Here is a 56,095-nt window from a genome sequence, read left to right on the forward strand (position 1 = left end):
CGGCGACTTCGAGGCCGTCCACCGGTGCGGGGTGCTCACGGCGGAGTCGCGGGCCGGACAGTACAAGTACCAGGACATCGAGCTCGCGGCGGCCCACCTGCACGGGATGCTGGACGCGCTCGGCTGAAGGAGGTCCGCCATGGCAGTCGATGCCGTCCGCACGATCGCGCTCCCGTCCGGCAAGGAGATCCCGGCGCTGGGGCAGGGCACCTGGCACATGGGCGAGGACGCGCGGCGTCACGCCGAGGAGGTCGCGGCGCTCCGGCTCGGCCTCGATCTCGGCATGACGCTGATCGACACCGCCGAGATGTACGGGGACGGCGCCGCCGAGCAGCTCGTCGGCGAGGCCATCATCGGGCGCCGCGACGAGGTCTTCCTGGTCAGCAGGGTCCGCCGTCCCGGCGCGCCCGTGGCGATCGCGCCGCCGCGGAGGCGCCGCCGCGGCGCGGCCCTCGGGCGTCCGTTCTACGCCGCCTTCCCCAGGCTGCCGTGGGGGTCGATGATGTACTTCTTCGGCTCCCCCCGGTCGAACAACTGATAGGCCTCGACCGCCTGATCGAGCTTGATGACCTCGGGGTTGATGACCTCGCTCAGGTACTCCATCCGGCCCCACAGAATGGCCATCATCAGGTCCCGGTTGTACCGCATGATGGGCGCCTGGCCCGCGGTCATCGAGGGCGACTTGATCCACGCCTTGCCGAAATCGAGGCTCAGCTTCCCCCTCTTGTGCTCCTCGTCCTTGGCGTAGGGATCGCCCTCCGCGTAGATGCCGGGGACGCCCATCGCGCCGCCGGCGCGGACGACCCCGAAGAGCGCGTTGATCACCGCCTCGGGCTCCTCCTCGCCGGCCATCTTGCCGTAGCCGTGCGCCTCGAAGCCCACGCAGTCCACGCCGCAGTCGACCTCTCGCTCGCCGAGGATCGCCTCGACCTGATCGGGCAGCGGCGTGTGCGCGGTCGTGTCCACGACCTCGTACCCTGCCCTCTTCACGAGCGCCCGCCGGGCGGGGTTCGGGTCGCCGACGATGATGCAGGACGCGCCCAGGAGGCGCGCGGCGGCGGCGGCGGCGCGGCCGACCGGGCCGGCTCCGCCGATGTACACCGTGGATCCCGTCTTCACCCCCGCCTCCATGCACCCGTGGTATCCGGTCGGGAGGATGTCCGAGAGGAGGGCAAGCTCCTTGATCTTCGCCATCGCCCGGTCCTTGTTGGGGAACTTCAGGAGCTGGAAGTCGGCGTAGGGCACCATGTGGTACTCGGCCTGCCCGCCCTGCCAGCCGCCGAGGTTGAAGCCGTACGCCCCGCACGCGACCGCAGGGTTCGTGTTCATGCACACGTCGGTGTGCCGCTCCCGGCAGTTGCGGCAGCGTCCGCACGCGACGTTGAAGGGCACCGAGACGAGATCGCCCTTCTTGATGTACTCCACGTCGCTCCCCAGCTCGATCACCTCGCCGGTGATCTCGTGGCCGAGCTGGTCCCCCTTCGGGAACGGGAACCGGCCCCGGTAGATGTGCATGTCGCTGCCGCAGATGTTGGTCGCCAGGACCTTGAGGATGACCGCGTGCTCCAGCTTCCGGCCGCGCGGATCGGCCATCTTGGGATAGTCCCTGCTTTGAACCTCGACCATCCGAGGCCCCTGATACACAACCGCACGATTGGCTGCCATGAGCCCATTCCCCTTTCCCGTCGAGCGCCCGGGCGGCGCCCTCGACCCGCGGCTCCCAGCGAAACGTGGGATGTCGGGCGAAGACGGCCTTCCGCCTTCCATCCTTCCTCCGTGCCCGGTCGCCGCATCCGGCGTTCGGGACAGCGATCCTCGTGGGATCGCGAGGCGAGCCATCGACGCAACGCCGGTGCCACCAGGATGATGCTCTGAGCGCACCAAGGCCCTGCATGAGCCCGGTGAGGCGCGATCACGCGCGCCCGTCACCGTCATGCGCGCGCCGCGACGGTGGTCACGGGCCCGGGGCCGTGTGCGCGAACCACTCATGCATCACGGGCACCACGGGCCGACCGAGCAGGCGAGCGTCGCGCTCGAACGCCTCCGGGAGGGGGTCGGGCGCGCCGCGTAGCAAGGAGGCGGCCAGGTTCGCCGGAGGCGACAGCGGGCATTGGGGTTGCTGCCGCGTGGCCCCAGCATGAAACGCCGATCACTCGCTGCTCGCAGGGCCGCGGCTATCCCCCGGCCGGTGCGGCTCCACCTCCCCCGCGAGCTCGAGCTCGCCACGTCGAAGACCCTCGCCGAGTGGCAGGCGGCGGATGGCCTCCGGCGGATCCACGAGCGCGACGCCGCGCTCTGGACGCGGAGCGATGAGCCGAGCTGGCTCGGCTGGCTCGAAGCGCCCTTCCACGAAAAGGCGAACCTGCCGCGTCTGCGCGCGCTGGAAGACGAGGTGCGCGATCGCGGCCTCACCCGAGCCGTCCTGCTCGGTATGGGCGGAGCGAGCTTGTGGCCGGACGTGCTGTCGCGGAGCTTCCCGGTGGCCACCGGGCACGCCGCCCTGACCGTGCTCGACTCCACGGATCCCGCCGAGATCGCCGCGGTGGTCGATCGGCTCGTGCCCGAAAAGACGCTCTTCATCGTCTCCAGCAAGTCCGGCACGACGCTGGAGACCGATCTCCTGGAGGCGTTCTTCCACGAGCTCATGGAAGAACGCCTGGGATCCCTCCCGGCGGCCTCGCGCTTCGTCGCGGTCACGGACGCGGGCTCTCCGCTCGCGAGGCGCGCGCGCCTGCGCGGCTACGCGCACACGTTCCATACGGTCCCCGGCATCGACGGGCGCTATGCGGCGCTCACGAGCCCCGGGACGGTGCCCGCCGCGGTAATGGGGGTCGATGTCGAGCTGCTGCTCGAGCGCGCCGCCGTGATGGTCGGGGCCTCGACCAAGAGCACGCCGCCCGGCGACTGCCCGGGCGTGGTGCTCGGCACGGCGCTCGGCGCGGCCGCGAAGGCGGGGCGCGATAAGGTGACGATCGTCGCGTCGCCGCCGATGGCGGCGTTGGGCGCCTGGATCGAGCAGCTCCTCGCCGAGTCCACGGGCAAGCGTGCGACCGGCCTCTTGCCCGTGGATCGCGAGCCGCTCGGGCGCGCAGAGGTCTACGGGAGCGATCGGATCTTCGTCTACCTGCGCCTCGACCGCGGCTTCGATCGCGGGCAGGACGCCGCCGTGGCGGAGCTCGAGGCGGCCGGGCAGCCCACCGTGCGTATCGCGCTCACCGACGCGTACGATCTCGGCCAGGAGGTCTATCGCTGGGAGCTCGCCACCGCCGTCGCCGCCTCGATCCTGGGCGTCAATCCCTTCGATCAGCCCGACGTCGAGGCGAGCAAGACCGCAGCGCGGCAGCGGATGGAAGCCTACGACCAGGCCGGCGAGCTGCCCGACGACGCGCCGTTCTTCGCCGACGCGGGGCTCGCGCTCCACGCGGACCCGGCGAACCGCGAGGCGCTGGAGCGCGGCGCCGCCGGCGATCGGACGCTGCGCGGCTATCTGCGCGCCCACTTCGCGCGCCTGTCGCCCGGGGACTATGCGGCCCTGCTGGCGTGGGTCGATCGGAGCGAGGCGCACGAGCGCCTGCTCGAGGAGATGCGGCGCGCCGTGCGCGATCACCGGCACGTGGCGACCTGCGTGGAGTTCGGGCCGCGCTACCTGCACTCGACCGGGCAGATGTACAAGGGAGGGCCGGGCACCGGCGAGTATCTGCAGATCACCGCCGACGAGCCCGAGGATCTGCCCATCCCCGGCTACACGTTCACCTTCGGCGTCGTCGAGCAGGCGCAGGCGCTCGGCGATTTCGCGACCCTCACGTCGCGCGGCCGGCGCGCGCTCCGCGTCCACCTTGGCAGAGAGGTGGATCGAGGGCTGAACACCCTCGCCCGCGCGGTCCACGAAGCGCTCGCCGCCTGACGGCCACCGATCACGGCAGGACGCCGAGCTCGTCGAGCGAGGTGTCGAGCTCGGCAGCGTCGCGGTACACGCGGAACGCGTGGGAGGCGGCGGAGCGCGGGACGCCCGCGGTCTCAAGCCCACGCCCCCCGCGCGCAGCGCGCTCCCCAGGCCGGCGGCGTCACGCCATCCGTCGATGAGCGGACGCGGCCGCCCGCGCGGACGACGCCACCACCTCGATGGGGATGGGCTTGACGAGGTGGTCGTCAAAACCCGCCATCTCCGCGCGCCGGCGGTCGGATGGCTGACCATAGCCGGTCACCGCCACCAGCCAGATATGCCGGCCCTCCGGCAACACGCGCAGCCTCTGCGCCACCTCGTAACCGTCCACGACCGGCAGACCGATGTCGACGAGCGCGAGGTCGGGGGCAAGCCGACTTGCCACCTCGATGGCCGTCGCCCCATCGTACACGACCCGAACCTCGTGGCCGAGCGCGCGCAGCGCCTCCGCCGTGCTATCGGCAGCGTCATGGTTGTCGTCGACGACCAGAGCGCGAAGCGAGGCCACCGGCCGCGGAACCTCACCGGCAGCCACGTCCGCGACTGGCGCCCGTCCGGACTCCGGCCCTGCTCCCGACTCCGGCCCTGCCTCGGACTCCGGCCCTGCCTCACCCACCGCCGCCGCGTCGGCCAACGGGAGCCGGACCGTGAACTCCGCGCCGCGGCCCACGCCCTCGCTGTGCACGCTCACCGTCCCGCCGTGCCTCTCGACGAGGGAGCGAACGATGGTCAGGCCCAGGCCGAGGCCGCCCTGGGTGCGGTCGAGGCGGCGGTCGCCCTGGACAAAGACATCGAAGACCTCGGGCAGCAGCTCGCGATCGACGCCGATGCCGGTATCGCGCACCTTGAGCCAGAACCTGCCCGCCCTGGCGCCCTGCCGTGACGTCGATCGCGCCGCCCGGTTCGGTGTACTTGGCGGCGTTCACGACGAGGTTCGAAACGACCTGCGAAAGCCGCACCGCGTCGCCGCGCACCCACAGCCCACGCGGCACCTCCACGCTCAGCCGGTGACCGCGCTCCTGTACGATCCCGGCCGCCACCTCGCAGCCATTCGTCACGACGTCGGCGAGCTCCAGCCGCATTCGCTGGAGCTGGACCCGCCCGCGGGTGATGCGCGCGACGTCCAGCAGATCATCCACCAAGCGCACGAGGTGGCGCACCTGGCGCTCGATCACCGCGCGCTCGTTCGCGTGGTCGCGCCCGGGCCGCACCCGCATCAACCCGACCGCCATGAGGATGGGCGAGAGCGGGTTGCGCAGCTCGTGCCCCAGCATCGCCAGGAACTCGTCCTTCCGCTGGTCGGCCCGGGCGAGCTCGTCGACGCGCCTGCGCAGCTCCTGCTCGAGCTGACGGAGATCCGAGTACAGCCGCGCGTTCTCCAGGGAGATCGCCGCCTGGCCGGCGAGCAGATCGAGCACCCGGCTGCGCATCGGACCGAACGCGCCGGGGATCAGCTCGTTCTCGAGGTACAGCGCGCCCACCACCGCGTCCTGGTGGCGGATCGGGGTGCACAGCACCGACCGCGCCCGCGAGCGGCTCACATGGGGATCGGCCCTGAACGCGCCCTCGCGCAGCGCATCGTGGAGCACCACGCTGCCGCCGCTGGCCAACGCGGCCTTCACGATCGCCGCCGAGACGTCGTCCGAGGACTCCAGCGGCTCGCTCGCCCGGCGCTCCACCCGGCTGTCCTCCACCCGCACCACGGCGACGACCTCCGGCCGGCCGGCCGCGAGCAGGATGAGCGCCCCCCGCCGCGCGCCCGCGTTCTCCAGGCATAGCTGGAGCAGCCGCGCGATCAGGCGGTCCACGTCCATCTCCCGGGAGATCGCCTGCGAGGCCTTGGCCACCGAGAGGAGGTCGAGGGCCGCCTCCGACGCGGGGAGCTGCTGCGGCGGGACATCGGCCGCCCTGCCCTCGGTCCGATCGCGGCACAGCAGACCGAGCTCCTCGACCTTCGCGTCCGCGCCCCAGCGGCGGTAGCCCTCCCGGGCGTCGTCCAGGTAGGCGCGCGCGGGCCGCCGCAGCCCGCGCTCCATCAAGAAGCGACCGGCCCGCTCCGCGGCGAGCGCCGCGTCCTGCACGAAGCCGGCCGCCTCCGCCGAGGCCGCCGCCTCCTCGTAGAGCGCGAGCGCGCGCTCGAGGTGCCCGTCCACGCGCGCGAGCTCCGCCTCGACCAGCAGGTGCTTGTGGCGGAAGCTCGCCGGCTCGTTCCGCGCGAGCTCCTCCAGCCGCCGCGAGAGATCAGCGGCCCGCGCCCGCCGCGGCCCGCGGCCCGGCGCCGAGGCCTCGCCGGCCAGCGCGATCAGGGCGGCGTAAAACCAGGTCTCCGGCACCTTGAAGGTGCCGGGGATGTCGCGCGGAACGAGCTCGAGCGCCCGATCTGCGTACGCCTCCGCCGCCGGGTCGTCGAACAGGTAAGCCGCCTGCAGCTTGCCGAAATAGTACGAGGCGACGAGCAGCGGAAAGCGCCGGAACCGCTCCATGAAAGCGACCTCATCGAGCGGGGGCAGCCCGGCCAGGGCCCGCATCGATTGCATCGCGCTCTCCGTGTAGGCCTCTATCACGGGGCTTATGCGCCGCTGGAAGGCGAGGTGGCGCTCGTAGAGCGCCATGACCTCGCAGAGCGGCCGGCCCTGCAGATACGTATCGCTCACGATGTAATGGCTGGCGTAGCTCGCGTAGGCCAGGTTGCCCGAGCTCAGCCCGAGTTCGTACGCCAGGGCGACGTACCGGTCGCTGGTGTGCAGCGGCCGCCGCCAGAGGTTGGTGCCGACGCCGAACAGGAAGTAGCAGCGCGACCGCACCGCGCGGTCCGGGTACCGCTCGCTCAGCGCGATGCCGGCGCGCCCGAACTCGTAGGCTGATGCGTAGTCGCCGGTCAGGAACCCGGCCACGAACGAGTAGCAAGCGTAGGCGGCGGAGGTGAGCTCGCTGTTGCCGTGCTGCAGCGAGAAATTCGACATCTTCACGGAGACCAGCGCGAGCAGCGTTTGCAGCCCGGCCACGTAGCACGGGCTCCACATGTTCATCAGGAGCTGGAGGGTGACCCGCCGGACCGGGTCGGTCATCGCCGGCGCGTCGGGCAGATCGGCGATGCGGCGGCCGGCCAGGTGGACAGGCACGAGCGACATCTCCCGCCCGAGCTCGCGCCGCTGCTCCTCCTCGTCGTCCGGGACATGCACTCCCACGAGCGCGAGGCCACGGCGGAGCAAGGCCAGCGCGTCCAGGTAGCGGCCCTGCAGCTCCGCCTGGTTCATCTCGAGCGCGTACACGCGGATCCGGTCCAGGTCCGAGCGGGCCGCGGCCTCCATCTCGGGGTACAGCCGCTCGGCGGTGGCGAAGTCGCCGGAGAGCGCGGCGCACTCGGCCCAGAGCGCGCACAGCTCGAAGCTCAGCGCGTACCCGCTCGACCAGCGGTCGCGCGGGAGCAACTCCACGCCGACGGCCCCGTGGGCGGCCGCCGCGGCATAGGCGGCGGAGGCGTACAGCCTGCGCGCCGCCTCCAGGTTCAGCGACGCGACCCGCTGCCGCTCGGGCCCGGGCTGGAGCAGCCGGCGCCCGGCGTTGAGGTGGCGCACGATCTCCACCGCCCGCCGGGGCAGCTGCTCGAGCGGGCAGTGGGCCAGCAGGCGGCGGCCGATGATCAGGTGCGTCGACGCCTGCTCCTCCGGGCGCATCAGCGCGTAGGCGGCCTCCTGCACCCGATCGTGAAGGAAGCGGAGGGTGGAGCCGGTGCGCACCACCAGCCCGACCATCAGGGCCGGCTCCAGCAGGCAGAGGACGCTGTCGACGGGCTCGTCGACCGCGGCGACCAGGGTCGCGAGCTCGAACACGGTGCCGAGGCACGCGGCCACGCAGAGGACGGCGCGGGTAGCGTCCGCGAGCCGCACGAGGCGCGCGGCCACCAGATCGAGCACGCTCGCGGACTGCGCTGCCTGCTCGGCCCGTATGACCTCGAGGTCCCACGCCCAGCGGCGGTCCGGATGTAACCAGAGCAGCCGCAGGTCGCAGAGGCGCTGAAGGAAGGCCCTGACGAAGAGCGGGTTGCCCTTCGTGCGCTCGTGCACGAGCGCGGCCAGCGGGGCGCACCTCGCCTCAGGCTCGCCGAGCGCATCGGCCAGGAGCGCCGCGATCTCCGGCTCGCGGAGCGGCGAGAGCTCGATCTGCTCGACGTGCGTGCCCGCGGCCCGGACGCGCTCCGCCGCAAGCCGCGCGGGGTGGGAGGCGTCGACCTCGTTGCTCCGGTAGGCGCCAATCACGAGCAGGCCGCGGAGGTCGGGCGAGGTCGTGATGGCCTCGACGAGCTGGAGGCTGGCGGCGTCGGCCCACTGCAGGTCGTCGAGGAACAGGACGAGCGGGCGGCCTTCCCCCGCGAATACGCCCACGAAGGCCTGGAACACGCGGACCAGACGGTTCTGGGTCTGCACCGGATCCAGCGGCTCGACCGGGGGCGAGGGCCCGAGCAGGCCCTCGAGCTCCGGGATCACGGCGGCCAGCACGGCCGCGTCGCCGCCGACCGCGTCGAGCAGTCGCTGCCGCGAGCGCGAAACGGTGAGCTCGCCCTGCTCGTGGATCTGGGAGAGCAGGGCGCCGCAGGCCTGGCAGACCGCGCTGTACGCCGCGTTCCGGCCGAGCGGGTCGAACTTGCCTTGCGCGAAGAGGCCGCCCCTCTCCGCCGCCGGCCGGTGCACCTCGGCGACGAGCGAGCTCTTGCCGATGCCCGCGTGGCCGCTCACGAGGAGCAGCTCGGTGGCTCCCCGAGCCGCCCGCGCGACCGCCGCGTCGAGCACGCGGAGGTCGCCCTCGCGGTCGTAGAGGCGGTCCGGGAACCGGAGCGGCTGCGGCAGATCCAGGCTGCCCAGGGTCAGCCTGAACTGGCGGTCTCCGCGCGCCACGGCCTGCCGGCAGGCCTCCAGGTCCGCGGCGAGCCCGGCGCTGGTCTGGTAACGCGACCAGGGATCCTTCGCCAGCAGCTTGGCCACGGCGCCGGACAGCGCGGGCGACACCTCCGGCCGGAGCTCGCTGACCGGAGGCGCCAGCCTGGCGAGGTGGGCGTGAATGAGCTCCAGCGGGTCGTCCGCCCCGAAGGGCCGCCGACCCGAGAGCAGCTCGAAGAGCACCACGCCGAGCGCGTACAGGTCGGACCGGTGGTCGACCGCGTGGTCGGTGCGGCCGGTCTGCTCCGGCGAGATGTACTCGAGCTCGGCGGCCACCGGGGGCCGCGGCGGGCGCTCGCCCGACGGCTCGCCGATGCGCGCGCAGGTGGACAGGTCCACGTAGCGCGTGCGCCGCGCGTCGCGGTTCACGAACACCCGGCGCGGCTCGAGGCCGCCGTGAACGAGCCCCGCCTCGTGCAGCGCGCAGAGGCCGCAGGCGAGCGCGAGCGCGATGTCCAGCGCCTCGTCCAGGGGGAGGCCGCCCGGCGGGATCTGCTCGTCCAGCGGGCGGCCGCCGAAGTCCTCCTGGAGGAGCGCGACGCGGCCTTCCGCGCTCTCAACCGCGAGGGTCGGGTTGATGTAGGGGCTGGACACGAGCCGCGCGATCTCGAGCTCCCTCTGGTATCGCTCCTCGACGGCAGGATTCATCGAGAGGGCGAGCGGCGTGCGCACGAGCACGGCGAGCCCGTCGCGTTCGCGCCGGCCTCGATAAAGCGCTTCGCCTCCATGTTCAGCGAGCCGCTCGTCCAGGATATAGCCCAGGAGGTGGCCGGCGGCCGGTCCAGGAGTGGCGCCGCCCCCGGCCGACCGGGGCGGAGCGTTCGTTGACTCGGGCGATCTCATCTTTGGCCCCCCGCGACCCGAGCGGCCGCAACGCGGCACCGTAGCACCGAATACCGGTGCAACGGCCCGCGCGGCGCGGTTTGCTGTTCGCGTCGAGCAGCCTGATGAGGCGAAAGCCAAGAGGTCGGCCGTGCCGTCGTTGCGCGGTCTCAGCGACGCTCTCGGGCGCTTCGTGCGCTTTCCTTTCTCACCAGATCTTCCGGCCGGCGTCGCGATGGCCGCCTGGGATCGTCCACGAGTCCACAGCGTTTCAATCCCATGTCACGGCGGCTGCGGAGCCGCGTGGATTGAAGTCGAGCGCGCGAGGCCGGAGCGCTCCGCTCGGGTGTTCCGAGGTGGCGACCGAGCCCGAAGGGCCGAGAGGACGGGGATGGCTTCGGGTATTCCGATGCCCTGGAGCGGATAGGAAACGATAGAGCTCTCGCCCGTGTCAAGCCCCGCGGGAACGGCGCCGGGCGAGCCGTCTATCGCGTATCAAACACCCGCACGCCCCGTCGCAGGGCCCGCGCGCCGTGCATTGGGTGCAGCTCTGGCTCGACGACCGCGACGTGCGTTCGCCATGACGGGCTCTGGCCGGGTGCCCACCTACGCCGCGTCGAACCCGAACGCCATCGGTTCCCACGTTGGATCGCGCGCGGGTGCTGCCGTTCGGGGCTGCGCTGGCAAGTTCAGATAATCGAGGATGCGGCGCACCACCGCTGAGTCGCCGAGGTGTCTTCAGCAAGTACGCTATACGCCCATGGGGCAGGAGCTCGATTCGATCGAGTGCGAAGGCCGGGCGGGAGCAGTACCGCACGAGCCTCTCGCGCCTCTGATCGTCATCCGCTGCGATGCGCACCGCGCAATGCACGTCGAACCCGTCGCACGCCGCGGAGAAGCGTCGCTCTCGGCGCTCGAAAGCCGCGTCGGGACTGTCCTTGTGCTCGAAAGGCCGCGCAAGATACGCTCCACCTGCGAGTGCGAGCTGGGTACACGCATCTTCTCGCCCGCGACGTGCACCTGGCGCATCACCAGGCCGCGCCGCGCGAGCCACGCCCGGTACCGGTTGCAGAAGGCGGTGTACCGCAGACCGTTGGGATGCTACCGCAGGGTGCCGTTGCTCGTCGCCGTCTGCCGGTGCGTGCGGCTCAGGAGCCACTTCTGCCGAAGAATCTCTCGCGTTTTGTGCATGGACAGTCGCTCCGTCGCCACCTGGGACCCTCCTCCGAGGCCCGGGTGGGTGGACCCGACGTCCAGCGCCGCTACGCCTCAGCCTCGTGAGCCGCGCAGGATGCACCAGCGCGATCACGAGCAGCGATCCGCGCGATCACGACCGTGATCCCGCTGATCACGATGGTGATCCGGGTGATCACGATGCGCTGATCCGAGCGATCACGATGCGGTGATCTCGGCGATCACGACGGCGTGAAATCCGCACCAACGATGCAATGGGCTCATCAAGGAAGTCTGATCCCGCAGAGTCGGGGCCCTGCGGCCATTGGTGCGAACTGTGAACGCAACGTCGGACTTGCCGTTGTTATGGCTGATCTGCTCGGACGCTGGAGCCGCAAGTTACAGTTCCGACACGTGCCTGAATTGACAGATTCATATACCACTTTCGGAAGTCAGGTGGTGGTATTGGATCCAATATTGTGTCCATCGGTGAGCAATTCACTTCAACGGCGCAGTTGCCGATTTAGAGCAGGCGCGAGCTACCTCCATCTTTTTTTGGCGGGATTTCTGACACGCGGAACTAGCCGAGTTGACCGACGTCCGCTTCGACATCTGCAAACTCTCCCCGAGCATGCCTAGGTGGACGATGGCGGCCCCGAGTTCGTGCCCGGGGAGCTCGACGTCGGCTAGGCGTGGAGCGGCCCCCCGGCCCGACGCCCGCGCTGCGGCGAGGGGCCGCGCCGATCGGCTCCGGCGCCATGTGCTCGACGGCGGCCGCGCCGAGTTCCTCCATGTCGAGCTGCTGGATGGTGAACGACCACAGCCCCGAACGCGTGCCCCAAGCGCAGCGATCCGAAGCCGCGCCCTTGACGACCCGCGACAGTCAGCACCGGCACGGGCGCGCGCGCCCATGGTCCCGTACAGCTCCGCCCGGCCTCCCCGCGCTTGCCGCCCAGCTACCGGGCACAGCAGACAACATTTCGAAACTATTCATGATTATTTCTGCGTGTATAAATTGTTTCCCCCTTGCAGAAGACGTCGCCAAACACGCTCGCCGCGCGCAGCACCTTGCGCGCCTCGCCGTCCACCGTGGGAGACGACATGCACGTTCGAGACGTGCTCACCGCCACGCGAGACCAGCGCGGGCGGCACGCCGAGGCAGGAGGCACAGCGCTGCGCGCGCTCAGCGCGACGCGCGGAGCGTCACACCGCTCCTCCGCGACGCCCCGTGTCCGAGGTCGCGTTGCGCGACGAACGCGGCGGCGCTTCCGCCGCGTCATTCCGCCTCGTGCGGAGCGAGGGGACGCCTGTCGACACGAGGTCCTCGAGCGCCGACGCCAGCGACTGGTGGCTGGACAGATCGCCGAGGTGGATATCGAGGGCGACGAGGCGCATCGCGAGCTCGGGGCGCACGCCGACGAGGCGGACGCGGGCGCCGAGCAGGGAGGCCGCGCGCTGCGTCTGCCCGAGCGCGTGGGCCACCTGGGCGTCGATGCTCGGAACACCCGTGATATCGAGCAGCACGCAGCGCGCCCCGTGTCGGCCCACCCCCTCGACCACCCGCTCGAGCATCTGCCGGGCGCGATCTCCATCGAGCTCGCCGACGAGCGGGACGAGCAGCACGCCAGGCATGAGCGGGAGGAGCGGGCAGCCGAGCTCGTGCACCGCGGCCGAGAGGGTGCGCTCGCGCTGATAGGCCTCCTGGAGGCTCGCGTGCTGCTCGGAGAGCGACTGCACGAGCGCGTCCCGCTCGAGGGCGGCGCCGAGGAGCGCCCCCCAGATGGAGATCGTGCCCTCGTCGCCGGCGACCTCGATCGAGCTCGGGCCGACGATCGCGAGGACCCCCCAGTCGTGGCGGAGCGTGCGGATCGGCAGGAGCGTCACCATGAACGGGCCGCCGGCGGTCGACGCTGGCAAGCGCTCGGCGGGCGGGAAATCCTCCCGCGCGCAGGCGGCGCCGAGCGAGGGAGTCGGGCTGCCATCGCGGCTGTAGGCGCCGGCGATGACGAGGCGCGCGCGGGTCGCCGGGTCTTCCCAGAGCGCGAGGCAGCCCCAGACGGCGGCGGTCGAGTCGAGCCAGGAGAGCGAGCGCGAGTCCTCCTGGCTGCCGCCGAGCAGCGCGAGGCTCACCTCGTGATCGGACCGCGTGAGCGCCCCGAGCTCGTCGACGAACTGCCGCTCCATCTCGACGCGAGCCAGCATGAGCGAGAGGCGCAGCCGCTCCTGGAACGCCTCGGCTCGCTCCTCCGCGGACTCCGCTGCTTCCCTGTCCAGGCGCGCGCGGCGTCGCTGTCCGGACCGGCCGAGGAGGCGGGCGATCCCCATGAGGCTCTCCACGTCAGGCGTGAGGCGGACGGCCTGCTGACAGGCCTCGTCGATCTCGGCCGCGGGCGGGGGCGCGGCGCCCTCGAGCGCCGCGGCATATCCAGCGATCACGGCGGCGACACCGGGCCAAACGGCCGTCGGGGGCGTCTCGGGCGGGAGCGGCAGGCGGAGGAGCAGCTCGACCATCTGCCGTTCGATGGCGCCGAGGTCGTCGTCGGGCGCCGCGCCCTTCCGGTGGAGCAAGCCGCGGAGCGGGTCGCACCCGCACGTCCGCCGCCTGACGAACGTGGTCGGCGCGAGCACGGGCCCGGACGGCACGACCCGGCCTGCGAGCCGCGCCAGCACGAGCTCGTACGCGAGCGCTCCGAGGGCGTCGAAGCGCTGGCGCACGGTCGTCAGCGGAGGGGTCGACCACTGCGCATCGGTGATGTCGTCGAAGCCGATGATCGCCAGATCGTCGGGGATGCGGTATCCGGCGGCCTGGAGGGCCGACATCATCCCGAGCGCGTTCTTGTCCGTGGCGACGACCGCGGCCGTGAGCTCTCCCCTGCGCGCGATGAGCGCCTCTGCGGCGCGCTGGCCGCCAGAGTGCCAGTTGTTGTCGGCGTCGAAGACGAGGCCGGGATCGAAGGGGATCCCGCTCTCGATGAGCGTCTCCATGTAACCGTCGAAGCGCGCGCGGATGTCGTCCTGATCCATGCAACCGACGAACGCGATGCGCCGGTGTCCGTGCTCGATCAGGTGGCGCACCGCGCTCCGGACGCCCTCGCGGTTGTCCGGCATGACGGTCGGACAGCCCGCCTCGGGGGCGCAGGAGCTGACCGTGACGAGCGGGACACGCGCCTGCGCGAGGAGCTCGATGCCATCCGTGGCGAGCACGACGATCCACCCGTCCACCTGGTCCCGGGCGAGCGAGGGCGCCTGGACGTACGCTGGCGTGCCGCGTACCACCAGGACACGATGGCCGCGCTCCTGCGCCGCCTGATGGATCCCCCTGAGGACGGAGGTGAAATAAAAACCGTCGAGGAAGGGCGTGAGGACGCCGATGGTGGTCGGACGGGAGTGCATGGGCTGCGGGCTCGCGGGCGTTGAAGAGGATGGGCCGGATGCTACTCGAACCGGGCGCCCGGCGGCGTGCGAGGTCGCGATGTGCAGGAGCGCGCGTGTGGGCGGGCGAACGCGCCAGGAGATGGATCCAGCGCGGGGGACTGCCAGACGGCGCGCGGCACAGGATGCTTGTTGCTCACCGCGAGCAGCGAGCCTCCGGGCACCGGCCCAAGCTGCTGGGCTAGCATGGCTTTCGCCGGGAGGAGCGAGGCCTGTTGAACACGGCGGGCAGCAGGCTTCGCCCCCCGGATCTCGGTCGACCACGGCGCCGACGGAGCGCGCCAAGGCGCTCGTCTTCGGAGAGCGAGCTCTTCGGCCACGAGCAGGGGGCGTCCCCGACGGCGCTCACCATGAAGCACGGCCTGCTCGAGACCGCCGAGGGCGGCACGCTCTACCTCGACGAGATCGGGGATCTCCCGCTCGGCGTGCAGGTCAAGCTGCTGCGCGCGCTGGAGGACCGCGAGGTGGTCCGGCTCGGCTCACGGACCCCGGTGCCGGTCGACGCGCGAGCGGCGGCGACGGCACTCCCGATCTCCCTGCCCTGATGGACGCCGCCGCGTCCCTCCGCTCCGCCAAGAGAGCCCGCGCCTCGCGCCAGACCAACGAAGGTACGATATAGAGCGACAAGCCCCCCCTACGCCCCCGGCGCGAGCAAGCCTCGAGCGCGGCCCGGGTCAATTGCGTGTTCTGCACAACAGATGCACCGATTGCGTGTCCTGCACAACAGATGCGCACGCAATGCGTGCTCCAGACTCGCCGAGCACGTCGGGTCGCTCTTTTCATGTTGGCGCGCAACGTGCGAGCCTGGGGATCGTGCAGGGCCGGACGGCAAGGCGAGGAGGGTGTTTGTATGAGCTCAATCCATCCCGGTGCGGCAACGAACGCAGTCGCAGCGTCCCTGGCGCGCCCCGCGGCGAGCGCCGGCGCGACCGTTAATCCAGGCGCAGGGGCGCCGGAGCTCTCCGGAGGGGAGCTCGAGCCGCCACCCAGCGTGACGCGCGCGCTGGCCGCCACGGCGGAGTCGGAGGGCACCGAGCGCGCTGCTTCCTGGGAGCTCTGTACCGCGATGCTCGCGATCGCCACCGGCTGGCTCGCGTGGACGCTGCCGGCGCCGAGCGCCCGTGACGTGCTGCTCGTCGCGCTCTGCCTGGCGCTCGTCGCGATCGAGCGCCGCAGGGCCGGCGCGCACTTCAGGAAGGCGATCGCCGCGGCCGCGGGCGCGCGCGGCGCGACGGCGGGCGAGGCGTCGCGCGCGGCCTGGCGGCTCGACGCGGCCTTCTGCGCGGCCCGCGCCACGGGGCGAGGCGCGATGGGCGAAAGGCGCCGCTGAGCGAGCTCGCCCGCCGGAGGGGCCTCGCGCGGCCGGGATCACCGGCACATCACGAGCACGCCTCCCCTGGCGCCGACCCGCGCGCTCATCCGGGCTCGGCGTCGAACGGCGAGCCGGCCTGTCCGCACCGCGGGCGCCACCCTCCACCCACGTCGCGCTCGCGGAACTCGGGGCGCAGCTCGCTGCGCGCGTCGGCCACGAGTAGCTCGCACGGATCGAAGTAGTGCGACGTCCGCGCCTGCGCGGCGATGGGCGGCAGCTCGCCGGAGAACTCCGGCACTCCGGGGCAGCGATGGTGCCAGAGGGCATAACGCTCCGGGACGTCGCCGAAGCAGAGCACTTCCTTTACGCCGCCGTTGCAGTTCGTGCTCACGACGAGCACCGGCGCCGGCAGCGGCGCGAAGCGGTGCACCCGGAGGACCACGTCGTGGTGGAACTCGCCCTGCTTCCAGTGGGCGAGGAGATCGAACTCGCCATGTCGATCCCGGATTTCCTGCAGCAACGACCCGAGATCCATGGCATCGGCGAGGGATTGAACTGACGCGTTCATCATGGCGACCTCTCCTTCGACGGTAAGCGTTGCCGATGGTGTAGCACGGCGCCCGGGCGGAGCCGGGACGCGGGGCTCTCCCTCGGTGGCGGAGCACGCTGGAGCGGCTCGCCCGCGCCGCCGACATCGGGAAAGAGCGCGTCGAGCAGCTCCTCGTCGAGGCGATCGAGCCCATCATCGTCTGCCAACGCGCCCTGAGCGCCGCCGGCGGCGTCTGGCCGCTCGCTCGGCGACACGGGCTTGCCTCGGGGGTATGCTCCGCGGATGAGTACAATCGAGCTCAACGCGGAGAATTTCGAGAAGACGGTCGAGTCGAACGGCATCGTCCTCGTCGACTGGTGGGCGCCCTGGTGCGGCCCCTGCCGGGTCTTCGGGCCCGTCTTCGAGAAGGCCTCCGGGAAGCACGCGGACATCGTGTTCGGGAAGATCAACACGGACGAGCAGAAGGATCTGGCGCAGGCCTTCAACATCCGGTCGATCCCGACGCTCTTCATCTTCCGCGAGAAGGTCCTCCTGTTCGCGGAGGCAGGCTCGCTGCCCGCGTCGGCGCTCGATCAGGTGATCGAGAAGGTGCGCTCGCTCGACATGGACGAGGTGCGAGCGAAGATCGCGGAGGAAGAGGCGAAGAGCGCGGCCGAGGGAGGCCAGGCGGCCGAGGGGTCCTGAGGGACGCTCGGCCGGCGGTCGGGAGGAACGCGGCGCGAACCTCCCGACCGCAGATCCGGGTGCTATGAGATGTCTGCCGCTGGGTCCGCGCGGAACGTCTGCGCGAGCGAGCCCGTCCTCGAGCAGGTGGTCGTCAATCTGCTCGCGAACGCGATGAATCACGCGACGGTCCGCGTGCTGAGCGCGCCGGGCGAGGGCGCGACGTTCACCATCGAGCTGCCCATCGGCGGGCCTTGAGGCCGGAGCCGCCGCTCCTCGATCCGGCCCTGGCCGGCCCTGGCCGCAATGCCGGTCAGTCAAGCGAGGACCATCATAGATTCATACAGTTATAGATTCGGCCGACCCAAGCGAAGCGCTGCGGCCGGTGGCTCATCGCCGAGCATGCTGCAGCGCGTGATCGCGCGACGTTCCTTGTGAGCTCGACAGCGCCCGGTGCACGATCGGGCCGGTCGAGGCCGACCATGCCCTCGCCCAAGTCACGGATCTCGTCGGCGGACGACTGGCGCAACGGTAAACCACGCGGCGCGCGAGGCCGTCGGCATCGCGGCGGAGGGCATCGTCATTCCGAGAGGGGGCCGTCGGCATCGCGGCGGAGGGCATCGTCATTCCGAGAGGGGGCCGTCGTCATCTGAGGTGGATGTCGTCGTCATCCGCCTGGGAGCCATCGTCACCGGGGATGGAGACATCGGCATCGAAGCCGAGGCCCGCCGGCATGCGGCCGGCACCCATCGGCATCCGGCCGACCCCCGTCGGCATCGGGCGGCGAGCCATCGTCATCCCGCCCGGAGACGTCGTCATCGAGGCGGGTACCCGTCGTCATCCGACGGGGGGTTCATCGTCATCCGAGGTGGAGCCTGTCGTCATCCGGCGGAGACCCGTCGGCGTCCGCTCGCCGGAATAGGCGCGGCTACCGCTCCCCCCGTCAGCTGCCGCGTCGCGAACGAGCCCGACGGGGACGGCGCCGGCCGCGCTCACGGCGTGAAGCGGTACTTCTCGGCGGCGAAGCCGTCGTCGGCCGCCTCGCTGTCCCCCGTGTAGGTCGCGCCGCCCGTGCCCGGAGCGCCGATCGCGAAGGTGACGTCCTCAAGGATGACCCGATCCTCGTCCATGTAGGCGATACCGATCGACGGCCCTCCCATCCCGCCGCCGCCGTTGCCGCCGCGCGTAATGACCGCGATCCCGGCGAGCCCGTCGCCGCCGTCGTCGTCCTCCGGCTCGGCCTCGCAGGTGGACGACGCGTCGCTCGGCGCCGCCTCGCGCCCGGCCGACGCGGCGCCACAGGGCCGCAAGGGCACAGTGCTCGTGGCGGGGGCGGCGGAGGCGCGGAGGCTGGTTCGGCGGGCGGCAGGCTCGTGGGGGCGGGAGGGGGCGTGGAAGGAGGGGCGGGGGCGGGATCGAGGACCAGGTCGTCGACGGCGATGCTGATGGCGACGGCGAAGGCGCGCAGCATCTCGGCGCAGTCGTCGCTGGTGGCGTCGAGGGTGCGCTCGCCGAGGGAGAGGCCGTCCGCGTCGAAGATGAGCACCCGGCCGTGGTACCCGGTGCGGGCCCGCGAGCTCTCCGCGACCACGCTGCTTTTGGCCCAGGGGAAGAAGGGGTCGTAGCCGAGACGGGCGGCGACGGCCTGGCGGAGCTCGGCCTCATCGGGGCACCGGGAGGCGCCGGCCTGGCGGACGTAGGTGAGCTTGGCGGCGGGGGTGGCGGCGGTGGCGGCCAGGAGGGAGGCGGCGCCGAGGAGGCGGGGGAGACGCCGGCGAGGGGACGGGCGTATGCGGGCGGACGGTGTTACGCCGTGCGGCGGGGGCAGCGCCAGTCCATACGCGCGGGGTTGCCGAAGGCGGGGGGCACGGGTATGCGTAGCCCGAGCGCTGAAGATGATCCGCGAGCTGAAGATCAAGAACTACAAGTCGATCCTCGACCATACGATCGAGCTGGGGCGGATCAACGTCTTCATCGGGGAGAACGGCTGCGGCAAGACGAACATCCTCGAGGCTGTGGCCATGGCAGGGGCGGCCCTGACCGACAAGCTCAGCGTCGAGGAGCTGTTCAACCGGGGGATGCGGGTCGCCAAGCCGTCGATTATGCGGAGCTCGTTCCCGGGCAATCGAGGGAAGGAGATCGTGATCGAGTGCGGGTTCGATGCTGATCCCTCTGGCGGGCACTTATACCGAAGGCTGCGGATTGTAGCTGAGGAGGGCTCTGCTGGTGAGGTCAAATGGTCTGAGAAAAGGGGTAGCAGAAGGGCAACGTTCAAGCTGGGTTCTGACCCCGACGCAATGGAGCGGGCGCGAGTTCTGGCTGACGCGATGGAACGCTTTAATCGCTCAGCCGCCGAGAACAAAGATGCCGAGCTGACGAACCTCGCGGCAGTTCTTGCTACCGTGCTTGAGCCGACTGACCTAAAGGATCTTTCCGAAGCCTTAATTTCGTCAGCAGATGAGGTAGGCAGCCATGCTCTACTCGGTGAGATCCTGGGGGACTTTGCCATCTACAATGCCAGCGCGCTCGCCTTGAGGGGCCTTCAGACAGTAAGCCGTCGGGCCCCGCTCGGGATCTATGGCGAGACTCTCGACTACGCGATCTCCACCTTGAAGCCCGACGTATGGGCCGATCTGCTGAAGCGCGCCAAGTGTGTCTCCTGGTTGGAAGACGTCGTGGTGGATCCCACGGATCAACTTAAGTACGAAGGCCATAAACTCGGCAAGAGCCAGTCGATCCTCTACTTTCACGACAAGCACATGCGCCGGAAGAACAACATCTTCTCAGCAGAGAACGTCAACGAGGGCGTTCTCCACGTGCTGTTCCACCTGACGCTGTTGGTAAGCGAGGGCACGCCGCGAGTCCTGGGCATCGACAACATCGACACCGCCCTCAACCCCCAGCTCTGCCGCGACCTCATGAAGCAGCTCGCCGAGCTTGCGGTGAAGCACGACAAGCAGGCACTGATCACAACCCAGAACCCGTCCACCCTCGACGGCCTCAACCTCAACGACGACGCGCAGCGCCTGTTCGTGGTCTATCGCAACGACGAGGGGCACACCCTCACCAAGCGGATCAAGGCCAAGCCGCAGCCGGATGGCCAGAAGCTCAAGCTCTCGGAGCTGTGGGTGCGCGGGCACCTGGGCGGCATCCCACGGAACTTTTGAGACGTGCGTGTGGGGCTCATCGCCGAGGGGCGCGGGGATCTGGCCGTTCTGGTCAACATCCTCAAGGGGAAGCTGGGTCTCGACTTCGAGGACATCCAGTTCCTCCGGCCCGAGTACGATCAGGACGAGACCGACGTCCACGATCAGGACGAGGCGCAGCGCGGCGGCTGGGGGCGCGTGAAGCGCGAGTGCGTGGAGCGGAGGCGGATCCGCGAGTTCGTAGGCAACGCCATCGACGAGGAGATCCTGGTCGTGGTCCAGATCGACACGGCCGAGGCCCACGATAAGGGGTACGACGTCGAGAAGCCTCGTCGCGACGATCCGGGCTACGCCGAGATCCTGAGGCGACGCGTGGTCGATAAGATCGACGCCTGGCTGGAGGGCGAGAGCGTGCATCTCGTGCGGCACGCCGTCGCCGTCGAGGAGACCGAGGCCTGGGTGCTGACGATCTTCTCGCCGAAGGACAGCACGACGCACGGCGATCCCAAGGCACAGCTTCAGAAGCTGCTGAACAAGACGATGTCCGACAAGGATCGCAGGCGACACTTCCAGCTCAAGGAATACGATCAGGCATACGCCCTGACGAAGCCCTTCCGCAAGCTGCGAGACTTGGAGAAGTTCGTCGAGCGCAACCGAAGCCTGCGGCTGTTCGTGGACTCCCTGGGGGCTGGCCGCTCCCGACCTGGACCTACTGAAAACGGTGGGTGAGCGGACCGGGGGGCTCGCTGGGCGCCACGACCTCTGGCACAATGTCGGCCCCCAAGGAGGACAGCACAATCCTTTACGAGCGGTTCGGATCCAACGTCGAGGCGCACCTCAACTATGCCGCCGGCCAACCACTCGAGGAATGGGTTCAGATCCTGACGCGACGCCTGGAGGATGGTTCCTGGACGCCGGCGCTCGCCGCTTGGACCGACGGGCTGACCTTGCTGGTGCAGAGGTCCGAAGCCCGTGGCGGCGCAGGCTGTTACCGAGCGCGCTCGCCTACGACAAGCCGCTGTTCGCCTCGCTGGATGGCTTCACCTTGCACGCGGCGACACGCGCCGGTGCGCACCATGCCGCGGCGAGGGAGGCGCTTTTGCGCTACGTCCTGAGACCCCCGATCGCGCAGGAGCGCGTCGAGCTGCAACAGGACGGCTTGGTGCGGCTGTCGCTCATGCGCGCCTTTGCCGACGGGACCGTCGCGGCCTCCGTTGCAGCATCCCCTACGCGCTGATGGTCCACGGCTCCGGTCGTCTACTGCGTGGTCACCGCCGTGGTCATGCTGCGGACGCCGCGCCCCGTGCTGGAGCCGCACTCAGCGCTGGAGCGTTGAGCGGCGCGGCGGGCAGCTGCCGCGGCGCGCTCAGAGCCCCTCTGAACGGCGCGGCCCTTGACTGACCGGCATTGGCCCTAGCCCGAGGTCTTGTCGCCGCGGTAGTCGGTGGCCCCCGGGATGGCGGGCAACCAGGGCACGCGGTGCACGGTCCAGAGCTGGAAGGCGGGGGGCGGCAGGTCGCCGGGCCGGTCCATCGTGCCCAGGAAGATGTCGAGCTCCCGCGTCCCGTCACGGCGCCAGAACAGCGACGAGCCGCAGGTCGAGCAGAACTGGCGGACGGCGAAGCTGGACGACCGATAGGTCGCGGGTGAGCCGGAGAGCAGATCGAGCTGCTCGTCAGCATAGGTGGCGAACGACGGCATGGGCGAGCCGGTCTGGCGCCGGCACTGGCTGCAGTAGCAAACATTGACGCTCGCCGGCGCGCCGCGCGCGCGGTAGCGGATCGCCCCGCACAGGCAGCCGCCGGTGTGGTGAGCCTCGGTCATGGACGTCGCCTCCTTGTCCCTGGATGTCGCGAGCGCCAGCCTGGTCCCTCCGGGCGCGCAGCGCAACCGCCGCACCGCCGCGGCGCGGCGTTGCGTCATCGGGAGGCCCGGAGCGGCCGGCAGAGCGCATAACCAAGGACGCAGCCGATGCCGTACAGCGCGAAGTCGCCGGGATCGAAGCCGCCGTTCGCGCCGAGCAGGAGCCGCCCCGGGGTGGTGCTGCGCGCGGCCGACAGCCAGGGCAGCTCGCTCAGCTGGAGCAGCTCGATCCCACACGTCGCGGCGAAGACCGCGAGCGCCAGCCGGTGCGTGCGCGCGGCGATCCACACGATCTGCGCCCCGGCGATCCACACGATCTCATAGAGCACCGCGCCGGCGCCGTTGCGCAGCCACGCTGGGCCGCCGTGGAACCGGGTGATCAGCCCGACAGGCACGACCGCCACGATGACGAGGGCCAGCGCGAGGCGCTTGCGAGCGGCTTCCGCCATGCGGAGAGCCTACAGCGGTTTCCGCCCACCTCTGCACAGCCGCAGCAGAGCGGCGGTCACCCGCACAGGAGACGGGCCCAGATCGGCGTTTTCGGCGCGGAAGCGCACTCCGGTGCGCTGAGCACCGAAAACGTCGAGGTGGGCCCGTATCCGAAGCGGGTGACCGTCGCTCTAGCGCGCAGGGCGGAGGGCGAGCGGCGCGGTGCCGGTGAGCAGCCCCGCCGCGAGGGCGACCACGCCACCGAAGCCGACGCAGGCGCAGCCGAGCGCGCCCGTCAGGGCGGCGACGCCGCACGCCGCGGCCCAGGACGCCCCGAGCCGCTCCGACCGGCGCAGCACCCGCGAGAGCAGCACGCCGGCGGCGACCCCGCCCGCCAGGCAGGCAGGGACGCAGATGGATACGCACCCTTCCGGGGTGCACAGGTGACCGTAAATGCGCGCCGCGTGCGCCGCTGCGAAGGGTACGAGGCCCGCGGCGACGCCCGGGAGCACGCCTCGCCCGAGCTGCTGCCCGCGCCACGAGAGCAGCGCCGCCGCGACGTAGAGCGCCGCGCCGAGGATCGCGGTGGTGACCGGACGGTCGCTCATCAGCGCCGCCACGAGCGCCACGGCGATCGTCGGCGCCGCTGCCCAGGCGGCCCTCCTCGCCCTCCCCCGCTCGTACGCGCGATAGGCCCTCTCCTTCAGGCTCAGGGCCGCAAGCGCCTCACGTTCCATAGATCCTCCTCCACGCCTCCCGCAGGCGCGCGAACGCGCGCTCGCGGCGCTTGCGCAGCGCCGCGCTCGACACCGACGGATCGCGATCGCCCTCCAGCAGGGTCGCCCTCAGCGTCTCGCGATCCGCCTCGGCCAGCGTGCCGAGCACCTCGCGCGCCGCGTCGTCCAGATCCCGGGCGATCACCGCCTCCTCCGGCGTGGGCACGTCGGCCGCGATCGACGGGACATGCTCGTCCGGCGCCTCCCTCGACCGGGACCGCCGCCGCCGCGCCGTGCGGCACTCCCACGTCGCGATGGTGAGCGCCCAGGTCAGCGCGTCCCCGTCGGGATCGAACGAGCAGGCGCGGTCGAACACCTTGAGCAGCGCCTGCTGGGCCGCGTCCTCCGCGTCCGCGCCGCCCCCGAGCATGCGGCGGCAGAACGCGCCGATCGCCGGCCAGAGGGCGGCGTAGACAGGCTCGAACGCCGCGCGATCGCCGTCGGCGAGGCGTCTCATCGACGCGTTGAGCAGCGATCGCGCGCGCGGTTCCAAGGGCGCTGGGTGCTCAGCCGCAGGGGCAGTCGGGGCACGGGCAATCCGCGCACGGACAGCCGCCCATGAGCTGCGTCCCAGCATACGCCGCCGTCGGGATTCCGAGGACGGCCGCGATCAGGGTCACCTTGAGCCAACGACGCATGGGATCTCTCCTTGTCTTCTCTGACCGGCTGTCCTCGCCGGCCTTCCTCGGCTCTAGGCGCGAAGCGGGGCAAGCGTGACACCCGCGGCGATCGAAATCCGGCGGCCAGGCGCCGTCGCCGCAGATCGCCGCACGAGCGACGAGATCCTCTCCGTTCGCGGCGCAGGCGCCTTCGTCCAGACTGGCACGTCGTTCCGCCGGCCGGGCTCGACGTGCTAGGGTCTCGTGCCTATGTCTGGCCGCTCGTGGTTCGCTGCCCTCGGCGCCCTCTGGCTCGGGTGCACGCCGTCGCGGCAAGAAGCCGGCTCGCGCGCAGACGCGGCCGGGAGCGCGGGCGTGGCGGTCGCGGAGCCCTCGCCCTCCAGCGCGCCCTCCGCGCGCTCCAGCGCGCCGGAGCCGCCGCCGGAGGCGCTGGCCGCCTCGGCCCCGGCCGCGCCGGTCCCGGAGGTGGAGGCGGCGCGGGCGCGATCCGCGCGCGTGTACTCCAAGGGCCGCGAGGTGTGGATCCGGTCCGCGCCGCGGCCCAAGGCCCAGTGGATCGGCATGCTCTCGATCGGCGGCTCGGTCCGCCTGAAGAGCGTCGAGCCCATCCGCGGCGCCGGCGGCTGCCCGGCGTTCTACGCCGTGGAGCCGCGCGGTTACGTGTGCGTCGACGGCGAGCGCGCCACCCTGGACACCGCCGATCCCGTGCGCCAGGCGCTGATCCCCCATGCCCCGCTCGCCGATCGGCCGCTCCCGTACCGCTACGGCGAGTCGCTCGGGCTCAAGCGCCTCCTCCGCGTGGACGGCATCGACGCGCCGGCGTGGCCCAAGGGGCTCCACGATCTGCGGCACATGCAGGTCCGCCCGCGCTCGTCGGTCGCCTGGACCGAGGAGGTCGAGGCCGGCGGGGCGACATGGCTCTGGGCATCGGATCTGACGTTCATACCGAAGGACAAGGTCAAGCCCTACGAGCCCGCCACCTTCGAGGGGGTGCACCTCGGCGCCGAGGCGCGCCTGCCGATGGCCTTCTTTCGCCACAAGGCGCGCCCGAAGTACCGCCTCACGGAGGAAGGCCCGCCCGCGAAGACGGACGCCGTGTGGGAGCGCCTCGCCCGGGTCGGGCTGACGGGCCGATCGAAGCGGGTCGGCAAGCTGACGTATCTCGAGACCCGGGACGACGGGCACTGGGTGCTCGAGCGAGACGCGGTCGTCGTCCAGCCGCGGCGGGCGCGGACCCCGTGGGGCCGCCCGATCCAGCTCGGCGGCGAGCCGCCGTCGGCGCCGGCGGGCGGGCCCAGGAACACGTGGGTCGAGATCGCCGCCCTCGACGGCTGGCTCATCGCCTACGAGGGCGACCGCCCCGTGTTCGCGACCCTGATCTCGGCCGGGCGCAACGGGGCCGAGGAGCCGGAGAAGGCCGATCCGTTCGTGCCGCCTTCCACGACCCCGCTCGGCCAGTACAGCATCGGCCGCAAATGGGTGACGAAGACGCTCATCACGCCCCACGTCGACGCGGACGACTGGATCGAGGCGGAGGTGCCGTGGAGCCAGCACTTCTTCAGCAAGTACCTCCTTCACGCGGCCTACTGGCACGACCGCTGGGGCGAAGGGCAGAGCGGCGGGTGCGTGAACCTCTCGCCGGTCGACGCGAAATGGCTCTTCCACTGGACCGAGCCCGCCGTGCCCGATGAGTGGTACGCGGTCCAGGCCACGCGCGACGACCCGTCCACGCGCGTCGTGATCCATCGCTGAGCCGCCGCCGCCCGGCGCGAGGGTGCGGGTGCGCGCCCGCGCCGCGCCTCGCGCGCCTGCCGGAAGCCGCTATTTCGCCGGCGCGCTGGCCGCCGCGGCGCGCTCGCCCCCCTCGCCCGCCGCGGCCATGCGCCGCATGCAGAGCTTGAGTCCGGCGCGGAGGTTGCCGACGGTCGTGACGCCGGAGAGGTCGAGTCCGAGCGCGATCATCGTCTGCGCCACGTTCGCCCGGATCCCCGTGATGATCCCCTCCGCGCCGAGGAGCCGGATGGCCTTGATCATCTCGATGAGGTACCCGGCCGTCCGCGTGTCGACCGCGTCGACGCCGGTGAGATCGAGGATCGCGTACCGCGCGTCCTTGCTCACGATCGCCGAGAGCAGGTTGTCCATCGCCTCGGAGATCCTCAGGCTGTCCACCACGCCCACCATGGGGAGGGTCAGCACCTTGTCCCAGACCTCGATGATGGGCGTCGAGAGATCGCGGATGACCTCCTGCTGGGTCTCGATGAGCTCGACTTTCGCCAGGAGCTCCTGCTCGCGCCGCTTCGCCGCGGAGCCGTCCAGGCTGAGGGTGATCATGCCGTCGGGCTCCCCGTTCCCGTCGCGCACGGGGATATGCCATGACTCCCAGGCGGCGCCGTGCGTCTCGTAGATGTTGTATGCGCCTTTGCCCGCGAGCGCCTGCCGGTTGGTCTCCAGGGTCGCCTGGTCGTTCGCGAAGAGCTCAAGAACGTTCGCTCCCAGGAGCTGACCCGGCGTCACGCCGGCGGCCTCGAGCCCCCTGCCGTCGTGGAACGTGAAGACCCCCTGGCGGTCGTACCTGCACACGGTAATCGGCAGGGTCTCGAGGATCGCGCGGAGGAGCAGCTGCGCCTCACGGAGCTTCGCCTCGAGCTCCTCCCTCGTCTCCGCCCCCGCCGTGCTCGACCCTGCGTCCCCCGTCATGGACGCGTTCTACCGCGCCCGCGCGCTGGCCGTCGAGGGGTTGTCGGTCGGTCGATGACGTTTCGCTCGGCCCGCCGAGCTCCGCTGCGCTGGTTGACATGGTGTCCGCTCGACACCAAGATTCATGTGCAAATTACACGGAGGGTTGAATGTTCGTCTCCTACGAGCACCCGCGGCCGGCGCTGACGGTGGATTGTGTCGTGTTCGGCCTCGATGACGAGGACCTCAAGGTCCTCCTCATCCGGCGGGAGCTCGATCCGTTCCGCGGCAGGTGGGCGCTCCCGGGCGGGTTCGTGCGCGTCGACGAGGCGCTCGACGACGCCGCGCGGCGGGAGCTCGCGGAGGAGACGGGGCTCTCGGGGGTGTTCCTGGAGCAGCTCTACACGTTCGGCGCCCTCGGGCGGGACCCGCGCGAGCGCGTGGTCTCGGTGGCGTACTACGCGCTCGTGAAGCTCGGGGATCACCGGGTCAAGGCCGCGACCGACGCGCGCGAGGCGGCGTGGTTCGCGGTGGACGACACCCCGGCGCTCGCCTTCGATCACGACGAGATCCTCCCGGTCGCGCTGGAGCGGCTCAAGGGCAAGGTGCGATACCGGCCGATCGGGTTCGAGCTCCTGCCGCCGAAGTTCACGCTGTCGCAGCTCCAGCGCCTCTACGAGGCGATCCTCGAGCGCCCGCTCGACAAGCGCAATTTCCGGAAGAAGGCGCTCGGCACCGGGCTGCTCGTGGAGCTCGACGAGGTGGAGCAGGACGTCGCGCACCGCGCGGCGCGGCTCTACCGGTTCGACCGTCGGAAGTACGAGCGGCTCGAGAAGGACGGCTTCAGCTTCGAGATCTGAGGCGGGATGCCCGCTCGCGTGTCAGCGACGCGCTCGAACGCCTCAAGGAAGCGCGGCCGGAACGCCGGCGCCCGGGTTGACAACGTGTACTACGAACACTAAGGTTGGTGTGTAAGACACACGAACGATCGGGCGCTCGCCGGGCGCGGGCGCTGGCGGTCGGCGTTGACCGCCGAGCGGACGGTGGAGCTCCGGCGCCGGGAGGACCGCGCGCCCCGGCCTCCGTCTGCCCGGGTCCGGCCGCAGCGCGCCCTCGCCGGGCGCAGAAGGGAACTCCATGCTTCGCGACGTCGCTTACTTGGCTGACATGGGAGGGGGCTCGGCCTTCGAGGTCGCCGGAGGGACGGTGACCGGGACCGATCACCTCGTCGCGGGGCGGCCCAACCAGGACGCCTATGCCTTCCGGGCCGAGGGCGGCTCTCTCGTCGCGGTGGTCTGCGACGGCTGCGGCAGCGGCGCGCGCAGCGAGGTGGGCGCGGCGCTCGGGGCGCGGATCGTGACCGAGCAGGTGCTCGGCGCGCTCCGGCGCGGCGGAGACCTCGATTCGCCCGCGACGTGGGAAGAGGCGCGCCGCGGGGCGCTCGCGCCGCTCCGCGACGTGGCCGCCGGCATGGGCGGCAGCTTTACCGAGGTCGTGTCGACCTTCTTCCTCTTCACCGTGGTCGGCCTCGCGATCTCCGGCGACAGGGCGTGCGCGTTCTCCGTCGGCGACGGCCTCATCGCGCTCGGCGACGAGCTCCTGCGGCTCGGCCCCTTCCCGAGGGACGAGCCCCCGTACCTCGCGTATGGCCTGCTCGATCGGCCGCCCGGCGGCGAGGCGCCGCGCTTCACCGTGCACCGCGCCTTCCCGTCGAGCGCGCTCCGGACTGTCCTGCTCGGGACCGACGGCGCGATCGATCTGCTGGAGTCGTCGTCACGGCAGATCCCGGGGGGCGGCGAGGTCGGCCCGCTGTCGAGGTTCTGGGAGGACGACCGGTATTTCCGGAACCCCGACGCGGTGAGGCGGCGGCTCGCGCTCATCAACCGATCGGTGACGCGGCCCGTGTGGAAGGAAGAGCGGATGGAGCGCGAAGGCGGGCTGCTCCGCGACGACACGACGGTGGTCGTCGTGCGGAGGGCGCAGGGCGCCCGCGATTGAGGCGCGGCCCTGCGCGGAGGCGCGGGAGTCGCGGAGGGAAACGACAGGGCGTCTGCGCTCGATTGCGCTCGATTGCGCTCGATTGCGCTCGATTGCGTTTGATTGCGTTTGATTGCGTCCGGAGGAGGCGACTGTGGACGTTTATCTCGGTTCAAAGCGGGTTCGGCTCCACCCTCGGGCCTCGATCGGCAAAGGCGGGGAGGCGGACGTGTTCGACCTCGGAGACGGCCGCGCGCTCAAGGTCTGGAAGACGCCCGATCACCCGGATTACGCCGGGCAAGACGCCGAGCAGCGCGCCGCCGAGGCGCGCATCGAGCGCCACCAGGACAAGCTGCGCGCGTTCCCGCCGGCGCTGCCCGATCAGGTGATCGCGCCCCTCGAGCTCGCGACCGACAGGGCCAGGAAGCGCGTCGTGGGCTACGCCATGCGCCTCGTGCGCGGCGCGGAGCCGCTCCTGCGCTACGGCGAGCCGTCGATGCGCCACGGCGGGCTCTCGTCGGCCGCCGTCTCCGAGGTGCTCGCGCGGCTCCACCGGGCGGTCGCGGCGATCCACGACCGGGGCGTGGTGATCGGCGACTTCAACGATCTCAACGTGCTCGTCGCCGGCGGCGAGGTGTTCGTCATCGACGCCGACAGCTTCCAGTTCGGCCCGTACCTCTGCCAGGTGTTCACCGAGCGCTTCGTGGATCCGCTGCTCTGCGACCCTTCGCTCCCCCGGCCGCTCCTGTCGAGGCCGTATTCGCAGGACTCCGACTGGTACGCGTTCGCCGTGATGGTCATGCAGAGCCTCCTCTGCGTGGGGCCTTATGGCGGCGTCTTCCGGCCGCGGTCCGCGTCGGCGCGGGTGCCCGAGAGCGCGAGGCCGCTCCGCCGCATCACCGTGTTCAACCGCGAGGTGCGGTATCCGAAGCCGGCCATCCCGTACCGCGTCCTGCCGGACGATCTCCTGGACGCGCTCTATCGCGTCTTCGTCGAGGACCGGCGCGGCGTGTTCCCGCGCCGGCTGCTCGACGCGCTCGCCTGGACGAGGTGCCCTTCGTGCGGCGTCGAGCACGCGCGCCCTGCCTGCCCGGCCTGCGCGGGCGCCGCGCCGGCCGCCGTGAAGGAGTCGACGGTCGTCCACGGCGAGGTGCTGGCGACGCGGATCCTGAGCACGCGCGGGGTGATCCTGGCCGCGTCGATCGGCCCGGGCGGGCTCTCGTATCTCGTGAACGAGGGCGGCCGCTTCCTGCGGGAGGACCGGTCCGTCGTGATGTCCGGCGCGCCGCACCCCGCGACGCGCTTCGCGGTGCACGGGAGCGCCACGTTGATCGGCCGGGGCGGCGATCTCGTGGTGCTCTCGCCGGGGGCCGCGCCCGAGCGGATCCAGGTCGACTGCGTCGGGACGAGGCCCATCTTCGACGTCAACGCGCGCGCCCGCTACTGGACGCGCGGCGGGCAGCTCCTGCGCAGCGGGAGGCCGGGCGCCGCCGCGCTCTCGGGCGAGGCGGACGCCGTGCCGATGGGCGAGGTGCTCGCCGGGCAAACGCTGTTCTGGGTGGGCCAAAGCTTCGGGCTCGGCTTCTACCGCGCCGGGAACGTCTCGATAGCGTTCGTCTTCGACGCCGATCGGCCCGGCCTCAAGGACACGGTCAAGCTGCCTTTCCCGGGCGGCAAGCTCACCGCGGCGACCTGCGTCTTCGACGCCGGCCCGAGCTCGTCGTCGAACGACGGCCGCGGGCGCCCCGACGACGGCCGCGGGCGCCCCCGCGCCGGGCGCGCATGGCTGTTCCTCGCCGCCGAGCAAGCCGGCCGGACCGTGCACCGGTGCGTCGTCGTGCGCGAGGACGGCGCGGTCGAGGCGGTCGCCGACGGCGACGGCGAAGGCGGCTCGTGGCTCGGCGCGCTGACCGGCAAGTGCGCGGCTTCCGGGTTCCTGCTCTCGGCGACCGACAGCGGCGTCGTCCGCGTCGAGGTCCGCGGGGGCGCGCTCGTCGAGACGCGGCAGTTCCCCGGCACCGAGCCGTTCGTCACCCAGGCTTCCCGGCTGCTCGTCGGCCCAGAGGGCCTGTTCGTCGTCGACGCACAGGCGATCACCTTGCTTCGTATCTCGTGAATCCACGCTGAGCTGACGGCCCGCGCTCGCGGGCCGATCGAGAGGAGAGAGACCATGAAATCGACAGAGCTCCCCCTGCCCGCCTTCTATGACGCCAAGAACGCCGAGCGGTGGGGCTTTCACCCCAATGAAGAGACGCTGCACGGCGCCGCCGCCGCCTGGCGGAAGGCGCATGGCGTGAAGCCGTCGGCCGCGGACGCGCAGAACGTCCACCTCCTGCTCATCGACGTGCAGAAGGACTTCTGCTTCCCGCAGGGCTCGCTCTACGTCGCCGGCAGGAGCGGCACGGGCGCGGTCGACGACAGCCGCCGCATCGCCGAGTTCATCTACAGGAACCTCGCGTCGATCACGAACGTCACGGTCACGATGGACACCCACTTCGCTTACCAGATCTTCTTCCCGGCCTTCTGGGTGGATCGCGAGGACCGCCCGCTGACCGCGCACCGCGAGATCACGACGGCGCAGATCGACGCGGGGGAGGTGCGGCCGAACCCCGCGGTGGCGAAGTGGCTCTGCGGCGGGAGCTACCCGTGGCTCATGAAGCAGGTCCGGTATTACTGCGAGGAGCTCGAGAAGGCCGGGAAATACAAGCTCTACCTGTGGCCGCCGCACTGCATCCTCGGGAGCGACGGCCACGCGCTCGCGGGCGTCGTGCACGAGGCGCGGATGTTCCACGCGTTCGCGCGCGGGGTGCAGTCGTGGGTCGAGGTCAAGGGCGGCAACCCGCTCACCGAGAACTACTCGGTGATGCAGCCCGAGGTGCTGACGCGGCACGACGGCCAGCCGCTCGCGCAGCGGAGCACGGGCTTCCTGAGGACGCTGCTCCACGCCGACGCGGTGATCATCGCCGGCCAGGCCGCGAGCCACTGCGTCCGCAGCTCGATCGAGGACATCTTGACGGAGATCGCGCTCACCGACCGCGCGCTCGCCAAGAAGATCTACGTGATGACCGACTGCATGTCGCCGGTCACCGTGCCCGACGGCAAGGGGGGCTTCGCCGTCGATTTCACCGCCGAGGCGGACAAGGCGCTCGCCCGCTTCGCCGCCGCCGGGATGAACCTCGTGAAGAGCACCGACCCGATTCCGTGTTTGGGCGCATGACCGTGGAGGATCCGATGAGCAAGAACAAGGAGAACAATAAGGGAACCAGCCGCGATGGCTCGCTCGACATCGAGCAGCTCTTCGAGGCGGCGCGGGACGACGGCGCGCTCTCGCCCGAGGCGATGCAGGCGCTGCACATCACCGACCTGGGCGCGCAGATCCAGGCCGGCTTCGGCGTGCAGGTGGACGACGTGGCGTCGTCGGAGGTGGTGCTGGTCACGGTGATGCCCGACGACTCGGGATCCATCAAATTCGCCGGCAACGCCCCGTCGGTGAGGGACGGGCACAACCTGGTGGTGGGCGCCCTCTCCGACTCCAGGCAGCGCGACTCGATCCTGGCGCACAACCGTTACCTGAACGGGGCGGTGCTGTATCCGTACTGCCCTATCGCCCAGGCCGTGAAGATGGACACGAAGAACTACGATCCCATGCTCGGCACGCCCCTCTACGATCAGACGGTGGTCTTGCTCGGAACGGTGATCGCGAAGGCGCAGGAGTTCGCGCTGAGCGGCGTCCCGGCGCGCACCGTCACGCTGATCATCTCGGACGGCGCCGACGCGGGCTCGACGTGGGCCAAGGCCAGGGACGTGTGCGCCCTCGTCCGCGACATGCGGCGGGCCGAGGCCCACATCGTGGCGGCGATCGGCATCGACGACGGGAACACCGATTTCCGCGCCGTCTTCCGCGACATGGGGATCGAGGACCGCTGGATCCTGACGCCGAAGAGCGACGCGGCGGACATCCGCAAGGCGTTCGCGCTGTTCTCCCAGTCGGCGGTGCGCGCCAGCCAGGGCGGCGCGTCGTTCTCGAAGACGGTCGCGGGCGGCTTCGGCGGGTGAAGCGCGCGCCTCCGGCTCGCCGCGCGCCCCCCTGCGCGGCGGCGAGCCCTCTTCACCTCTCGGCTGCTTCGGCGGAGCACCCGGATCAGGCCGCGGCCTCCCAGGGGACGACGCCGTAACGGCGGCGCAGCTCGTCGAGATCCACCGCCATGTCGGACCAGAAGTCCCAGTCGTCCATCAGGTCGATGCTCATCTTCGTCCCGCGAACGAACGATCGCACGAGCTCGTCGGCGAGCCCGGGCGTCGCGAGCATCCCCTGCTGCGACGGCGCCAGCACGGTGAGCTGAATGCCCTGCTGGAGCTGCACCAGCAGGAACACGAGGATGCCGAACGGGTTCTCGCGGCGATACCCCGCCTGAAAGGCGATCGTCATCGCCTCTCCGCGCAGGTCCGTGCCGTAACCAGCGAGGATGTGGCTCAGGTCGTGCGTGAGCACGCCCTCGGGCACGCCGCGCTTCTCGCCGGGGAACGAGAAGCCGTTCTCTCGATAGAAGGTGAAGAGCGCCTTGCCGAGGGTGCCCTCACTGTAGGCCTCGAGCGAGCGGTAGCGCGCGGCGACTGGCTCGTTCTCCAGGACGCCCGCGAAGCTCGCGACGTTCCTGGCGAGCCCATAAAGGCCGCCCTCATCGAGCATGCGCCGCACGTTCTTGCCGAGCAGCGAGCTCCGGCTGATGTCGATGCGCAGGAGGAGCAGCCGCCGCTCGTGGAGGTGGTGGAGCTGGCGGACAGCGTTCGGCCGCGCCCCGAGCGCCGCGGCGAAGCGCTCGACCTCGAGCAGCTCGCGCTCGTCGACGCGCTCGCCGCACAGGGTCATCGCGCAGAGACCGTTGATGAGCTGCTCGCGCAGCGCGGGATCCTCGACGGCGCGCGCGAGCTCCTCGGGCGCTATCGGGGCGAGCGCGTCGACGTCGAGGTCGGTGTGAAGGAGGTGCCGTTGCACCGCGGTTATCGCGTCGCGCCGCGATCCGTCGAGGGGGCCGGCCGAGGTAAGGACGACCTTGATGGCACGCAGACCCGCGTGCGCCTGTTCTTGGCTCGGGATGAGGTAGTTCATGCGAGAGAGAGTGATACCGAGCGCGCGTCCCGTCCTTGACCGGCGGCGCCAATGTCTTGACCGGACGCGCCGCCTGGGCGAACGATGTGGGTTGGTCATGACGGTCGTACGGTGGAAGGCATTGGAGCGGCGCGTGGTCCAGCACTCGCCGTGGCGGAGGATCGAGGACGTCACCTTCGAGCTCCCGGACGGGCAGGTCCGCACGTTCTCGCTCAAGAAAGAGGGCCGAGTCGTCGCCGTCCTCGCCATCTCCCGCGAGAAGAAGGTGATCCTGGCGCGCCAGTACAGGCCGGGGCCCGATCGGATCCTCGACGAGCTCCCAGGCGGCGGCGTCGAGCCTGGCGAGGCCCCGGAGGCGGCGGCGGCGCGCGAGCTCCTCGAGGAGACGGGGTATGTCGCCGGGCGGCTCGTGCCGCTCGGCCGCCCGCTGGAGTGCGCTTACTCGACCATCGAGCGACACGCGTTCCTGGCCGTGGACTGTGTGCGCGACAGGGCGCAAGCGCTGGATGAGACGGAGTTCATCGACGTGGTAGAGAAGCCGATCGAGGACTTCGTGGAGCAGCTCAGGGAGGGCGCCTGCACCGACCCGGAGGTCGGGTGGATGGGGCTTTACGAGCTGGGCTGTCTGAGAGCGAGCGCCTGAGCCTCGCCACGCGGCAGCGCGGCGGAAGCGCGCGGACGCCGGCGCCGCGATGCCCGCCGGTCGCTGGCTGCGCTATGGTGGAGCTCATGCGCAGGCACGATCACGTCCTCCTCGCCCCCGGCGCCGGCGCGTCCGGTCGCACGGTCCACGCGCCTCCGGCCGGCAGGGCGCGCCCGCACGTGGACGACCGGCTGGCGCCGCCCGAGACGCGGGTGGAGTACCTCCACGGCGTCGAGGTCTATGCCGCCCCGGCCGATCCGCCGCACGCGACGCAGCATTTCGATCTGACCTACGTCCTCGGCGCCCACGTCGCCGAGGGCTACCGGGGCGCCGTGGACATGCTGACCCGGACCGACCTCGGCAGCGATTATGCGGCCGACGCCAGCGTCTTCGCGCAGAAGCCCGACCGCGCGGGCCGGCGGCGGCTGGAGGAGCTGGCGTTCGAGGTCAGCGACAAGCAGGCCCTCGCCGTTCCGACCACCAAGGCGCGCCTGCTGATCGCCCGCGGCGTGCGGCGGGTGTTCTGCATCCTGGTGAAGCAGCGCCGGGTGATGGAGTGGTCGCGCGAGACCGACGGCTGGCGCCCGCTGCCCAAGGATGCGGTCATCGAGGATCCCTGCCTCGTGCGCCCGCTGCCGATCCAGGCGCTCCTCGAGGCCGCGTCCTCGGACGACGCCGTGGCGCGCGCGCTGCTCGACAAGCGCGTGCCCGCGCTCGAGGCAGCGCTCGCGGAGGGCGAGGCGCGCGGCGAGGCGCGCGGCGAAGCGCGCGGCGAAGCGCGCGGCGAAGCGCGCGGCGAGGCGCGCGGCGAGGCGCGCGGTGAAGCGCGCGGCGAGATCAAGATGGCGCAGGAGGCCATCCTCACGGTGCTGGAGTCGCGCGGGGTCGCCACGCCGGCCGAGGTGGCCCGCGCGATCGCCGGCTGCGAGGATCTGAGCAAGCTACGGCGATGGATCAAGCGCGCGGCGACCGCGACGACCGCCGCCGAGGTCGTCGCCGGCTCCCGGCGCAAGCGCTGAGCGAGGACCGCCGCAGCGCGGGCGCGCTGGACGCTCTCCCCCGCGCCCGCGCGCCCCGTCACTCGTGATCGCCCCCGCCGCGGCGCACGTGCTTCTTCTCGCCCGTGCGCCGCTTCTCGTCGAGCCGCCGCGCCTTCGACGCGCGCGTCGGCCGCGTCGGCCTTCGCTGCACCGGCACCTCGAGCGCGCGCAGGATGAGCGCGCGCAGCTTCTCGCGCGCGTCGTCCAGGTTGCGCAGCTGGTCGCGCGTCAGCTGGCTCACGATGAACAGCCGCCCCTCGGCGTCGAGCCGGCCGCGCGCCAGCGCGCGCAGCCTCGCCTTGGCGTCGTCGGCGAGCTCCGGCCACGCGCCGAAGTCGAAGCGCAGCTCCACCTTGGAGGCGACCTTGTTGACGTTCTGACCGCCGGGCCCCGACGCGCGCACGGCGCTCCAGCTGAGGAGCGCGGCCGGGGCGGTCAGCGCATCGTTGACGACGAGGGGATCGGACACGGCGGCTCTCCTGCCCTGCGGGCGGCGCGAGCGCCGTGCGGAGCGCCTGACGCCTAGCACGCGCCCGCCGCGCCCGCCGCGCTGCGCGCAGGGCGCGCTCTGCCGGGGAGGAGGCGCGTGTGCGATAGAGTCGCCATGCAGTGCCCCCCCGATCCCGCCGCCGCGCCGCCGGGCGCCCCTCACCGGAGCCGCCCGCCGCCTGCGCGGCTCAGCCTGCTTCGCTGCCTCGGCATCGCCTCCGGCCCAGCCGCCGCCCTCGCGATCGCGCTCGTCCCGAGCGGGCTCCACGCCGTCCCTGGGTACGGCCACCGCCCTGCGTACGCGGCCGCGGTCGCGGCGTGGATGGCGCTGTGGTGGCTCTTCGAGGTGCTCCCGGTCGCGCTCACCGCCTGCTTGCCGCTCGTGCTCTTCCCGCTGCTCGGCGTCTTCGGCCGCGGGCTCGCGGGCGACGCGGCCCGCGCCGCCGCGCCGTTCGTCGACGCCTACATCTTCCTCTTCCTCGGCGGCATGGCGATCGGGGCCGCCATGGAGCAGTGGAGCCTTCACCGCCGGGTGGCGCTCCACATCATGCGGGCCGTCGGCACGGACCCGAAGCGGCTCCTGCTCGGCATGCTGGTCGCGACGAGCTCCATCTCGCTCTGGATCTCCAACACCGCGACCGCCGTGATGATGGTCCCCATCGGGCTCGCCCTGCTCGCGCAGCTGGAGTCGGCCGCCGGCGGGCGCAGGCTCACGCACTACGGGACGGCCATCATGCTGGCGGTGGCCTACGCCTCCAACGTCGGCGGGATCGGCACGAAGATCGGCACCGGGACGAACTCCATCTTCTGCGGCTTCCTCGCCGACAAGCTCGGCCACGATCTCGGCTTTCTGCGGTACATGGCGATCGCCCTGCCGTTCGTGGTCCTCTTCCTCCCGCTGCTCTGGCTCGCCCTGTGGCGCGTGGGCAAGCGGGACGGCCTCGGACCCGGCCACGCGCGCGACGCGCTCGACCGCGAGCTCGCGGCCATGGGCCCGATGAGCCGCGGTGAGAAGACCGTCGCCGCCATCTTCGCGGCGGCCAGCGCGCTCTGGATCCTCGGCGATCCGCTGCGCGCCGCGCTCGCGCCCCCCCTCCAGGCCGCGCTCAGCGGCCTGGGCGCCGCGCTCGGCTCGGACGCCACGGCCGGCTTCAAGGTGCAGGGCAAGCACTACGAGGCGACCGTGGCCGTCCTTGCGGCGCTCGGCCTGCTCGCCCTGCGCGCCCTCTCGCTCGCCTCCCTGCGCAGGATGCCCTGGGGCACGCTCGCCTTGCTCGGCGGCAGCTTCGCGATGGCGGCCGGCATCGAGGGCGGCGGGCTCTCGGCGTGGATGGCCGCGAAGCTCGCGGTCGTCGCCGAGGCGCCGCTGCTCGCGCAGCTCGGGCTCGCCAGCGCCGGCACGATCGCCCTGTCGGCGCTGGCCTCCAACACCGCCACCGTGAACGTGGCGCTCAACGTGCTCCCGCAGGACCTCGGCGTGCTGTTCGCGGCCACGATCGCCGCGTCCTGCGACTTCATGCTGCCGACGGGCACGCCGCCCAACGCCATCGTGTTCGGCAGCGGGTACGTGCGGCTCCCGGTGATGATCCGGACAGGCTCCCTGCTCAACGTGGCTGCCGCCGCGCTCATCACGGTCTACGTGTACGGCTACGCGCGGCACCTCATCGGCGGCTGAGCGCAGGGGCGCAGCGGCCTCCCGCGCGCCGTCGCCAGCCTGGGCGCCCGCGCCTCGCCGCCGGGTCCGGCGCCCGCGCGCGGCTCAGGAGACCTCGCGCCGCGCCGACCCCCACCCGCGCCGCACGAGCGCCGGCGCAGCGGGCCGACCAGCGCGCCCCATGTCGCGGCTTTGGGCTCGGCTCCGGCGCCCATCAGCTGGAACGCCGCGCAGGGCTGGCCACGGAAATGGGCCAGATAGAGCCGAAGGATGCGGAAGAAGGCCGCCCAGCCGTGCATGTGGCCCTCGAACTGGTTGTCCCAGTCGTCGGTGCTCGCGAACCAGCTGTGCACCACGCGCACGACGCACGTCCCCCCGGACCGCGCCTCCACGATCCACTCCGTGGCGACCTTGGGGCCGCCGGGTCCCACGTCCTCCGGGGCCTCGGCGGAGAACCGGCGAGGCGGCTCCCAGGCCGGTGAGCGACGATCACCAGACCCCCGTCTACGTCACCGACCGGCGGCGGTGTCCGGGGAGAGGGCGTTCAGGTCGACGCCGCTCGCCTCGATGGCCCGGTAGCTCGCCGCGAGGCGCTGGGCCCAGGCCTCCACGCCCTCGTCGCTCAGCAGGCCGTCCTGGCGGATCTCGAGGAGCACGCAGGGCAGGCCGCGGGCCTCGCCGTGCGTGGGGATCCCGTAGTCGCCGCCCTCGGTCACGCGGTAGGGCTCGTTGTCGCCGACGCAGAGCCCGGGCTCGCGCCGCAGCGCTTCGAGGAACGGCGCGGCGAGCCTGCGGTCGCGCCCGTAGAGGACGGCCGCGTGCCACGGCCGGTCCTCGCCGGGCATCGCGGGCGTGAAGCTGTGGACGCTGAGGATCGCGGTGCGCTTCCGGCGGTCCCGCCGCGCGTCGAGGAGCGCGGTGATCGCGCGGTGGTAGGGCCAGAAGCACGCGTCGGCCCGCGCGCGGGCCTCCGCGGCGTCGATGGCGTTGCCGGGGATGGGCACGCCGCAGCTGATCTCGGGGATGGACGTCGGCGAGCCCAGCGGCCGGTTGCAGTCGATGACGAGCCGCGAGTAGCCGGAGAGCACGAGCGGCGCGTCGAGGAGCGCGGACAGGCGGCGCGAGAGGCGCGCCGCGCCGATGTCCCAGCCGGTGTGCTCGCGGAGCGCCTCGTGCTGCCTGCCCAGCTCGGCGAGGCTCCTCGGAACCGCGTTGGACGCGTGGTCGCAGAGCAGGACCGCGCTGGAGGGGCCCTCGGGGTTCACCACCTCGAACGCGGGCAGCTCATCGGACGCGAGGATGCGCAAGGCTGGCGAAGGAGGGCGCATGACGTCTGGCCCAAGACATAGCAGACACCGGCGCGCGCGCGCCGCGCGCTCTCGCGAGGGCCCGCGGCAGCGCGCGCTCAGTGCGGCGACGTCATGCACGCGCGCAGCGCGACCTTGGCCCGGTGCAGGAGCACCGCGACGTGGCCGGCCGAGATGCCCAGCGCGCGCGCCACGTCCTCTCCGGGTTGCTCCTCGAGCATGCGCAGCGTCACGACGGCCTTCTGGATCTCGCAGAGCTCCTCGACGCACGCGCGCAGGCGGACGTGCTCCTCGGCCCGCGCGATCGCCTCGTCGGTCGCCGGGGCGTCCCCCGCGGCCTCCGGGTGCGCGTCCACGTCGTCGTGCGGCCGGGCGTGGAAGTGGCGGCGGCGCCGGTTGCGCGCGGCGTTCCGCACCGTCCCGGCGAGCACGCCGCCCCACGCGCCGACGTCCTCCGGGAGCGCGCCCCGCTGCGCGAGCGTGAGCAGCGTGCAGAGGCCCTCCTGCACGCAGTCGACCGCGTCTTCGGGTGTCACCCCCTCCGCGCGCGCCAGCCCCGCGAGCGCCGCACGTTCGGAGCGCACAAGGTGCGACACGTGGTTGAGGAGGTCGTCTGCGTCCTTGATGGCGCCCATGGTCCAGGAGGTCAGGTGTCGAGCCGCGCCCACATTACAACAGGCGACCGCTGTAATGGATGCCGCCCTCGAGACCTGCCAGGGCATGGAGGTTCACGCCATGTCCACGAATCCTGTCCGCGAGATCGATGAGGCGAGCTTCGACGCCGAGGTGCTGGAGGCCAAGGTGCCCGTCCTCGTCGAGCTCACCGCGCAGTGGTGCCCGCCGTGCCGCGCGCTCGCGCCCATCCTGCACAAGCTGGCGGAGGAAGGCGCAGGGCGCCTGAAGGTGGTGGCGGTCGACGGCGACCGGTGCCCGGCGATCGCCCGCCGCCTCGGCATCCGCGCGTTTCCGACCATCGTCGCGTTCATCGGGGGCAAGGAGGTGGCTCGTCACGTGGGGCTGACCACGAAGGACAAGCTCCTCCGGCTGATCGAAGGGGGCGGGCTCCCCGGCGGTGCGGGGAGGGACCGAGCGCCCTCGCCGCCGTGAGGGCGGCTCGATCGCGCGCCTCCGGCGGCGGGCGGCTGAGATCGGCGCGCGGAGGGGCTCCTCGCGCCGATCTCGGGCCCGCCCGTGGCCTATCGTCGTGGCCTATCGTGACGCCGGTGCGTATCGCGCTGCCCCTCGGCGGGGAAGCTGACCTTGCGCGTCGTCGCCTCGGACGCGGAGACCTCGAACGGCCCCACCGGCAGCGGGTCGCTGACCGACTTGCCGTCCTCATCGACGAGCGAGATCGTCCCGACATACTTATCGGCGGCGACCTGCACGCTCGCGTCGAATCGATCGCAGGGGACCACCTGCCGCGTGACCTCGTTGTTCTTCGTGTTGATGAGGACCAGCTCGACTGCTTGCGCGCCGTGCGCCTTGCACTGAGCGGCGTCGGTCTTGTCCCCGATGGACCACTGGACGGTGGCGAACCCCATCTCTTCAGGGTGTGCGCCTCCAGGCCGCGTCTCGCCGGTCGTTTCTCCCGTGCACGCGACCATCATCGCTGCACATAGCCCTGCTGAAGCGTAGACACTTCGCATACCTACCTCGCTGTGCTCGCTGCGGACTCCAGCGCCGCGCCCCGCATCCAGCAACGCGGATGCCACGCGGCCTCGCGGCGAGCCTGCGAGCCCGGCGCTCTCAGGCAGGGCTTGAAATGGCCGAGCTGGTTCGCCATGTTCGCCGTCCGATCGAACGCGAGCGGCGCCTCGCAGCAGCGGCGCCGGGCGACGGGCGGCGTCGGGCGACGCCCGCCGAGGAGGCACGACCCCGATGCGCACGCCCGAAGATGCTCGCGACAGCCGCCAGGAGGCCGCGTGGGGCGTCGCCTACGGGATCGCGGCCTACAGCTCCTGGGGCGTCGTCCCCGTCTTCTGGAAGCAGCTCCGCCACGTCGGCGCGCTCGAGCTCCTGGCCCATCGCACCGTGTGGAGCCTGCTCTCGTTCGTGGCGCTCACGCTGGCCGCAGGGCAGCGCCGCGCGCTCGTCGCGGCCCTGCGCGACCGGCGCGTCGTCGCGGCCATGGCGGCGACCGGCGCGCTCGTGTCGGCGAACTGGGTCCTGTTCATCCACGCCGTCGCGGTGGGGCGCGTGCTCGACGCCAGCCTCGGCTACTTCATCAACCCGCTGCTCAGCGTGCTCCTCGGCATGCTCTTCCTGCGCGAGCGGCTGCGGCCCGCCCAGTGGCTCGCGCTCGGCCTCGCCGCCTCGGGCGTCGTGCACCAGGCGGTGCGCGCCGGCTCGATCCCCTGGATCGCCCTGGGCCTGGCGAGCACGTTCGGGGTGTACGGCCTGCTGCGGAAGGTCGCCGCCGTCGGCTCGCTCCCCGGCTCCACCCTGGAGACGTCGTTCATCGCCCCGCTCGGCGCGGCCTACCTGGCCGCCCTCCACGTGGAGGGCGCCGGCGCCGCGGGCCGCGCCGATCTGCGGACCCACCTCCTCCTCGCCGCGACGGGCATCGTCACGGCCCTGCCGCTCGTCTGGTTCACGAACGCGGCGCGCCGCCTGTCGCTGACCACCGTCGGCTTCCTCCAGTACCTCGCGCCGAGCGGCCAGTTCCTGCTGGCCGTGCTGGTCTATGGCGAGCCGTTCACGACGGCCCAGGCCGTGAGCTTCGCCTTCATCTGGACCGGGCTCGCGGTGTTCAGCGCCGACGCCGTGCTGCGCACGCGCCGCGCACGAAGGGACGAGCGCCCCCTGAACGCGCCGCAGACGAGACAGGAGGAATCTGAGCCACCGAGAGGCCAGGGGCGCCAGGAGAGAGGAGCTGAGGCCAGACGATGAGCGACGATGAGCTTCGAAGAGAGGTGAGCTCCTGCCCGCCGAGGAGCTCGACACCTCAGCGCCGCGTGCGCGCGCTGCATGCCGATGGCGCGCGCTCCGCAAGGCAGCTCACCGCCGCGTGCGCACGCCGCACCCACACGACCCCGGCATGCTCCTCGCAGCGCACGACTTTCCCATGGCTCCCTTACCTCCGGCGCGAGCGGCAGAGGAATGCGCCGGCAGCGATCCCAGGCCCGCGCCCGGCGGCGGGGCGCACGTCCCTGCCGCTCCGCCCGCCGCCCCGGACGCGACCGCCGCCCGCCGCGCGCGGCGAAAGGCGCTGCTCCACGCGGCGCTCGGCGGCCTCGGCCTGGCCGCCCTGGCCGCGCTCATCCGCCACGTCGGCGCGGCCGAGATGCTCGCCGCGGTGACCCGCGCCGCGCCGTTCGTGCCTCTCCTGATCGCGCTGGAGGCGGCGCGCGTCGGCTGCGAGACGCTCGCGACCGGCGTGCTCTGCGCGCCGCGCCGCGTCCCGGCCGCGGAGCTCCTTCGCATCCACGTCGTCACCTATCCGGTCATCACGCTGATGCCGGCCGGCCGCCCCGCGGGCGAGGCGGTCAAGGCCGCGCTGCTCTCCCCCCACGTCGGCGCCCCGCGCGCGGCCGCGATCGCCACGACGAACCAGTCGCTCGCGCTCCTGTCCTCGGCCCCGCTGTCGCTGCTCGCGGCCATCGCCCTCTTCCACATCGGCGGCGCTTCCCCGCTCGCCCTCGGCGTGCTCGCGCACGCCGCCCTCCTGGTCGCGAGCGGCCTCGGCGTCGCCTTCGCCGCGCGGCAGCGCGCCGCCTCGGCGTGGATCACCCGGCGGTTCGCCCGCGCCGGCCAGCTCGCCACCGCCTTCCAGGAGGCCATCCGCGAGCGCCCGCCCGTCCCGGCCTGGCCGTTCGCCGCCTGCCTCGCGGGCCGCGCGCTCCAGGCGGTGCAGTACGGCGTGCTGCTCGCCGTCGTCGGCGCCGAGAGCGGCCCCCTCCGCGCGCTCGCCGCGTACGGCGTGGGCGCCGCCGGCACGGCCGCCGGCGACCTCATCCCGGGCCAGATCGGCGCCACCGACGGGGCCTTCACGCTCGCCGCCTCGCTGCTCGGCCTCACCGCGAGCTCCGCCGTCGCGATCTCGCTGCTCGTCCACCTCCTCCAGGCGGCCTTCGCGCTCGCGGGGATCGCCGCCGCGCTCGTGTGGCGCCGCAGCCCTCCGGCACCCTGAGCCGAGCTCGGCCGGGGCCAGGGGCGTCGCGCGCGCCTCCGGCGTGCGCTCAGCCGCGCTCGCGCTTGATGCGCTCCAGCTCCGCCAGGCCCGCCCGCGCCCTGCATTGCGCCCCGGGAGGGGTCCGGCACCCCCGCCCGCGCTCTGCATTGCGCCCCGGGAGGGGTCCGGCACCCCCGCCCGCGCTCTGCATTGCGGTTCGGAGGGGTCCAGACCCCCCTTGTGGCACAACGGAGAGCGCTTTCGCGGGGTAGATGGCACAGAATTTCGGTAACAACAGCAGAATCTGGCACAATCTTGCCCCGAAAGACGCTCTGCCGAGCGTTCTCGAGGGGTCCGGACCCCGGTGTGTCGCAATGCATTCCGGTTGTGCCGGTGCCGGACCCCCCTGGGGTGGCACAGAACAGCGCCCGCCTGGCACAAAAGCCGGGCGTACGGTGCGGCAGCGCGAGCCCGCTCGGCGAACGCTCGGCGCCGCGCCCTCGATGGGTCCGGCGGCGCGGCGTGGCGCGGCCGCCCGACGACGCAGCGACCGCGACCGCGGCAGATCGCTGGCCACCCTCCGGCGGTTCGTCCTACGGTGTGCAGTCATGACGGAGACGACCGGCGGCCCTGGAAGGGACGTGCTCACCCAGAAAGAGGCCGAGGAGCGCGCCGCGCGCATCGGTAATGCGCGCTACGAGATCTCCCTCGACCTCTCGCGCGGCGCCCGCGGCTACCGAGGCGAGGCGGTCGCGTACTTCGACGTCCGCGGCCACGGCGACACGTTCATCGACTTCCGCGGCCGGCGCATCGAGCGGCTCGAGATCAACGGCGCCCCGGTCGAGCCCGTGTGGTCCGACTGCCGCATCCTCCTCCCGGGGCGGCTGCTCGCCCCGGAGACGCGCGTGCGCGTCGTCTACGAGAACGACTACGATCACACAGGCGACGGCTTCCATCACTTCCGCGACCCGGAGGACGGCGAGGACTACGTCTACTCGGACCTCGAGCCGTTCAGCGCGCACCGCGTGTTCCCCTGCTTCGATCAGCCGGACATCAAGGCGAGCTACCGGCTCTCCGTCACCGCGCCCGAGGACTGGGAGGTCATCGGCAACGCCCGCGTCACCCGCACGTTCGGCGCGGGCCTCGGGCGCACGACGCGGGTGTTCGAGGAGACGACCCGGTTCAGCACCTACATCTTCGCGCTGATCGCCGGCCCGTACAGCGGCGTCCGCGACGAGCACCGCGGGATCCCCCTCGGGCTCTACTGCCGCAGGTCGCTCGCGAGGCACCTCGACGCCGAGGAGCTCTTCACGCTCACGAAGCAGGGCTTCGACTTCTACCCGGAGTTCTTCGACTACCCCTACCCCTTCAGCAAGTACGACCAGGTCTTCGTCCCGGAGTTCAACGCCGGCGCCATGGAGAACGTCGGCGCCGTGACCTACAGCGAGCGCATGATCTTCCGGGACCCGCCGACGGACCACCAGCGCCTCACGCGCGCGGAGGTGCTCCTCCACGAGATGGCCCACATGTGGTTCGGCAACCTCGTGACCATGCGGTGGTGGAACGATCTCTGGCTGAACGAGAGCTTCGCCACGTACATGGCCTTCCTCGCGATGGACCAGGCGACCCGGTTCCAGCCGGCCGTGTGGAAGGCGTTCAACGTCATGAAGAGCTGGGCCTACCGGCAGGACCAGCTCGTGACGACGCACCCCATCGCCGGGGAGCTCGCCGACACGGAGCACACGTTCCTGAACTTCGACGGCATCACGTACGGCAAGGGCGCCGCCGCGATGAAGCAGCTCGTCGCGGCGATCGGCCTGCCGGCCTTCCGCGAGGGGATGCGCCGGTACTTCAAGCGCTACCAGTACGGCAACGCGACGCTGCGCGACTTCCTGTCCGCGCTGGAGGAGGGCTCCGGCCGCGACCTCGGCGCGTGGTCGCGCCTCTGGCTCGAGCAGGCGTCCCTCAACACGCTGACGGCCGAGTGGGAGCGCGAGGGCGACCGCATCGGCCGGCTCCGCGTGCTGCAGACGGCGCCCGCCGACTACCCGACGCTCCGGCCGCACCGCATCGACGTCGCGCTCGCGCGCGAGCAGGACGGCGCGCTCGTCGTCGACGCGGTGCCCGCGGAGATCGACGGCGCCGCGACCGAGGTCGCCGCCGCGCGGGGGCAGCGGGCGCCGCTCCTCGTGTTCCCCAACCACAACGACCTCACGTTCGCGAAGATCGCGCTCGACCCGGCCTCGCTCGCGTTCGTGCGCGAGCACATGGGCCGCGTGGAGGACCCGCTCCTGCGCCAGCTGCTCTGGTCGTCGCTCTGGAGCATGGTGCGCGACCAGAAGCTCGCCTCCCCCGCGTACCTCGCGCTGGTGAGGGACAAGCTGCCCGCCGAGCCGGACCTCTCCCTCGTCGACCCGGTGCTCACGAACGCGGTGACGGCGCTCGCGCGCTACGTGCCGGATCCCCTGCGCGAGGCGGAGGCGAGCGCGTTCACCGGCCTCGCCCTCGCGGCCCTGCGGGCGGCCCCCCGCGGCGACGCGCAGATCGTGTGGGCGCGGGCGCTCTTCAACGCGGCGTACTCCGCGCCGGATCTCGCGCTGGCCGCGCGCCTCGCGGACGGCGAGATCGAGGTGGACGGCCTCGAGATCGACCAGGAGATGCGCTGGACGGTCGCCGTGAAGTGGGTCGCGCGCGGCATGAAGGGCGCGGAGGAGCGGCTCGCGGCCGAGCGCGAGCGCGACCCGTCGGATCGCGGCCAGCGCGCCGCGCTGCGCGCCGAGACGGCGCGCCCGGATCCGGCGGTGAAGGCCGCGGCGTGGGCGCGCTTCCACGAGGACGGGTACGGCTCGCTGCACCTCACCAGCGCGGCGATGTCGGGCTTCAACTGGTCGTTCCAGCGCGCGCTGCTCGAGCCGTACGCGCAGGCGTTCTTCGAGCGGGTGCAGCAGGTCTTCGAGACGCGGACGCACGAGCTCGCGTCCGCGTATTTCACCCATCTGTTCCCCTCGTACCGCGTCGATCGGGACCTCCTCGCCCGCGCGGAGGCGCGGACCGCGGCGCTCGGGCGCGCCCCGGACGGCGCGCCGGCGGCGCCGCGGCTGCCGATGCTGGTCCGGATGCTCCGCGAGGCGAGCGACGACCTGGTGCGGGCGCTCGCCTGCCGGGAGCTGGCGGCGGCGAGCGCCGAGGGGCACCGCCCGGGGGGCGGGGGCGCCCCCGGCTGAGCGAGAGACCGGGGAGAGCGGCGCTCGAGGCGACGATGATCGTGCAGCTCGGGAAGACGTCCGTCACGTGGACGCGCGCGGACCTCGAGGCGAAGCTCGCCGGCCACGCGCGCGTCCTCATCGACGTCGGCACGGGCGACGGCCGCTTCGTGTACCGCTCGGCCGGCGCCCACGCCGATACGTACTGCATCGGCATCGACCCCGCGGGGGAGCGGATGCGCGAGGTGTCGTGGCGCGCCAGCCGCAAGGTCGCCCGGGGCGGCCGGCCGAACGCGCTCTTCGTCGTGGCGTCCGTGCAAGCGCTGCCCGAGGAGCTCACCGGGCTCGCCCACACCCTCACCGTCAATTTCCCCTGGGCCTCGCTGCTCTCGGCCCTCGTGCTGCCCGAGGCGCCGGTGCTCGAGGCGCTGCGCCGGCTCGTCCGACCGGGCGGGGAGCTCATCGCGCTGCTCAACCAGAGCGTCTTCGACGACCGGCCCTACGCGGCGCGGCTCGGGCTCCCTGAGCTCTCGGACGCGTGGGTCGATGACACGCTGCGCCCCGCCTACCGCGCGGCGGGCTTCGAGATCCGGGCGAGCGAGCTCGTCGAGGGGGACATGCCGCACCAGACCAGCTGGGGACAGCACCTCACGCTCGCGTCGGGCCGGAGGACGCGCCTGCTCACGGCCGAGGCGATAGGCGCGATCGGCGGCGGAGCGCCGGGGTGAAGGCGCCGCGCGCCGCCGCGACGCTCAGGCGATCTGCCCGGCGAGCTACCGCGTGCTCTCGTGCTGCACCGCCTCCCGCTCGGTCACGCGGCGGACGGTCTGCGCGGTGTGCCTGTCGTCCTCGCTCTGCGCGATGTCCGACAGGCTGATGATGCCGACCAGGCGGCCGTCCGCCTCGGTGCACAGGACGCGCGACTTATGGTGCTGCCCCATCAGCTGCTCCGCGCGCTGCACGTCGTCGTCGGGCCGGCACGCGACCACCCCGCGCGTCATGACGTCGCCCGCCTTCGTGCTCAGCGGCCGGCTGTGGGCCAGCACCCGGATGGCGAGGTCGCGGTCCGTCAGCGCCCCGAGCACCCTCCCGGCGCTGTCGCAGACAGGAAGGAAGCCGATGTTCGCGTCGCGCATCTTGCGCGCGGCCGTCTGGATGGTGTCATCGGCCAGGACGCTCTGGATGTCTTGCTTCATGATCTCCTTGCACAGCATGGTTCCCTCCTTCGGTTCCGTTTGCAGCGCTCGGCAGCGTCACCGCGCACAAAAGGACCTTAGGGGCCCCTCGCGGGCGAGGGATGGAGCATCATGATGAATGCGGCGTCAGGGACCGCTTGATCGCGCCTCCGGCGGGCGAGCGCGCCGGGCGGCGCCCTGGCGGGGCGCCGCGGCGAAAGCCAACCTCGGTGCGAGACACCAAACCTCGGTGCGAGACATCATGTCAGAGCGGATCACGGGGGCGGTCATCCGCCGGGCGCGGCCGGCCGACGCGGCCGTCATCGCGCGCATCGAGGTCGACTCCTGGCAGGCGGCCTATCTGGGCCTTGTGCCGGCGGCCGATCTCAACGCCCTCTCCGTGCCGGCGCGCGAGCTGAGCTGGCGGCACATCCTGAACCGCGACGCCGCGACCGGGACGCGGACCTGGGTGCTCTGCGCCGAGGACGCCGGGCTCGGCTTCGCGAGCGCCGGGCCGACGCGCGACGACGACGACGACCCGGACGACGTCGGCGAGCTCTACACGATCTACCTCCTGCCCGCCGCGTGGGGGCGCGGGCTCGGCGCCGCGCTGCTCGACACGGCGCAGGCCGACCTGGCCCGGCGCCGCCACAGGACCATGACGATCTGGGTCCTCGAGGGGAACACCCGCGCGCGCCGCTTCTACGAGCTCTCCGGCTTCAGCCGCGACCGCGCGCGGCGGTGGGCGCGGGTCGGCGCCGGCAGCCTCCCGGAGATCCGCTACCGGCGAGCGCTGTAACGCCCCGGATCCCACGCCGAGGGCAGCGCCGGCCCGCGCACCAGCGACGGCATCGAGCCCCGGCGCCCCGGCGCGCTAGCCGAAGCGCACGACGATGCTGCTGTAACCGCCCCGCGGGTCGTACTGGGAGGTGATCTTTCCCCAGGAATACTCGTACGGCGGCGCGCCGAGGATCGACGCCAGCCAGGCGTCGTGGCTGGCCTTGCGCTCCGCCTCCTCCTTCTCGGACCAGTCGTTCCAGAACGCCTTCGACTCGGCGCCCACCTCGAACAGCTCGACCCACGCGATCTTGCCGCTGCAGAAGTGCAGCGTGATGCGGAAGGTCCGGAAGCCGATGCGCTGGCGCGACGTCCGGTATCCGCTCCACGGCTGCGCCTGGCTCAGGGCGTTGGCCATCCGCGCGAGCGGCGACGACAAGAACTGCGCTTCCGAGTACGAGGGCCCGATGCGAAGCCCGGATGTGAGCTCGATCTCGCCCGTCTGTCGATGGATCATCCAGCCCTCCGACCGCTCGGAACAGCATACACCACGGCTCGCGGACCGGCGCGGCTCAGCCGAGCCCCGCCGACGTCCGCGCGCGACAGTCACGCGAAGACCCGACTCGGCCTCTCCGAAGGTGGGTGTTCGACGGAGGTTCACCCCTGCCGCTCGCTCGCCCGGCTGCTCGGAGGACAACAGCCGCCGTCCCTCCCGCGCGGCGCGAGGGACGCCGCCGATGTCCTCCGGTGTCGACACGGCACCCACGATGTCGCGGGTGACCGAGCAGACCGAGCAAACCGAGCACCCACTTTTGCCATGGGCATAAGGCAGTGTCGCGCAATGCGGTTTTCCTGCTCGTGACAACCCGCATACCGGTAATATCGGTCACGGATCGCGCCGGGCCCCACCCGAGGTCATCCGAGGTCTTCTTGCTGCGTTGCCCTTCCTGCCATCGCCGACTCGCAGTGCTCACCTCCTGCCCGACGGACGGAGCCACGGCGCCGTCCCGCCCAGCGCCGGTCGATCTCGACGCAGAGACGCCGCCGTCCGTCGCGGGCTTCCTCGTCGGCTCGCCGCTCGCGGCGGGCGCCTTCTCGGTCCTCTGGGCCGCGACGCGGGCGGAGGACGGCGCTCCCGCCGTGCTCAAGATCAGCAGGGCCCACTCGCTGCTCGCGCGCGAGCGGTTCCGCAGCGAGGCGTGGGCGCTCGAGCAGCTCGGTCCCCCGGCCTCGCCTCGCCTGCTCCAGAACGGCGTGCTCGAGGACGGCCGCGCGTACATCGCGATGGAGCGGCTCCGCGGCGAGACGCTGGCGGCCCACCTCGAGGGCCTGCCCGCCGCGCCCGACCTGCGCTCCGCCCTCGACGTCGCGCTCGGCGTGCTGGGCTGCCTCCAGGTGGTGCACGAGCGCGGCCTGGTCCACCTGGATCTCGCGCCCGAGAACGTCTTCCTCGAGCCCGACGGCGGCGTGCGGCTCCTCGACTTCGGCCTCACGCAGCGCGAGCGCGGCGTCGTCTGCCACCCGGCGGACAGCGCGCTCACCACGCTGGGCGCCATGCTCGGGGCGCCCGAGGTCGCGTCGCCCGAGCGGCTCCGGGGCGAGCCGCTCGACGCGCGCGCGGATCTCTACGCCTTCGGCGCGCTCCTCTTCGAGCTGCTCACGCTGCGCCCTCCGTTCGCGGGCGATCCCGCGGACGTCGCGCAGGGGCACCTCGGCCGGCTCCCCCCCAGGCCGAGCGAGATCGCCCCGGTCCCGCCGTCCATCGAGGCCCTCGTCCTCGCCTGCCTCGCCAAGGAGCGCGCGCGCCGCCCGGCCGACGCCGCGGGCCTGCGGGCCGCGCTCGCGTCGGCGGGCGCCGAGGCGCTCGCCCTGACCGGCGGGGCCGCCGGCGCCGCGGCGACCGCAGGAGACGACGCCGCCACCGGCTCCACGGACCGGCACGACACGGTGGTGCTCGCCCTGGAGGCCCGCGGCGCCGAGGCCGAGGTCCGCGCCGCCGTGGCCCGCCACGACGGGCACCTCGCGCGGCAGCGCGGCTACCGCTTCGTCGCGATCTTCCCCGGCCCGAAAGAGGCGGCCGCGGAGCGCGCGCTCCTCGCGGGGCGGGAGATCGTCGCTTCGGTCGGCGCGCCCCTCGCGATCCACATCGCGCCGCTGAAGCTCCGCCGCGACGCCGAGGGCGTCCACGCCGCCGGCATCGCCGTGGAGCGGCCCGAGTCGTGGCTCCCCTCGGATCCGTGGCGCGGCATCGCGCTCAGCGCCGAGCTCGTCACCGCCCATGCCGGGTTCGACGTCGCCGCGGCGAGCGAGGACGGCCGCTACTTCTTCGCCCCGGACGCGCCGCCGCCCTCGGGCCATCGTGACGCCGCGCGCGCCGCGCCGCCGCTCGTCGGGCGCGGCGACGCCCTGAGCGCCGCCGAGGAGAGCCGCGAGCGCGCGCTCGCGGGCCTCGGGCCCGGCCTCTGCGCGCTGATCGGCGAGCGCGGCGCCGGCAAGTCGCGCCTCGCCGAGGCGATCGCCGAGAGCAGCCGGCGCGCGCACCCCGGCGCGCTCGTGATCTCGCTGCGCGCCGCGCCGGAGCTCGGCGCACGCCCCGAGGGCGGCCACGGCCGGACCGCGGCCGCCTTGCTCGCCGAGGTGCTCGGCGCGAGCGACGGCGCCCTCGCGGCGCCCGGCGACCCGCGCGCGTTCTGCGTCGAGCGGCTCGGAGAGCCGCTCGGCGGCGAGGTGTGGCCCGCCGTGGCCGCGATCCTCGGCTGGCCGGGCGGCTCCGCAGGCCGGCCGCCGCCGCGCCGCGGGAGCGTGATCCGGGCCCTCGCCGAGGGGCTCCGCCGGAGGGCGACGGATCGGCCCGTCGTCGTGATCGTCGACGACGCGCACCTCGCCGACGGCGCCACGCTCGACGCGCTCGACCTCGCGACGCGGCGCGAGGCGTCGGTCTCGCTCTGGGTGCTGCTCGCCGGCGCCCCGGCGCGCTGCTCGCCGGCGCCGCGGCGCCACGCGCTGAGCGCCCGCGGCCACGCGCGCGATCACGTCGCGCTCCCGCCGCTCGACGACGCCGCGGGGCTCCTGCTCTGCGCGGAGCTCCTCCGTCCAGCGGAGCCTCCGCCGAGCGCGACGCTCCGGCGCATCTGCGCGTGGGCCGGCTACAACCCCCGCGCCCTCGTCGAGCTCACCCGGGCGATCAAGCGCGCGGGCCTCGTGCGGCTGCGGGCGAGATCGAGCGGCCACCAGCTCGCGACCGCCGAGCTGGAGAGGCTCCCGCCGTCGCCCGCGTGGCAGTGGTTCGCCGCGGGGCAGCTGGAGGCGCTCCCGCCGGAGCTCGGCGCGTGCGCGAGGCTCTGCGCGGTGCTCGGCTTCGAGCTCTCGGAGGACGTGGCGGCGAGCGTGCAACGCGCGCTCGAGCGCGAGGACGCGGCGGCGGCGAGCGCCGACCACGTCGACGTCCCGAGCGCCCTGCACGCGCGCGTCGACGTACCGAGCGCGCTCCGCGCGCTGGTGGCGCGGGGGCTCCTCGTCCCCCGTGGCGCGCACGGCGCCGCGCACGGCGAGGGCGCCCTCTGCGGCGGCGCCAGCTACGCCTTCCGGAGCGCGCTCTTGCAGGAGGCCATCTACGCGCTGCTCCCGGAGGACCGGCGCGCGGCGATGCACCGGCACGCGCTCGCCGTCTGGGAGCTCAGGGCCGAGGCCCGGCCGAGGGCGCCGGAGCTGCTCGAGCCGATCGCGCGCCACGCCGCGGCCGCCGGGGCGCGCGCGCGCGCGGCGCACGCGTACCTGCTCCTCGGCGATCTCCAGCGCGACCGGCACAACAACGCCGTGGCGGAGAGCCACTACGCGTCCGCGCTCCTCTGGGCCGACGGCGACGATCAGCGCCAGCGGTACCTCGCGCTCCTCGGCCGCGCGCGCGTGCGCTACCGCGTCCTGCGCACCGGCGAGGCGCTCGACGATCTCCGCTCCGCGGGGGCGCTGGCCCGGACGATGAAGGACCCGCGGATGATCGCGGAGGCGCTGCTCGAGGAGGCGACCGCGCTCGACTGGGCGGGCGCCTGGGAGGAGTCGGCGGCGCGCGTCGAGGAGGTGATCCCGCTGCTCGACGCCCGCGAGGGCCGCGCCGACGCCGCGCTCGCCGCGCTCGCCGCGCGCTTCGAGGTCGCGGCCGGCCGCGCGGCGTTCCGCAAGGGCAACCTGGACGACGCCCTCGAGCGGCTCACGCACGGCGTGGAGCGCGTCCGCGAGGCCGATCACGACACGCACGTGACCGGGCTCACGCTGCTGGCCTGCGTGCTCGCGCGGTCCGGCCAGCTCGAGGAGGCGGAGCGGCGCTTCGACGACGCCGTGCGCAGCTGCGAGGAGCGCGGCGACCGGGGCCACCTCTGCGCGGCGCTCGTCCGCCGCGCGGAGCTCTGGCCGGCGCTCGACGCCCCGGATCGCGCGATGGCGGACCTCCGGCGCGCGGTCCAGCTGGCCCGCGAGGAGGCGAGCGCCCTGGCGGAGCGCGACGCGACGATCAAGCTCGCGGAGCTGCTCTACCTCTGGGGGCACGAGGACGAGGCGCTGCCCCTGGTGCGGCAGGCGCGCTCGCTCGACGAGCAGCTCAAGGACAGGCCGGCCTACAGGAGCGCGCTCCTGCTCGCGCGGATCCACGCGATGCGCGACGAGCACGCGGACGCGAGCCGGCAGCTCCGGTGGCTCAGGGCGCAGGGGGCGATCGCGGATCTGCCGCCGTACGCCCAGGCCCTCCTCGGCGTCATGCAGCTCGCCGTGAAGGACCCGAGGTCCGGCATGGAGAGCGCGCGCACGCGGGCGACGGCCCGCGAGGAGGGGGAGCCGCCCGGCGAGCTGGGCGGCGGGCTCAGCGCCGACCAGCGGGTCGAGCTCCTCTACTGGCGGGCGCGCGCCCTGCTCGACGCCGGCCGCCCCGAGGATCTGGCGCTGCTCCTCGCGCGCACCGCGCCGCTGCTCGCCGAGAGCCGGGCCTGGCGCCCGCGCTTCGCGAAGCTCCGGGCGGGCGACGGGCAGCTCGCGGGGTAGGCGCTTCGGGTTCGTCGATCCGTCCCGGAGCCGCGCTCGGTCGCCGCCTCCTCCCGAGGAGCCCGCGCGAGCTCGACGATACCGAGGGCGCCCTGGTCATGGAACGGCCGCTGCTAGCCGCTGCTACCCGCGGGGCATGAGCGTCGCGCCATCGAGCGTCGGACGACGGGGCCTCCGGGCGGGCTCTGGGGCCCCCTCGCGGTCGAGGGCGCGCCCGGGCCGCGTCGGCCCGCCACGGGAGTCGAGAGACAATGGACTCGTCACCTGCAATCAAGCTGCTCCTCACCGACGTCGACGGCACCCTCGTCACCTCCGACAAGCGCCTCACCGATCGCGCCCGCGCGTCGGTCGAGCGGTTGCGCTTGGCCGGTGTCGTGTTCGCCATCATCAGCGGTCGCCCGCCGCGCGGGATGGCGATGCTGAACGGACCGCTCGCGCTGACGACGCCCATCATCGCGTTCAACGGCGGCATGTTCGTGACGCCCGATCTCGCCACGGTGCTCGAGCAACGCTGCCTGCCGGCCACCGTCGCCGAGGAGGTCGCGACGGCGCTCGCGAACGCCGGCCTGGACGTCTGGGTCTACCGTGGCAGCGATTGGTTCATCCGCCGCCGCGACGCGCCGCACGTCACGCACGAGGAGCAGACCGTGCAGTTCGCGCCCATCGTCATCGACGATCTCGGCGGCGTCCTCGCGAACGCCGTCAAGATCGTCGGCGTCAGCGACGACCTCGCCCTCGTGGCGCGCTGCGAGGGCGAGCTGCGTCAACGCCTCGGAGCCCAGGTGTCCGCGGCGCGATCGCAGCCTTACTACCTCGACGTGACGCACCCCGACGCGAACAAGGCGGCGGCGCTGCGATGGCTGTCGCGCGCGCTCGACGTCCCGCTCTCGCAGGTCGCCTGCATCGGTGACATGCCGAACGACGTGCTCATGTTCGGCCTGGCGGGGCTGAGCATCGCGATGGGGAACGCCAGCCCCGACGTGCAACGCTGCGCGCGCCACGTCACCACGTCGAACGACGACGAGGGGTTCGCGAGCGCCGTCGACCGGTTCGTCCTCGGCGCGCGCGCCGACTCGTCACCGCGGCCTGGCCAGCTCCAATGACCCCGAAAGCCAGGAGGACCTCATGTCTCCCGAACAGTTCGACATCCTCATTCTCGGCAGCGGCGCCGGCGGAAAACACGTGGCCTGGGACATGGCCCCGGCCGGGGGCCGAACGGCCGTCGGGTCGCCGTGGTGCAGACGGCGATGCTGGCCGGCATGCCCTACACAGGACTGCGAGATGCCGTCCTGACGCACCCGACGATGGCGGAAGGCCTCGGCCCGCTGTTCGCAAAGGTGCCGGCCAGGTCCACGCGCTAGAGCGACAAACGGGTTGAAACCCCAGAAGAGAACAGGAATTTGAACCGCCAAGCGCGCCAAGACGGTGGTTTGTTCTTGGCGTCCTTGGCGCGCTTGGCGGTTTATCTCTCGCTCGATACAACGTGATCGGTATTTTAGAATACCGATTACGTTGAAACCCGGAGAATTTTCACAGGGAGGCGGGGAGGCGGGAAGGAAGAAAAAAAATGGATCTCTCGCTCTTGCCGTCTCTCGCTCCCCGCCTCCCCCTCCTTGCAGGGTCGCCCGGCGGGCTCCTTCCCTCAGGTGAAGGCGTATGTGCGCGAGGCGCGCGGTGGCCGCACCGGATCCATGGACACACCTGGACACCGATGGACGCCACGTTCGTCATCAACGAGCATGTTCAACGAGCATGTTCAACGAGCATGCCACTCCGCCGAGAATAGCGCAACGCGTTATACCCTGAAGCAAAGGGCGCCGCCGCGCGAACTGCGAAGCACATCACATTCCGAGGTGAGAACCGCATCACATCGGAATCTCAATGGCGGAGGCGGAGGCGGAGGCGGAGCTCGCTCCGGGCGCCCTCTCTGTTCCGCGCTCGCCCTCGCGCTCTCACGAGAATCACGAGAAAAGCCGCGCCGCCCGCGGAACTAGTGGTTGGATCCTGCGCGAGGGCGGCGTAATATAACAGATTGTGTCATCCCCCGAACCGACGCAGAGCGCCTCGCTATTCCTCTGCATCACCTTCTTTCCGAGCGAGCGCCTGGCGACGGCGGTGCTGCGGCTGGTGTCCAGCTTCTGCGGCGCGGTGCTGGACGACGCGAATGTGAGCTCGCGGTTCTACATGGCCGCGCACGAGCTCGCCGAGAACATCACCAAATACTCCACCGGCCCTCGCGTCAGCCTCGAGCTCGCGCTGGAGGAGGACGAGACGTCGCACATCATGAAGATCCGCGCGCGCAACGAGGCGTCGCCGGAGCGGCTGCGAGAGGTCGAGAAGCGGCTGCTCGACCTGAAGACCGCGAGCGACCCGCTGAAGCACTACGACGACCTCATCACGGAGACAGCGATGGTCGAGGGCGTCTCCGGCCTGGGCCTCGCGCGCGTCCGCGCCGAGGGAGGGCTCGACGTCGACTACAAGATCGAGGGCAACGAGCTCACGATCATCGCGCACGCGCCGCTCGAGCGGTGGAGGATGAATGGACAGCCTAAGGGTTGATCGCATCACCACGGACAGCTTCGGCATCGAGCCGGCGCTGCTCGGCGATCACCTGAGTATCAAGCTCACCGGGACGGGCGACATGGCGGCGGCCGCGCCGCTCGGCGCCTATTGCAAGGAGGTCCTGCACGAGGTCCGGCGCCTCTCGCTCGCAGCCGTCGAGTTCGACATCCGCGCCCTGTACTTCCTGAACTCGAGCTGCCTGAAGGCGTTCATCGCCTTCATCTCCGGCGTCACCGACCAGGGCCCCAAGTGCAAGATCCGGTTCGTCACCGACGCGAGGCTCGGGTGGCAGCGGCGGAGCCTGGCGGCCCTGGAGCGCATGTCCCCCGGCCTCGTCTCCATCCACGACAAGTGAACGAGGAGCGATAGATCATGGCGGCGAAGCGCCACACGATCGCCCTCCTGACCGACTACCTCTGCGGCGAGTACCAGTCCGAGGCGCGCTTCGGGGTCGAGCGCGCGGCCGAGGCGCACGACGTCAACCTCATCGTGGCCTTCGGCGAGACGCGCGCCCGCCAGGGCTACACGCTGGACGCCCGGGGCGGGATCTATTCGCTCATCGGCGCGACGACGGTCGATGGGGCGGTGATCATGTCGTCGGCGCTCACGAACCACGTCGGCCCCAACGGAGCGCACGAGTTCTGCCGATCGCTCGCGCCCTTGCCCGTGTGCAG

The 56,095-nt window shown here is 72.1% G+C and carries 49 protein-coding genes and 5 pseudogenes (2 of these 54 cut by a window edge); 31 read left to right on the forward strand and 23 right to left on the reverse strand.

What is annotated here, in order from left to right; genetic code table 11:
• Nucleotides 1–127, forward strand: the 3' end of a protein-coding gene (locus ACSRUE_RS36540; protein ID WP_441287614.1) for a hypothetical protein. 224 nt of this gene lie to the left of the window's left edge; 127 of the gene's 351 nt are visible here — the last part of the coding sequence; the start codon falls outside the window, past its left edge; it ends in the stop codon at nt 125–127.
• Between the two features lie 12 nt (nt 128–139).
• Nucleotides 140–391 (forward strand): annotated as a pseudogene (locus ACSRUE_RS36545) (aldo/keto reductase); the annotation flags it as partial.
• Between the two features lie 74 nt (nt 392–465).
• On the opposite strand, the gene ACSRUE_RS36550 reads toward ACSRUE_RS36545, so the two are convergent.
• The gene (locus tag ACSRUE_RS36550) at nt 466–1,626 is read right to left on the reverse strand and encodes an alcohol dehydrogenase catalytic domain-containing protein (RefSeq protein ID WP_441287615.1); all 1,161 of its coding nucleotides are present in this window, start codon (nt 1,624–1,626) and stop codon (nt 466–468) included.
• Nucleotides 1,627–2,137: 511 nt separating this feature from the next.
• Here ACSRUE_RS36550 and ACSRUE_RS36555 point away from each other — a divergent pair.
• Nucleotides 2,138–3,904: a bifunctional transaldolase/phosoglucose isomerase gene (locus ACSRUE_RS36555; RefSeq protein ID WP_441287616.1), complete on the forward strand. Its 1,767-nt coding sequence runs from the start codon at nt 2,138–2,140 to the stop codon at nt 3,902–3,904.
• Nucleotides 3,905–4,064: 160 nt separating this feature from the next.
• On the opposite strand, the gene ACSRUE_RS36560 is transcribed toward ACSRUE_RS36555, so the two are convergent.
• The 5 genes and pseudogenes from ACSRUE_RS36560 to ACSRUE_RS36580 form a co-directional block, all read right to left on the reverse strand.
• On the reverse strand, nt 4,065–4,451 hold the full coding sequence (locus tag ACSRUE_RS36560; RefSeq protein ID WP_441293166.1) for a response regulator: 387 nt from the start codon (nt 4,449–4,451) through the stop codon (nt 4,065–4,067).
• A 180-nt stretch (nt 4,452–4,631) separates the two neighbouring features.
• Nucleotides 4,632–4,787 (reverse strand): annotated as a pseudogene (locus tag ACSRUE_RS36565) (ATP-binding protein); the annotation flags it as partial.
• Nucleotides 4,788–5,106: 319 nt separating this feature from the next.
• A pseudogene (locus tag ACSRUE_RS36570) lies at nt 5,107–9,723 on the reverse strand (AAA family ATPase); the annotation flags it as partial.
• A 430-nt stretch (nt 9,724–10,153) separates the two neighbouring features.
• Nucleotides 10,154–11,011, reverse strand: coding sequence for a transposase (locus ACSRUE_RS36575; protein ID WP_441287617.1), 858 nt, complete (start codon nt 11,009–11,011; stop codon nt 10,154–10,156).
• A gap of 1,067 nt (nt 11,012–12,078) precedes the next feature.
• Nucleotides 12,079–14,268: a substrate-binding domain-containing protein gene (locus tag ACSRUE_RS36580; protein ID WP_441287618.1), complete on the reverse strand. Its 2,190-nt coding sequence runs from the start codon at nt 14,266–14,268 to the stop codon at nt 12,079–12,081.
• Between the two features lie 338 nt (nt 14,269–14,606).
• Here ACSRUE_RS36580 and ACSRUE_RS36585 point away from each other — a divergent pair.
• Together ACSRUE_RS36585 and ACSRUE_RS36590 are read left to right on the forward strand one after the other, a co-directional pair.
• Nucleotides 14,607–14,825: pseudogene (locus ACSRUE_RS36585) on the forward strand (sigma 54-interacting transcriptional regulator); the annotation flags it as partial.
• 473 nt (nt 14,826–15,298) lie between these two features.
• A complete protein-coding gene (locus ACSRUE_RS36590; protein ID WP_437768767.1) occupies nt 15,299–15,637 on the forward strand; it encodes a hypothetical protein in 339 nt (112 codons plus the stop codon).
• A gap of 85 nt (nt 15,638–15,722) precedes the next feature.
• On the opposite strand, the gene ACSRUE_RS36595 is transcribed toward ACSRUE_RS36590, so the two are convergent.
• Nucleotides 15,723–16,190 (reverse strand): hypothetical protein, encoded by a 468-nt coding sequence (locus tag ACSRUE_RS36595; protein ID WP_441287619.1) that lies wholly within the window; start codon nt 16,188–16,190, stop codon nt 15,723–15,725.
• A 261-nt stretch (nt 16,191–16,451) separates the two neighbouring features.
• On the opposite strand from ACSRUE_RS36595, the gene trxA reads away from it, so the two are divergent.
• A complete protein-coding gene (gene trxA, locus ACSRUE_RS36600; protein ID WP_441287620.1) occupies nt 16,452–16,853 on the forward strand; it encodes a thioredoxin in 402 nt (133 codons plus the stop codon).
• 69 nt (nt 16,854–16,922) lie between these two features.
• A complete protein-coding gene (locus ACSRUE_RS36605) occupies nt 16,923–17,090 on the forward strand; it encodes a hypothetical protein (protein ID WP_441287621.1) in 168 nt (55 codons plus the stop codon).
• Nucleotides 17,091–17,477: 387 nt separating this feature from the next.
• Here the strand turns inward: ACSRUE_RS36605 and ACSRUE_RS36610 are convergent, their stop codons facing one another.
• Both ACSRUE_RS36610 and ACSRUE_RS36615 read right to left on the reverse strand, forming a co-directional pair.
• Complete coding sequence (locus ACSRUE_RS36610; RefSeq protein ID WP_441287622.1) at nt 17,478–17,651, reverse strand: hypothetical protein; 174 nt, start codon at nt 17,649–17,651, stop codon at nt 17,478–17,480.
• Nucleotides 17,652–17,824: 173 nt separating this feature from the next.
• Nucleotides 17,825–18,142, reverse strand: a complete 318-nt coding sequence (locus ACSRUE_RS36615) for a hypothetical protein (RefSeq protein WP_441287623.1) — start codon at nt 18,140–18,142, stop codon at nt 17,825–17,827.
• A gap of 135 nt (nt 18,143–18,277) precedes the next feature.
• Here ACSRUE_RS36615 and ACSRUE_RS36620 point away from each other — a divergent pair, with 135 nt between their 5' ends.
• The 3 genes from ACSRUE_RS36620 (at nt 18,278) to ACSRUE_RS36630 (ending at nt 20,707) form a co-directional block, all read left to right on the forward strand.
• Nucleotides 18,278–18,457: a hypothetical protein gene (locus tag ACSRUE_RS36620; protein ID WP_441287624.1), complete on the forward strand. Its 180-nt coding sequence runs from the start codon at nt 18,278–18,280 to the stop codon at nt 18,455–18,457.
• 270 nt (nt 18,458–18,727) lie between these two features.
• Nucleotides 18,728–19,999, forward strand: a complete 1,272-nt coding sequence (locus tag ACSRUE_RS36625) for an AAA family ATPase (RefSeq protein ID WP_441287625.1) — start codon at nt 18,728–18,730, stop codon at nt 19,997–19,999.
• 3 nt (nt 20,000–20,002) lie between these two features.
• Complete coding sequence (locus ACSRUE_RS36630) at nt 20,003–20,707, forward strand: hypothetical protein (RefSeq protein ID WP_441287626.1); 705 nt, start codon at nt 20,003–20,005, stop codon at nt 20,705–20,707.
• A gap of 684 nt (nt 20,708–21,391) precedes the next feature.
• Here ACSRUE_RS36630 and ACSRUE_RS36635 read toward each other — a convergent pair.
• The 5 genes from ACSRUE_RS36635 to ACSRUE_RS36655 all read right to left on the reverse strand — a co-directional run bounded on the left by ACSRUE_RS36635 (nt 21,392) and on the right by ACSRUE_RS36655 (nt 23,684).
• Entirely contained in the window at nt 21,392–21,802 is a 411-nt protein-coding gene (locus ACSRUE_RS36635; protein ID WP_437579681.1) for a GFA family protein, read from the reverse strand.
• A 95-nt stretch (nt 21,803–21,897) separates the two neighbouring features.
• Nucleotides 21,898–22,290, reverse strand: a complete 393-nt coding sequence (locus ACSRUE_RS36640; protein WP_441287627.1) for a DUF2809 domain-containing protein — start codon at nt 22,288–22,290, stop codon at nt 21,898–21,900.
• A 171-nt stretch (nt 22,291–22,461) separates the two neighbouring features.
• On the reverse strand, nt 22,462–23,007 hold the full coding sequence (locus ACSRUE_RS36645) for a hypothetical protein (protein WP_441287628.1): 546 nt from the start codon (nt 23,005–23,007) through the stop codon (nt 22,462–22,464).
• Nucleotides 22,997–23,503, reverse strand: a complete 507-nt coding sequence (locus ACSRUE_RS36650) for an RNA polymerase sigma factor (RefSeq protein WP_441287629.1) — start codon at nt 23,501–23,503, stop codon at nt 22,997–22,999. Before ACSRUE_RS36650 ends, ACSRUE_RS36645 begins: the two co-directional genes overlap by 11 nt.
• A 49-nt stretch (nt 23,504–23,552) precedes the next feature.
• Complete coding sequence (locus ACSRUE_RS36655; RefSeq protein ID WP_437768773.1) at nt 23,553–23,684, reverse strand: hypothetical protein; 132 nt, start codon at nt 23,682–23,684, stop codon at nt 23,553–23,555.
• A gap of 231 nt (nt 23,685–23,915) precedes the next feature.
• Between ACSRUE_RS36655 and ACSRUE_RS36660 the strand changes: the two genes are divergently transcribed.
• The gene (locus ACSRUE_RS36660) at nt 23,916–25,418 is read left to right on the forward strand and encodes a L,D-transpeptidase (protein ID WP_441287630.1); all 1,503 of its coding nucleotides are present in this window, start codon (nt 23,916–23,918) and stop codon (nt 25,416–25,418) included.
• A gap of 69 nt (nt 25,419–25,487) precedes the next feature.
• Here ACSRUE_RS36660 and ACSRUE_RS36665 read toward each other — a convergent pair whose 3' ends face one another.
• On the reverse strand, nt 25,488–26,363 hold the full coding sequence (locus ACSRUE_RS36665; protein WP_441287631.1) for an STAS domain-containing protein: 876 nt from the start codon (nt 26,361–26,363) through the stop codon (nt 25,488–25,490).
• Nucleotides 26,364–26,512: 149 nt separating this feature from the next.
• Here ACSRUE_RS36665 and ACSRUE_RS36670 point away from each other — a divergent pair, with 149 nt between their 5' ends.
• From ACSRUE_RS36670 to ACSRUE_RS36690, 5 genes are all read left to right on the forward strand, one after another.
• A complete protein-coding gene (locus tag ACSRUE_RS36670) occupies nt 26,513–27,202 on the forward strand; it encodes an NUDIX hydrolase (protein ID WP_441287632.1) in 690 nt (229 codons plus the stop codon).
• Between the two features lie 277 nt (nt 27,203–27,479).
• Nucleotides 27,480–28,340, forward strand: coding sequence for a protein phosphatase 2C domain-containing protein (locus ACSRUE_RS36675; protein WP_441287633.1), 861 nt, complete (start codon nt 27,480–27,482; stop codon nt 28,338–28,340).
• Between the two features lie 133 nt (nt 28,341–28,473).
• Complete coding sequence (locus ACSRUE_RS36680) at nt 28,474–30,435, forward strand: hypothetical protein (protein ID WP_441287634.1); 1,962 nt, start codon at nt 28,474–28,476, stop codon at nt 30,433–30,435.
• Nucleotides 30,436–30,489: 54 nt separating this feature from the next.
• Nucleotides 30,490–31,536, forward strand: a complete 1,047-nt coding sequence (locus tag ACSRUE_RS36685; protein ID WP_441287635.1) for a nicotinamidase — start codon at nt 30,490–30,492, stop codon at nt 31,534–31,536.
• 14 nt (nt 31,537–31,550) lie between these two features.
• On the forward strand, nt 31,551–32,375 hold the full coding sequence (locus tag ACSRUE_RS36690) for a hypothetical protein (RefSeq protein ID WP_441287636.1): 825 nt from the start codon (nt 31,551–31,553) through the stop codon (nt 32,373–32,375).
• A gap of 85 nt (nt 32,376–32,460) precedes the next feature.
• Here ACSRUE_RS36690 and ACSRUE_RS36695 read toward each other — a convergent pair whose 3' ends face one another.
• Entirely contained in the window at nt 32,461–33,429 is a 969-nt protein-coding gene (locus ACSRUE_RS36695) for a hypothetical protein (RefSeq protein WP_441287637.1), read from the reverse strand.
• Between the two features lie 97 nt (nt 33,430–33,526).
• On the opposite strand from ACSRUE_RS36695, the gene ACSRUE_RS36700 reads away from it, so the two are divergent.
• Complete coding sequence (locus ACSRUE_RS36700) at nt 33,527–34,072, forward strand: NUDIX hydrolase (RefSeq protein WP_437768782.1); 546 nt, start codon at nt 33,527–33,529, stop codon at nt 34,070–34,072.
• 86 nt (nt 34,073–34,158) lie between these two features.
• A complete protein-coding gene (locus tag ACSRUE_RS36705; protein ID WP_437768783.1) occupies nt 34,159–35,091 on the forward strand; it encodes a Uma2 family endonuclease in 933 nt (310 codons plus the stop codon).
• Nucleotides 35,092–35,149: 58 nt separating this feature from the next.
• On the opposite strand, the gene arfB is transcribed toward ACSRUE_RS36705, so the two are convergent.
• The gene (gene arfB / locus ACSRUE_RS36710; RefSeq protein WP_441287638.1) at nt 35,150–35,581 is read right to left on the reverse strand and encodes an alternative ribosome rescue aminoacyl-tRNA hydrolase ArfB; all 432 of its coding nucleotides are present in this window, start codon (nt 35,579–35,581) and stop codon (nt 35,150–35,152) included.
• A gap of 135 nt (nt 35,582–35,716) precedes the next feature.
• Between arfB and ACSRUE_RS36715 the strand changes: the two genes are divergently transcribed.
• Nucleotides 35,717–37,276 carry an SLC13 family permease gene (locus tag ACSRUE_RS36715; protein WP_441287639.1) on the forward strand — a complete coding sequence of 520 codons (1,560 nt, stop codon included), beginning with the start codon at nt 35,717–35,719 and terminating at the stop codon, nt 37,274–37,276.
• Here ACSRUE_RS36715 and ACSRUE_RS36720 read toward each other — a convergent pair.
• The 3 genes from ACSRUE_RS36720 to ACSRUE_RS36730 form a co-directional block, all read right to left on the reverse strand.
• Complete coding sequence (locus ACSRUE_RS36720) at nt 37,249–37,686, reverse strand: hypothetical protein (RefSeq protein WP_437768786.1); 438 nt, start codon at nt 37,684–37,686, stop codon at nt 37,249–37,251. The two genes, ACSRUE_RS36715 and ACSRUE_RS36720, sit on opposite strands and share 28 nt — an antisense overlap.
• Nucleotides 37,687–37,764: 78 nt before the next feature.
• Nucleotides 37,765–38,583, reverse strand: coding sequence for an N-formylglutamate amidohydrolase (locus ACSRUE_RS36725; protein ID WP_441287640.1), 819 nt, complete (start codon nt 38,581–38,583; stop codon nt 37,765–37,767).
• 77 nt (nt 38,584–38,660) lie between these two features.
• Nucleotides 38,661–39,197: an RNA polymerase sigma factor gene (locus tag ACSRUE_RS36730; protein ID WP_437768788.1), complete on the reverse strand. Its 537-nt coding sequence runs from the start codon at nt 39,195–39,197 to the stop codon at nt 38,661–38,663.
• 100 nt (nt 39,198–39,297) lie between these two features.
• Here ACSRUE_RS36730 and ACSRUE_RS36735 point away from each other — a divergent pair, with 100 nt between their 5' ends.
• Nucleotides 39,298–39,669, forward strand: coding sequence for a thioredoxin family protein (locus tag ACSRUE_RS36735; RefSeq protein ID WP_441287641.1), 372 nt, complete (start codon nt 39,298–39,300; stop codon nt 39,667–39,669).
• Nucleotides 39,670–39,758: 89 nt separating this feature from the next.
• Here the strand turns inward: ACSRUE_RS36735 and ACSRUE_RS36740 are convergent, their stop codons facing one another.
• Complete coding sequence (locus tag ACSRUE_RS36740; RefSeq protein WP_441287642.1) at nt 39,759–40,103, reverse strand: hypothetical protein; 345 nt, start codon at nt 40,101–40,103, stop codon at nt 39,759–39,761.
• Nucleotides 40,104–40,440: 337 nt separating this feature from the next.
• On the opposite strand from ACSRUE_RS36740, the gene rarD reads away from it, so the two are divergent.
• The 4 genes from rarD (at nt 40,441) to ACSRUE_RS36760 (ending at nt 46,604) form a co-directional block, all read left to right on the forward strand.
• Nucleotides 40,441–41,451 (forward strand): EamA family transporter RarD, encoded by a 1,011-nt coding sequence (gene rarD / locus ACSRUE_RS36745; RefSeq protein ID WP_441287643.1) that lies wholly within the window; start codon nt 40,441–40,443, stop codon nt 41,449–41,451.
• Between the two features lie 175 nt (nt 41,452–41,626).
• A complete protein-coding gene (locus ACSRUE_RS36750) occupies nt 41,627–42,691 on the forward strand; it encodes a lysylphosphatidylglycerol synthase domain-containing protein (RefSeq protein ID WP_441287644.1) in 1,065 nt (354 codons plus the stop codon).
• A gap of 590 nt (nt 42,692–43,281) precedes the next feature.
• Nucleotides 43,282–45,897 (forward strand): aminopeptidase N, encoded by a 2,616-nt coding sequence (gene pepN, locus ACSRUE_RS36755; RefSeq protein ID WP_441287645.1) that lies wholly within the window; start codon nt 43,282–43,284, stop codon nt 45,895–45,897.
• Nucleotides 45,898–45,932: 35 nt separating this feature from the next.
• The gene (locus ACSRUE_RS36760) at nt 45,933–46,604 is read left to right on the forward strand and encodes a class I SAM-dependent methyltransferase (RefSeq protein WP_441287646.1); all 672 of its coding nucleotides are present in this window, start codon (nt 45,933–45,935) and stop codon (nt 46,602–46,604) included.
• Nucleotides 46,605–46,649: 45 nt separating this feature from the next.
• Here ACSRUE_RS36760 and ACSRUE_RS36765 read toward each other — a convergent pair whose 3' ends face one another.
• The gene (locus ACSRUE_RS36765; protein WP_441287647.1) at nt 46,650–47,090 is read right to left on the reverse strand and encodes a CBS domain-containing protein; all 441 of its coding nucleotides are present in this window, start codon (nt 47,088–47,090) and stop codon (nt 46,650–46,652) included.
• 223 nt (nt 47,091–47,313) lie between these two features.
• Between ACSRUE_RS36765 and ACSRUE_RS36770 the strand changes: the two genes are divergently transcribed.
• Entirely contained in the window at nt 47,314–47,850 is a 537-nt protein-coding gene (locus ACSRUE_RS36770; RefSeq protein ID WP_441287648.1) for an N-acetyltransferase family protein, read from the forward strand.
• Between the two features lie 75 nt (nt 47,851–47,925).
• Here ACSRUE_RS36770 and ACSRUE_RS36775 read toward each other — a convergent pair whose 3' ends face one another.
• The gene (locus ACSRUE_RS36775; protein ID WP_437768798.1) at nt 47,926–48,345 is read right to left on the reverse strand and encodes a hypothetical protein; all 420 of its coding nucleotides are present in this window, start codon (nt 48,343–48,345) and stop codon (nt 47,926–47,928) included.
• 449 nt (nt 48,346–48,794) lie between these two features.
• Here ACSRUE_RS36775 and ACSRUE_RS36780 point away from each other — a divergent pair, with 449 nt between their 5' ends.
• The 6 genes and pseudogenes from ACSRUE_RS36780 to ACSRUE_RS36805 form a co-directional block, all read left to right on the forward strand.
• On the forward strand, nt 48,795–52,859 hold the full coding sequence (locus ACSRUE_RS36780) for a serine/threonine-protein kinase (RefSeq protein ID WP_441287649.1): 4,065 nt from the start codon (nt 48,795–48,797) through the stop codon (nt 52,857–52,859).
• Between the two features lie 251 nt (nt 52,860–53,110).
• Nucleotides 53,111–53,962, forward strand: coding sequence for a Cof-type HAD-IIB family hydrolase (locus tag ACSRUE_RS36785; protein WP_441287650.1), 852 nt, complete (start codon nt 53,111–53,113; stop codon nt 53,960–53,962).
• Nucleotides 53,963–54,076: 114 nt separating this feature from the next.
• Nucleotides 54,077–54,220 (forward strand): annotated as a pseudogene (locus ACSRUE_RS36790) (mercuric reductase); the annotation flags it as partial.
• A gap of 673 nt (nt 54,221–54,893) precedes the next feature.
• Nucleotides 54,894–55,418 carry a hypothetical protein gene (locus tag ACSRUE_RS36795; protein ID WP_437745763.1) on the forward strand — a complete coding sequence of 175 codons (525 nt, stop codon included), beginning with the start codon at nt 54,894–54,896 and terminating at the stop codon, nt 55,416–55,418.
• Nucleotides 55,399–55,776 carry a hypothetical protein gene (locus tag ACSRUE_RS36800; RefSeq protein ID WP_437768802.1) on the forward strand — a complete coding sequence of 126 codons (378 nt, stop codon included), beginning with the start codon at nt 55,399–55,401 and terminating at the stop codon, nt 55,774–55,776. The genes ACSRUE_RS36795 and ACSRUE_RS36800 overlap by 20 nt, the downstream gene beginning before the upstream one ends.
• Before the next feature lie 17 nt (nt 55,777–55,793).
• On the forward strand, nt 55,794–56,095 hold the start of the coding sequence (locus ACSRUE_RS36805; RefSeq protein WP_441287651.1) for a SpoIIE family protein phosphatase. The gene runs 2,167 nt beyond the window's last position; the window shows 302 of its 2,469 coding nt (coding positions 1–302); the start codon lies at nt 55,794–55,796; its stop codon lies beyond the right edge, outside the window.

The sequence above is a fragment of the Sorangium sp. KYC3313 genome (assembly GCF_052075895.1).
Lineage (GTDB): Bacteria > Myxococcota_A > Polyangia > Polyangiales > Polyangiaceae > Sorangium > Sorangium cellulosum_B.

Coding starts and splice junctions, on each gene's coding strand:
- ACSRUE_RS36550 (WP_441287615.1), bottom strand. CDS start 1,626: ATGGTCGAGGTTCAAAGCAGGGACTATCCCAAGATGGCCGATCCGCGC.
- ACSRUE_RS36750 (WP_441287644.1), top strand. CDS start 41,627: ATGGCTCCCTTACCTCCGGCGCGAGCGGCAGAGGAATGCGCCGGCAGC.
- ACSRUE_RS36760 (WP_441287646.1), top strand. CDS start 45,933: ATGATCGTGCAGCTCGGGAAGACGTCCGTCACGTGGACGCGCGCGGAC.
- ACSRUE_RS36650 (WP_441287629.1), bottom strand. CDS start 23,503: ATGAGACGCCTCGCCGACGGCGATCGCGCGGCGTTCGAGCCTGTCTAC.
- ACSRUE_RS36785 (WP_441287650.1), top strand. CDS start 53,111: ATGGACTCGTCACCTGCAATCAAGCTGCTCCTCACCGACGTCGACGGC.
- trxA (WP_441287620.1), top strand. CDS start 16,452: ATGAGTACAATCGAGCTCAACGCGGAGAATTTCGAGAAGACGGTCGAG.
- ACSRUE_RS36690 (WP_441287636.1), top strand. CDS start 31,551: ATGAGCAAGAACAAGGAGAACAATAAGGGAACCAGCCGCGATGGCTCG.
- ACSRUE_RS36775 (WP_437768798.1), bottom strand. CDS start 48,345: ATGATCCATCGACAGACGGGCGAGATCGAGCTCACATCCGGGCTTCGC.
- ACSRUE_RS36730 (WP_437768788.1), bottom strand. CDS start 39,197: ATGGGCGCCATCAAGGACGCAGACGACCTCCTCAACCACGTGTCGCAC.
- ACSRUE_RS36640 (WP_441287627.1), bottom strand. CDS start 22,290: ATGGCGGAAGCCGCTCGCAAGCGCCTCGCGCTGGCCCTCGTCATCGTG.
- ACSRUE_RS36595 (WP_441287619.1), bottom strand. CDS start 16,190: ATGATGAACGCGTCAGTTCAATCCCTCGCCGATGCCATGGATCTCGGG.
- ACSRUE_RS36735 (WP_441287641.1), top strand. CDS start 39,298: ATGTCCACGAATCCTGTCCGCGAGATCGATGAGGCGAGCTTCGACGCC.
- ACSRUE_RS36625 (WP_441287625.1), top strand. CDS start 18,728: ATGATCCGCGAGCTGAAGATCAAGAACTACAAGTCGATCCTCGACCAT.
- pepN (WP_441287645.1), top strand. CDS start 43,282: ATGACGGAGACGACCGGCGGCCCTGGAAGGGACGTGCTCACCCAGAAA.
- ACSRUE_RS36655 (WP_437768773.1), bottom strand. CDS start 23,684: ATGCGTCGTTGGCTCAAGGTGACCCTGATCGCGGCCGTCCTCGGAATC.
- ACSRUE_RS36725 (WP_441287640.1), bottom strand. CDS start 38,583: ATGCGCCCTCCTTCGCCAGCCTTGCGCATCCTCGCGTCCGATGAGCTG.
- ACSRUE_RS36635 (WP_437579681.1), bottom strand. CDS start 21,802: ATGACCGAGGCTCACCACACCGGCGGCTGCCTGTGCGGGGCGATCCGC.
- ACSRUE_RS36770 (WP_441287648.1), top strand. CDS start 47,314: ATGTCAGAGCGGATCACGGGGGCGGTCATCCGCCGGGCGCGGCCGGCC.
- ACSRUE_RS36670 (WP_441287632.1), top strand. CDS start 26,513: ATGTTCGTCTCCTACGAGCACCCGCGGCCGGCGCTGACGGTGGATTGT.
- ACSRUE_RS36605 (WP_441287621.1), top strand. CDS start 16,923: ATGTCTGCCGCTGGGTCCGCGCGGAACGTCTGCGCGAGCGAGCCCGTC.
- ACSRUE_RS36645 (WP_441287628.1), bottom strand. CDS start 23,007: ATGGAACGTGAGGCGCTTGCGGCCCTGAGCCTGAAGGAGAGGGCCTAT.
- ACSRUE_RS36580 (WP_441287618.1), bottom strand. CDS start 14,268: ATGCACTCCCGTCCGACCACCATCGGCGTCCTCACGCCCTTCCTCGAC.
- ACSRUE_RS36705 (WP_437768783.1), top strand. CDS start 34,159: ATGCGCAGGCACGATCACGTCCTCCTCGCCCCCGGCGCCGGCGCGTCC.
- ACSRUE_RS36715 (WP_441287639.1), top strand. CDS start 35,717: ATGCAGTGCCCCCCCGATCCCGCCGCCGCGCCGCCGGGCGCCCCTCAC.
- ACSRUE_RS36700 (WP_437768782.1), top strand. CDS start 33,527: ATGACGGTCGTACGGTGGAAGGCATTGGAGCGGCGCGTGGTCCAGCAC.
- ACSRUE_RS36665 (WP_441287631.1), bottom strand. CDS start 26,363: ATGACGGGGGACGCAGGGTCGAGCACGGCGGGGGCGGAGACGAGGGAG.
- ACSRUE_RS36695 (WP_441287637.1), bottom strand. CDS start 33,429: ATGAACTACCTCATCCCGAGCCAAGAACAGGCGCACGCGGGTCTGCGT.
- ACSRUE_RS36685 (WP_441287635.1), top strand. CDS start 30,490: ATGAAATCGACAGAGCTCCCCCTGCCCGCCTTCTATGACGCCAAGAAC.
- ACSRUE_RS36610 (WP_441287622.1), bottom strand. CDS start 17,651: ATGACGACGTCTCCGGGCGGGATGACGATGGCTCGCCGCCCGATGCCG.
- ACSRUE_RS36800 (WP_437768802.1), top strand. CDS start 55,399: ATGGACAGCCTAAGGGTTGATCGCATCACCACGGACAGCTTCGGCATC.
- ACSRUE_RS36555 (WP_441287616.1), top strand. CDS start 2,138: ATGAAACGCCGATCACTCGCTGCTCGCAGGGCCGCGGCTATCCCCCGG.
- rarD (WP_441287643.1), top strand. CDS start 40,441: ATGCGCACGCCCGAAGATGCTCGCGACAGCCGCCAGGAGGCCGCGTGG.
- ACSRUE_RS36660 (WP_441287630.1), top strand. CDS start 23,916: ATGTCTGGCCGCTCGTGGTTCGCTGCCCTCGGCGCCCTCTGGCTCGGG.
- ACSRUE_RS36740 (WP_441287642.1), bottom strand. CDS start 40,103: ATGGGGTTCGCCACCGTCCAGTGGTCCATCGGGGACAAGACCGACGCC.
- ACSRUE_RS36765 (WP_441287647.1), bottom strand. CDS start 47,090: ATGCTGTGCAAGGAGATCATGAAGCAAGACATCCAGAGCGTCCTGGCC.
- ACSRUE_RS36675 (WP_441287633.1), top strand. CDS start 27,480: ATGCTTCGCGACGTCGCTTACTTGGCTGACATGGGAGGGGGCTCGGCC.
- ACSRUE_RS36620 (WP_441287624.1), top strand. CDS start 18,278: ATGGCGACGGCGAAGGCGCGCAGCATCTCGGCGCAGTCGTCGCTGGTG.